The organism is Pantoea stewartii subsp. stewartii (genome assembly GCF_008801695.1).
Classification (GTDB): Bacteria; Pseudomonadota; Gammaproteobacteria; order Enterobacterales; family Enterobacteriaceae; genus Pantoea; species Pantoea stewartii.
In genome coordinates this window covers 1-52259 of the sequence record NZ_VZPF01000029.1, presented here as the reverse complement: position 1 = coordinate 52259, position 52259 = coordinate 1, and the positions used below count along the sequence as shown (strand labels likewise).

Here is a 52259-nt window from a genome sequence, read left to right as displayed (position 1 = left end):
ACCAATCGATGAGCGGGCACAGCAGAGTGTTCTGGCAACATGACTGACGGTGTCACCACGATGCAGCATCAGCATGGCGGTGAGCCGCCGGGCGTGGTTTTTGTCCTTTGTTTTATGGATAGTTTTCTGCATCAGGCGTCGTTCGGTTCTGGGTATTGGTGCTATGATCGACATTGCTCAGTCCGGCTGGTGATTTGGGATATTCAGCGATTGATCAGATCGCATAAACCGGACTGAGTTCCCTCTAAGTGATCTACTATTCCGAGCAGTTATTTAGCCCGAGACGCTTCATAACTGCCTCAAACATCCGCTCTCTGTTGATTGTGGATATTTCCACACCGCCCTTGGTAATTTTCGTACCGGCATAAGCAAGTAGCCCAACTGAAGACAGCTTTGTTGAGTCCTGCATGACTGCGCGGCCTATACCTTCACCGTTGCACCGTGGACATTCAGGATTAGGATCGTGCGTGTGGTCGTAGCCGTACCCACCTGCATCCCGAGGCTCTTTTCGTTTCCGCTCAAGTGCCTCATAGCACTTCTCTTCAAACTCAACGGCATCACGCACTGGTACTGATGGCCAAAGCCCCAACAGTACCGACATGCGCCACGACGATATTGCGAGATTTCGTTGGCATCGAAGGTGGCAAGCTGCCAGGCCTTTTCCAGCACCTCATCAGCCGACCCAAGCGTGCGCATAATTGAGGCTTTTTGCTGCTGCGCAATTGACTGCGCAACTGAAGTTTTCTGAAGCAACTGATAGCCAATTTGTTCTGCGCTTTTTTTACTGTAGCCAGCGCGTAAAGCAGCCTGCGTGGCATTGCTATCTTTGAGATATTCCGCAACGAAAAGGCGTTGCTGGTCAGTAAGTCCATTACCATGGATAAGCTTTTCTGCGCATTTATCTGTATGCGCAGTGCGCAGTCTTTTCTGCGCATTTTTTTGCGTACTTTGCGCAGATGGCTTTTTTACGTAGCGACGCGCTGATACATAATTAAGCCCCTGCGCCTCACACCAGTCTTTCGGGGAGATACCGGTTTTTGCATGTGCGGACAGGAACCGTTGCTGAAGTTCGCCCCAGTCCGGTTTTGCCATTGATTAACTCTCCGTTGAAGAAGGGTAATTCAGAATGCCTGCACTTTTTTTTAAGGGCACCTGCCATGTTTAAAGTTCTGATAATCAGCTGCTGCCTGCTTATCGCAGGTTGCAGTGCGCTTTCTCATCAACGGAACGATCATACTGAGTATGAAAACTCCCCGCCTGAATGTACTTCTCATGGCGATGAGCTGGACTGCTGCTGGGAGGTTCCTGACAACCTGCCCCCGGTCAATTAATCTGTGACGCACTGTGCGTTTAATTAATAACCAGTACAGAGCAACGCCCCGCGCCGGAAATTACACCGCCGGGGAAATATTAAAAATCGCAGGATCTGCTCATCGTTCCTGTCAGGAATAACCAAGGAAACTGCTGCAGATATGCTGATACTCCGCGGGGCGGACGGTCACTGTACGGCCAGAGCGGTGAACAGCAGTGTAGGTGTAATAAGACGTGCCGTTATAAAACTTTGAAAGGGTCCAGCCGTTATCGGCGGCAATCTGATCAATCTCTGTAACATAGTGAGTACAAATACAGGCTAAAATACTGGTCCAAGGAGTGGGTCTTCGTGCAATGATCTCAATGAGGTGTGTGTAAGCCGCATAACGTATCAGCCATAATTTTTCCTTAGGCCCCTTCTTCGATATCATGACATTTCCCTGGAAAGATGATAATTGCTCAACAGTATAGTTAACATGCGGAACTACACAATAAGTTCATGCGCGACGCCGGAAGGCATAACTGCCTATACCCTCTCTGCCAAGTTCAGTTTCTGCGGTGTTGTGCTCAGTACAGTCAAAGACCCGGCCGCCAAACCAGCGCAGCAGGCCGTCATGAGTCCAGTACCAGATATGCTCCGTCTTACGGAAATGGCGTGATTTCAGGATAGCATCTCCATCGGCAAAAATCGGCACCGACACGAATACCCACTTTTCAGCTTTTGCTACGGCAACGTCCGGGCGGTCAATGTGCTCCACCGCGTCCCACAGGGAAAGTGCCGGGTAGCGTTCGGCGTACAAATCAGCCCACAGACCTCGCTGTTTCAGCCAATCAACCCCGGCGGGATTCACGTCATAGCCGCGGGTATTGGGCCGGGCCTCAACGAACTGGCCGGCACCGATGCCGACATCCACCAGCGGTCCATCATAATGGCGCGCCACCAGCTGAATGCGGGCCTGCGTCAACGCATGCCCCATCGGCGTGTCGGCCATCTGCTGATAGCGGGAAAAATAGTGTTCGTCATACGGGCGGTTTTGCGGTACCGGAAAATACCCCATGCCCAGCGCGGGCAGCCAGACCAGCCCGTGTTTCAGTTCGTCAAAGAACGATTCCATGCAGCCACTCGTGAAGTTTGTCGTCAAAATTGCTTATGCGCCGGTCACAGTCGTGATCTGCCCGCATGCAGCGGCAGTAGTTATCGGGCATCGCCCAGCGGGTGTGGGATAAATCCATTGCCGGATCCGTTACAATTTCCGGCGCGTTATGCCCGCCACGACCGCCCGCTACCACAAACAGCGGTGTCTGATACGCGATAGCCATAGGAACCGAAAACCCTACCGGAGTGACCACGCAGGCGGCACGCACGTAAAGGCTGCACAGCTGCGTCAGCGTCAGCTCGCCGTGGTGAAGTTTTAAATCAGCCGCGGGTTCGTCGCCTATTATCCATTCCATGCCGGGAACGGTATCGGCCACGCTTACCACGAAAAAGTGCTGGCGCAGCCGCTGTGCGGCGCGTACCAGATACTCAGGATTGGGATTACGTGAAGCGCTGGCCCACTCTGTGCGCACGGTTGAAGGCCGGATGACCGCAACGGATCTGTCTGTCGGTATGGACGGGTGCAGATCGTTAAACTGCGGCAGGTCAAACTGCAGCGGGCCGTTCACGCCAAACTGACGCCGGAACGCCGGGATAATGCCGCCAGCAGACAAATCAGTCGGGCCGTATCCGATGCGCTTTCTGACGCCACCGCGTGGTACCGGATGGAAGACATAGCGCGACCGGAGTTCGTTTTTCTCCTGGGTGCGCAGGTGCGTACCGCTGCGGACGCATTTCACATTGAGGCCGCGATACAGTTCCGGCCAGCAGGTCCGCACATATGCGCCGGGGAAGTGGCGCAGGAACGGGCGCTGGTAGATGGAATCACCCAAGCCCAGCATTCCTTCAAAATAATACGTTGTCACAGCACGTCCTCAGGTCGGGCTCGCGGAAAACAGGTCAGCACCGTGTGGCGCGAGCAGTTGATGATGCTGACCGACTGAAGGCTGTCCGCCAGACGCTGAAACTCACCCTGCCAGCGCCGGGTGCTTTCGGCGTCAGGATTTTTAAGCCCGTCAGGGTGATCCCCATGCCAGTGCGTGCCGTATTCCAGCGAGCAGTCGTAGCCCAGCAGGATGATTCGCTCAGCGCCCAGATGGACAGCAAGTTGAATGGCACGCTGGCCGGAGTTGAAAGAGTCGCTGTCGGACGGCCGGAACAGATTAATGTCGTAGCGCAGATGCGCCCGCCCGCTGACCGTCCAGCGTTGCGCATCTGTAGCGAGTGCGGCGTGGTGCCTGTCCCACCAACTACAGTCGGCAGCAAAGAGATAATGGCATGCGGGGATCAACTGCCAGCTGGAGTTAACGGCGATAACGGGGTGAACTGAGTTTACGGCAAGATCACAGTCAGAGCGCGTCAGCGATGGACCGCTGGCAATGCAGATTACAGAATTCATTAAAGACGGTCCGTTGTGCCTGGGTTTAAACAAAATGCGCATAAATGAGATCTGTTATCATCTTCAATTCTGACCCGGGAGGCATTCAGTTTGGTTTCCCACACAAAAAAACACCGCCGCAGATTACTGCGCGCATTAGCAAAAAGCAGAAACTTTCTTTTACTTTCAGGAACAGAGCATTGCCCCGTCCGGCAGAAATACATTTCCACAACGTCGGATAACGTTCCTGTCATCATTCATGTTATTGATTCTGATGATGCGGACGGTTAACGACTGAATTCAGGCGCGAGGCTGTCGCTATCGCAGGCGCGCCGTCAGTGCCTGCTTTAACACTTACTGACTGGTTTCCTCATCGTGGCCGAGAATATCCGCCAGTGCGGTATCCACCGCCGAGTCAATCTGGGTATCAAGGTCAGCTTTAATCTGAGTTTTCAATGCAGTAGTGACTGCATCGGATTTCAGCGCATTTTTTACCAGTGTGTCAGTGACGATATCTTTTACTTCTGCCATTTCAGGCTCCTTTTGAGTTTTGCGGCTGAACAGCCAGTCTTTTATCCACATGGTTATAGCCTGTGGTCACGATTGATATTGTCGAGGAATGTATAAAACGCAGATGTAGCAGAGCCAATAAAAAAAGCGGCACATGGCCGCTTTAATACGAAGACGTTGGATTAGCTGTCAATTACTGATCTCACTTTTACTGACCTGATAAACGCTTACGCCTGTTAGAGAACACTCATCAGTTGAAGCATCATTTTTAGTGATAATCTCATAAGATTTCCCAGCCTTGTCATAGAAAACAAAGTGATAAACCTCCGTCCATACGCCCTGCTTCTTCTTTTCCGCAGCAAGTAAATGTACTTTTGTTTTCGACTCATCCAACTGACTTATATCAACCTCTTTTTGATTCTTGAGCCATACTTCGGCCATGTTTTTTGGCCAGGATGAACATCCTGGAGCTGCAGCCAGAACACTAAGCGGAAACAAAGTTACTAAAGCCAGTAAAATCTTCTTCATTCAATCACCTCCAGATTTCTGTCGCCGCTGCTCCAGACAGAATGACGAACATTTAAAGGCATAATAATGCAGCCATTAGAAGCTTCACCGGGATGCGCAGTGCTGTCACCATGAATTAAGAAGCCGGAACGGCCATACATTATGTTTGATGCGGCAGGCGTCAGACGCATTGAATAGGCTCCTGTGTGAGGATGTTTGAATGGCGCTCCTATTGTGTATTTTCCTCTCGGCAGAGGACCAATATCGGCTGTTCCCTGCATAGTTGGGGCGTTCTTTCCTGCTCCTACTCCCGCATAGCCATTACCAATCAATTTGTTATTACGAAAAAGTTTTCCTGAGCTTTGATGATAAATCCAGGTCATATTCCTTATTCCTATAGGATCACATGCAACTCAGATTCTAGTTAGTTAAAAACCTAAAAAGAAATTTTTCCGCACAATGTGTTTTCTGGACAGTATTAACTACATGCTCTCAATCTCGATTGGTGACAATCTGTCTTATATAGTCCTGAAGATAGCTTATTTTTTGTTGGTCGCTGATGATGCCTGCTCGGATATCAAGAATGTTTTGTCGAGAATCTGAAGAGAATTCGACGGCGGCTGCATAGCCCAGGCTGCGGGTTGCTGACGCTGAGCCGGTACCGGACACGGGGCATTTTGCGTGGACGTACATGCGGCGAGTACCATCGGCAAGCTGACGGCTAAGAGCATCATTCTGAGATTCGGCAGCACTGAGCGCCTCCGTGTGGGTTTTATCGAGTGCGGCCAGTTTCTGCTGGCGCTCCTGAATGTCGGTAATGGTGTCGAACTGTTGCCTCGTAATCTGATATGCAGCACGATAATCCTTTCGCCAGGCGACGGCTTTATCGTGATAGTGGTCAGCGGCCCAGCCCAGAGAGAGAACAGCGACTGCCAGTGCAGCAATAAGGTATTTATTCATACCTTGAGCGCCACCAGCGCAACCTGATATCTGGCTTTCCGATCCTCAAGGCCATTGGCACCGCCATTAATAATCTTCGTGATCGCCTCAATATCACCACCATGCTTCAGGCAACCCTTTGAGGCGTAAAACCATGCAGCCGAACGGGCGGCATACTCATCCTGTTCCAGCAATTGCGGAATTAACAGCAAATCGGCACCCAGACCAGCACCACAATCCCGGTAATTGTCGTGGCCGGTGATCTGTATCAGGCCACGGCCACGATAATTCCAGCCGTCATTTGATCCCGGATAACCGTTACCCATTCGGTTTGCATAGACAATATTTGCTATTGCCTGCTGGTTAGCTGCGTGTTCAGTGGTGCGTCCGTATTTCTGAGCGCTTTCTGCGTCGAAATATTTCCCAAACGTAGCCAGCAAACCATCAGCCGAATAATTCAGATTCTCGACAATGCGGGTGAAACCACCGGACTCATGCCCTACCTGAGCGATAAACTTTGCCTGATCGTCAGCGGAGGTAATGCCAAACTCAGTCATTGCCGCATCAATTGGCTGAAACCAACGCGCAGCTAATTCGGCGCTGATATTAGCCGCCTTCTGAAACTGTGATTTATTCATTCGCTTTTCTCTGTGCTGATGCCGGTACGCTTGGTAAATAACGCCACGGCACTATCACGCATTCGGTCAGCGCCAATAAAACCAATCATGCCGCCAACGAATGCGCCGGAATTTGCAGGAAGGCCCAAATATTCCAGAATCGCTGATACTGCTAACGCTGCAATTCCGCATACTAACGCCCCGGTAGCTGTATAGATTTTGGGCTTTCCAGCCCTGATATCCATTAATGCCGAAATCCCTAAAGCCGTCAGCCCGGCATAAACCGACGGCAGGTATACAGCCAACCATTTCATTGTTTGCTCAATTATTCCGTGTTTTTCCATAGTCACCTCTGGAACGGGGCGCCGTGTGAGAATAAAAAATCCCCGAATATCCAGGAGCGGCAAAGGGGAAAGGCGTTTCACTAAATTGACCTGTTAGCGGCCTTAATATGAGAAAGCCCCTGCGAGTGCAGAGGCCTTAAAAAAATAAAACCCCACCGAAGTGAGGTTTCTTAAATAGTGGGGCGGCTTTGTTGAATAATAGGTAATCATTCTGTTTTGTCTGCACTGTTTTGGTAGAAAACGCTGATGCCAGACAGAACACCGTCATACGCAAGCATGTAACGCATTGATTTTATGTTATCTGAAACAACCGTTTTCATAGTACCACAGCATAAAATCCATTTATTCAACAAAGCCACTCATCCCTTGTGAGAGCTAAAAGCGGCATTGCTAATCTCCTATAAATGATACAGATGAAGGCGGTATTAACCGATCTGCTTAACGTGCCAGAAAATTTTATCAGCGTAGAGCTCATAACCTTTACGCTGATCTTCCAGCCAGTCATGTTTGTTGTACACCGCCATTACCCCGCCAAGTTCGTGCCCCAACATCTTTTCGGTGACATGGGGCAATATCCCTTCCTCTGACAGATTCGTTACCAGGGTGCGCCTGAAATCATGCGTACGCCATTCGGGAATATCGATTTTGCTTCTCAGTTTTCGCATGTACAGATTGCACGATGAGCGATCTATTGCTGTGTCCAGTTCCTGACCGGGAAACATAACCGGATTTTTCATTGCAAGCAGCCTTTCAACATAAGGTTGTATCTGTTCGAAAATGGGACGCCTGATGATGTTACCCATCTTCGAATGCTCTGCTGGCGTCGTCCAGATAAGATCATCCATGTTGAATTCAGCGGGGGTAGACAGCCGCAGTTCTGAAAGGCGGGCGCCCCAAAGCAACAACATCTGGTGAAGAATTTTATTAGAAGAAAAGACTTTATTATTTTCCAGCGCCAGCCAGATTTTCGCCAGTTCGTTATAGGTGAGAACGCGCTCGCCGGTATCAGGTTTTTTTCCGATATTTTTAACGCTCAGTTTAAGCACTTCACAGGAGGGAATAAGCTGGCGGCTGATGCACCAGTTCATGACTGATCGGAGTTGCAGAAGCAGTACCCTGGCTTTCTTCTTATTGGTCTGTTCCTGCTTATCGAAAAATTGCACCCAAAGCGACACAGGGATGTTTGCTACCGGCACATCCTTAAATTGTGTGTACATGGTGTTGTACACAACTGACTTGTACAGGATGCGTGTGTTTTCCTTTAGCCCGGTAACGTACTTGTTCCACCACTCATCGAGGCAGTCTTGTAGCGTCAGTTCCCCGCTGCTGCCGACCAAATAAGTTTTGGGGTTAACCCCCTTCATGTACAATGCCCGCATTTCGCCGACCGCTACGCGAGCCTCTTTGAGAGACATAGCAGGATAGCGGCCAAGCGTGATGCGTACAGGCTTATTTTGCCAGCGGTAGCGATACTGAAAAGCGATGGTACCATTAGGCGTAATGCGCGCACTCAGGCCGTCAGCGTCGGTCACCTCTGCCGGGCCGCTGTAGGGCTTGCCGTTTATGCTGCGCAGTTTGGTATCGCTGAGGGCCATCGTTATATTTCCTGTACACATCCGATAGCTGTCATTCTGTACTCAATGTGTACGCAATGGCAAGTGAACGAAGTGATATTAAAGTGAAACACAGGCGGGCAAGTCGAAACAAAAAGGAACGTAAGACTTGAGAAAAACAGAGGGTTTGCGGTAGGATAGAAACACTCGCGAACTGTTCAAAACAGCACCGAACGACGTCCTCTTAGTTAAATGGATATAACGAGCCCCTCCTAAGGGCTAGTTGCAGGTTCGATTCCTGCAGGGGACGCCATTACACTGTTCGCCAGCATCCGCAGAAGTTCGTTAAATCCCCGCCAAATCAGCAATCACAGGTAATTACTGTTCGCTAACGTTCGCTTTAGATCGTTGACAGCCGCACTGTTTAGCGGGTAAAAAACGGGTAAAGCATTTTACCCACCGGAATTTTACCCATGCTCACGGTCAAACCGATTGAAGCAGCAAAGCCAAAAGACAAGCCCTACCGCCTGCTTGATAGCAACGGGCTGTACCTTTACATACCTGCTTCCGGGAAAAAAGTGTGGCAGCTACGCTTTAAACTGGACGGTAAAGAGAAAATTTTAACCGTGGGTAAATATCCTCATGTGTCTTTGCAGGAGGCTCGCGACAAAGCCTGGCAGGCAAGAAAAGATGTGGCAGATGGTATAGATCCGGTAAGGACCAAAAAAAGGAGCGAGAAGGATAACTCATTCTCGGTGATCTATAAGGAATGGTACGCCCATAAGCGTCAGGTATGGTCTGAAGGGTACGCGACTGAATTACAGCGGATGTTTGAAACTGATATTCTCCCGCTCATAGGGGCGATGGAGATGGACGAAATCGAGCCGATGGCTCTTTTGTCTGTTGTGAGGAGGATTGAAGAGCGTGGGGCCATGGAGAGAGCAAACAAGGCCCGGCGTCGTTGTGGTGAGGTTTTTCGTTACGCCATCGTAACAGGAAGAGCAAAGTATAACCCCGCTCCCGATCTCGCTGATGCCATGAAGGGATACAGGAAGAAGAATTTCCCGTTCCTTCCGGCTGATCAGGTCCCGGCATTCAACCAGGCCTTAGCGGGATATTCAGGCAGCATAGTTTCGAAGGTTGCAACGATGGTTTTGCAATACACAGCCCTGAGAACAAAAGAGCTAAGATCTATGCGATGGTCTGACGTCGATTTCGCTACTGGGCTAATTACAATTGACGAATCAGTCATGAAAAGCCGTAAACCGCATATCGTCCCTATGTCGCGCCAAGTAACTGAACTTCTTAAGACATTAAAGCCGGTCACTGAACCAGTATCGCAGTTCGTATTTGCAGGAAGAAACGATAAAAGGAAGTCGATTAGTGAAAACGCCGTTCTGCTGGTCATTCGCCAAATCGGATATGAGGGACTGGCGAGCGGCCACGGCTTCCGCCATCAATTCAGCACCATTTTACACGAGCATGAATGGCCTTCTGAGGCGATAGAGCGCCAGCTTGCCCACACAGACAAGCACTCAGTTCGCGGGATCTATAACCACGCCCAATATCTGGATAAAAGGCGTGAGATGATGCAGTGGTGGGCTGACTGGGTAGACGGCAACGTCACATGATGTAAGAAAAGGGATGGCGATTTACCATATAAGACACAAATCTTGGACATCGCCATAATGAGATTAAGCCGCTGGTGGCGTAGGCCAAGTGATATCCGGTGCGGTAGAGGTATCCACTGCTTTCACAGCTTTGGTGTAATTCATCCACTCAATCAGACTCACTTTATCTTCGTCACCGATAATCCCCAGCGCCAATTCTGTTTTCCAGTCGCTTGTCACCTCTGCGGCATTATCAAGTAATGCCTGCTTTTGCTGGTTCGCCGCTTCTACATCGGCAGCATGCTGGGCATCGGTATCAGTCACCCACTTTTTCCCGTCCCACTTTTGGTATGGGCCTGAAGGTGCAATGCTGGTGTAACCGGCCTTAATGGGGCCTATATAATCAACAGTAGAAACTGAGCCATCAGCGGTTGAATAAACCGTATCCCCCCGATGGTCTTCATTCTGCACCCATTCACCATTACTAAAAACCGCAATCTTTCCTGTCACTTCTTCACCAGGGTCAATATCTGTGGAGTGACCGGGCATACTCACCCCGACATTTATATATTCGTCTGACCACCCCATATATTCCGAAGTTACCGGGTCGTAATAAAAACAACGGATCTCCCCCGGCTGTGTTGCCAGCCCCTTATCATCAAAAACAGGTTTCATTATTTTGCCCTTACCAGGAAGTTAAATGCGATGTTACGTGGACGGTTTTCTGATGCCGTAGGAACCTGCAATGAAGCATCAAATTTGATACCAAGGTTCCCTGTAATCGCTGTACTCTGAGCGGTTGTTGCACCGCGACCGCCGCCGTTGATCACCTGTGGTGCCATTGCGCCGCTATAGTTCACATTTGGCAACCAGCCAAACCCAGAATCAGGCTGCTGCGATAGAGCAGAAGTGCCGGTAATATTCCGAATCGCATCTCCCTGCGCACTCAAAAGTGCACGCCCACTGTCAACACCACGCCCATCATCCCAGATTCGAGGGAATTCACCGCGAGCCTCGGTCAGGGTCAGGCTGGGAATCACAAGCGCCAGTTTGGGGTATGTCGTCGCCGAGAATGTCGCACCATTGAACTTCAAAAACACCATGTCGGCCCATTCAGTCATAACCGTATTAGGCATCGCTGAGGACGGCCAGAAGAATGGAATCCCGATTGCTGGAGCGCCAGCCCCTAAACGGAGGTTTGTGGTTAGTGCGTTCGTGAACTTGGTCACCAGCCCGTTAACGTCTGCATTATCCAGGGCGTCCGCCCCGGAGTTTGCAATAAACTGCCCAATCAGCGCGCCAATGGTCGTCGCCTGGCGAATGGCTTTGTTTACCTGAGCGCTGGATGCTTTACCCGCAGTAAACCCGGACAGCAAAGCCGGAAGCGCCTCCCAGTCAGCCTGTGACATGACGTTAGCGTTAGGATCAAGCGCAAACGCTTTAAAGTTATTTGTTGCCATTAGAGTAAAGTCCCCCATGCTCCTACATCGAACCCGGCGATGTATTCGTTATCCATATCAAAACCAAAGAATTTAGAACCCTCGGAAGGTGTTTCTACCGAAGGCGTTTCAACATCACCAGCCCATACGCCAGCTGCTTTAACGGTCAGATAGCCCTGTTTGATAGCGGCGATCAGTTCGAGCGACACATCAGCAATATCAGTCTCGGGGAATACCCAGACCGAAATCGTCATGTCCTGGTTGTCGACGATCTGCATCTTCAGGCCAGAGCCAGCAGTTGCAGCGTCCAGAATGGGAGGCAGCGAGTCGTTCCGCCCGTCCCAGTTGTTGATAGCGATCTTCGCTTTCAGAATGATGCGGTAGGTATCATCGCTTAGCGACGTATAGCCCGAATCCGGGTCATACGGTCCCTGCCATACGCCCTGGTCATATCCAAGCCCTTCAGTATCCCAACTGAAATAAACGCCGGTGATCGGTTGGCTGACTATGCGACTTCGCCCAATCCAGAGTCCGAGCGTGTCGAGCTGCACACCGACCGCCGTATCGATATCGAAGGCTGTTACAAGCCCTGACATAGTGCTGGACACATCAATCAGCGGGCGGGTGCTCAGATCTATATGGTCAAAAAAGAGTGGCTTGGTAGCGTGGTAGTTAGTGATCAGTTCGGTGTATTTGCTCATGAGGTCACCGTGATACTGATATTCGCGGTGCTACAGGACGCAGAAGCATCATAGGCAATATCAATATTTGATGCCGATACGCTGCCAGACGACTTACCGATCAGCAGTTCGGTAATATCGTAATAGCGGGCATTCCCGCCGCTCACGACGCCAAGGTTTGCCGGGGAATAAATGCGGCTCAGCAGAACGTCGTCGCCAATTGTCAGGCCATTTATATAATCGGCAACAGCCTGTTTGATCTGCTCGCCGATTTGAGAGGTATACCCGGTAAAAACTTTCAGGCTAATGGCTACGTAAATTGGCACATCGGTAGAGCGTGAAAAACTGATCACGTGAGGGTTACCGTAAGTATCCGGCACCGTAACAGAAGTTTTACCGTAAGTTGCGGTTCCCTGTCCTTTATTCCCCCTGATGGTCTGGGCTATTTCGGTAACATCTCCACCATCGACGATAGCGGAAATCGAGTGCGGTGGCAGCCCGTTGCTGTCGGTTGCTCCTGTGTCGTTCTCGTACAGCTTGTGACGTGTCACGCCCGCAACATTAGCGATTGCACCGTCAACGCCTTCAAACGGTGTGATCGATGGTAGCGCGACGCTCTGGTCCTGCCGTATGCGCAGCTCTGCGTCGGTTTCGGCTGGTGAACCGACAGTAGCCGCAGCCGGGTTGGTTACCGACACCCAGCCGCGAGTCGGTGTGTTAATAGTGGTGATAGTCCCGGCCATCGCCGCAACCGAACCGCTATTCGCGCATGTGCCCGTCACCAGCACAGTACCATCAACGCCGATCGCTACACTCGCAGGAAAATTCCAGATAATGCCGTTTTTATCCCGGGCGGAGCCGTTCGTGATAGTCGTGCCCGCCGTACCGGTTAACAGAAGGTCAGCAGTAGAGTTTGTCGCTACTTTTCGCGTGATCCCGTTAATTTTCACATTGCTGCTAAGCGCTGCGGCCTGCGCTGTCGTCGGTGAAAACGAGTTATAGATCTCGATAGCGGTGTTGTTAGCGTCATGCACGGCAAGAGCCACCAGCGCGACCATTTGCCCGTCTTTGCTGTCTGGTTCGAGGTAGGCATCACTACCGTAAATCTGCCTGAAATAGCTGGTCAGTGTATCAAGGATTGTCTGGTAATCAGGCGCACTAATCCCCTGGGCGGTTACCGTTGCCGATAGCCCCAGCGTGTCGAGGTTCAAAGCCATTTATGCCTCGCTTGTTAAAGTCGTCTGGCCGTAGATTGTGTCAATGGAGGAAGTGAAGTTGACGCGGCGGCTGGTGCCGTCATAATTGGTATCGAAGGAAAGAATAGACAGAACGCCCGGCGTGTCCTGTATGCGTTCGCGTATAGCCAGGATGTAGACGTCTGATCGCTGTTTACCAAGCACCGACTGAACATACGGGGTGCCTTCAGTCAGGTCGAGAAACCACTGACCGCGCCACAGTTCGAAACGGGTTTTCACGGCCTGGGCGACGCACTCCGGACTGTCGATAAGGAAAGTATCGTCACCCTGTCCGAAAGTGTAATCGCCGTCAGCATCTTCGCGACGGTATCGCATAAATCACCACCAGCGTATAGCGCTAATAACGCTTGATAGGCCGAATAAAAAGAACACGGCCCAGATGAGGAAGAATTTCCAGTTGGGTAGTTTTTCGCCCATGACTCGCAACTCCCGTATCAGTTTGCTAAAATCAATCACATATTCTCCCTTGCCATCCTCAAGGTGCAGAAAGTAAAAAGCCCCGAAGTGTTAGCGCACCCGGGGCTTTTGTCTGTTTGGTAGTTTTTAATTAGGCGCGGCAGTATTACCACTGCCAGTCTGCACGCCGCCGTGAGTGTGCGTCGTCAGGCTCTTGCCGCCTGCTTTTACGTCATTCGTTACCGTCACCGGTCCGAGCATCGTCGCCGTACCTCCGCTTTCGCCCATTCCCTGAGACAGATTGCCGTTAATAGTTACGTTGCCGTTCAGCGTTATGGTTGGGGATGTAATTGTCGTTCCACCTTCAGCCGTAGCAGTAAGCTGGCCCGGCGTTTTAACGGTGATGTTATGTCCTGCTGCGACCTCTACGAACGCCGCACCATCATCGGTGCGCAGCTGCGCGGCGCTGGTACTGATACCGCTGATTTTCTGCGCTTGCGACTGCGGGCCAACGATGGCGAACGCATCAGATAAATCATGCTGGCGCGGGTCGACGGTCTCCTGAACTCCGCCACTCTGCCACCAAAAATCGATGCAACGGTCGGCAAAGATCAGCAGGCATTCGTCGCCTTCCTTAACCGGAAAGGTCAGCGTGCAACCGCCGCCGCGCGGGAAGATGACCGGCACATCCACCAGCGGTTTTAATTCGGTGGAGCCATCGCCAACGACACCGCGAAGCGCCACCTCTACCGTGCAGGTAACAGAGTCAGGGTCGAACGACTGAATGATGCCGGGCATCGCTACGCGCATCTGGGTAGACACCGAATCAGCAATGGCCTGCGCGGTCTGCTGCTCGCCGCCGATCTGTGATTGAGTTGGAATTGGCATAAAAACCCCATAAAAAACCCGCTCGACGGCGGGTTATAATTTTGCTTCTGGATAACATCTACAGCGACCATCAGGACAACACTTTCCCTCTCCGGGATGACCACCTTTAGGCGGCTTACTCCACGAAAATGTTTTCCCATTATTTTTAGCGCATTCAGCACACTCGTCACCATCCTCGCAGGAGCGCCAAATATAACGTTTAATACCCAAGCGAGATTGCTTTATCCTCTCTGCCTCGGAGTGACGACGGCTATTTTCGGCGAGGTGTTCAGCATAGCGCGAGTTATCCTTCTCAATTTCTTCTTTGCTTCGCCGCTTCCCATTTGCTGGCTTTGATTTTTGGTAAGCAACCCGTTTATTTCGATTGTATGATTTAATAATTGCGTCTTCATTTCTGCGTTTTTTAAATTTTAAATATTTAACAAATGCAAAAACAATCACGAATAAAATAATAATATATGCAGGTTCCATTATTTAACCTTTACACAATCATAAGTTGCATATTGTCTTGGTGCATCCATGCTGGCTTGCAGCCACTGAGCATTGAGGATAGCTTTTCCGTTTCGCTTGATGTACTCAAGACCAACCCATCGCCCCGGTTGGTTTGTAGCCATACGCCAATCCATTTTTATATTGTCGTAGTCTTCTTTTTGTTTCAGAAATGTCAATTTCTGATACTCGGGCTTTGCTCCATTTATGCGAGGAAAGCCGTCATTAGTACCACTCGTTGAGAAAGTGAAATCACCGCACTTCATATAGACTTTTCCTGCTGCATTTGCACCAGAAGCAGCTGTTAAGCAAATTAAGCCAGAAAATATTCCTGAGATTATCCTTTTCATTAGGCACCCGTTTTCATCAAAGTCGAATCATTAATCAGGGTAGAAGCCCCACGCGCAAAACACATCAAATCCATGTACCACGCCTGACCTCTGGTGTCGCCAGTATAGTCGATAGCTTTGACGATATAAACGCCATCCGTCGCAATGCTGGCAGCCTGTGACGTCGTACCTGTCAGCACGCGGTTGCCGTTCTCTTCCGTCTCGGTGATGCGCCCCGGCGACTGTGCGATTTCGCTATTACCGAGCGCGGCGCGATACACCGAAGCCTGATCGAGCTGGATAAGGCCATTGATGCGGATGTTGGGATTTATCAGGCACCGCACGTTTACGCCGCCGCCCATCGTCTGTTGCGGCATACCGATCAGGCCAGTATCGGCATTCAACACGATGGCTTCGTGAATATATTTATCCTCCGGCACCATCTGAACCTGACCATCCACCAGCTGCCATGTCGCTTTGCACTGCGCAGCAATATTATCCATCACGTTCCGGGTGGATGAGTAAATCGCGCGGCCACGAGGAAACACGGTATCAGGAAAGTCGCCAGTAATGCCCTGCGTCACGCCGAACGCGTTGAAATCCTGCATCGTCGCCCGGTGCAGATCCGCAACGGTATAGCCAGCGGCAAGCGTGGTGATGGTGGTCGCATAAAGGAACGCTTCGTGATCACCAATAGCCTGAATCAACACCCAGGAATCGGTAATGTTGTCCTTCCCGGTGACGGTGAAGCGAATATCACCGTCAAAAATCAGGCCGTAGTTCTGACCATTCACCTGCCCTATCTGGTCTGGTGAAATCTCCCGGGCGACACCAACCTGGCTCGCATCAACTTCCGGCGCTATACCGTCATATCCGGCAATGATGCGAATTTTGGCAAACTCCTGCCCCAGTATCTTGTTCGTGGTATCGGTCGAAAGGTTGTAAATTTTCACGTTTGCCACGCGCGGCCAGCGTGTATCTGCCCACTCAATCTGGAACGTGACCTTAAAATCTGACAGAGAAACACCCTGCCCGTTCTGGTCCAACAGCTGCAACTCAAAATGGCGCATCCAGTTAAGAGACATTTCTACTCCTGTACGAAAATGAGGTGGCTGTATGTGCCGAGGTTGGTTTTGGTGGGCTCGTCTGGTGCGCCCTTATCTGTCGCCACCACCAGCGCGCCATCAATGCCAAGCTGTGGATATTGTCGTAATAGGTTCACACCGGTCAGCAGAGGTACGCCAGACAGAAGCGCAGCACCGCCGCTATCCATCACGTCCATAATCCAGCCAGCCGCGTCACGCCAGATGATCCTGAGCGTGTATGTCGTATCGCCCAGCAAAACGCGGAACTGCTGATTGTCGGGAGAAAGCGGTATTTCGTTAAACTGCATGTCATCCCCCGAATGCTGATGTAACGGTTCCGCCCAACTGGCTCAGCAGCGATTCATTTGGCGGTGTCGTGGATTTCGTCCCGGAATTCTGCACCGCCGATGTGCTGACGCCATCTTGCATATCTGATTTATCAGCAACGCTAACGCTCTGCGTTTGCGACATGATCACTTCACGCAGGGTAAGCGTGCAGTTAAGCACGTTCTCGCTGGTTTTATCCGTTGTCACCTCGATGGCGCGTACCAGCATATTGCTGTACACCCTCTTTCCTGTCACCACATCGAACGGCACCCGAGAGGACTGGAGATCCAGCATTTGCTGATAGGTCTCTTTCGGGCTTAGTCCGGCACTGAGGCCGATTGAAGATGTATCAATGAAGTCCAGCAACGAACCGCCACCAGCGAAGCCGCATTCCATTGTGACTTCGCTGGGGCGCTTATACGCATGATCGGCGATGAAGCCCGAAGCGCTATTCGTTGTTGGCTTCTCCACCGGGTGCTCAGTAATTTCGAGCGCATCAGAATGCTTTTCGGAGACGACCACGCTGGGGATCAGCAGGCCAATTCGCCGGGATTGCTGGCGAAAAATCGCTGATAAAATATCCATTATCTCGGTCCTGCGGGGAGTTGCTGGGTTAGCTGTGAGTTAACACCCTTCTGACGATCGACAGTCAAACGGGCAGCCTCGCGCGGATCGGAAACGCCGTGGATGTTAATGTTCGTTTCCTGCTGAATAACCGGGGCGCTGGTGGGCATATTGCTCATCACTTTCGGAATGTAGTTGCGCGTTTCCTGCGGCATCAACCCCATGCCATAGCGCTGAACGTTACCAATCCCCCAGTTATATGAAGCCAGCGCCTTGCTAAGGTCGCCACCATTCTGCCGTAACAGCTGGCTGAGATACTTAGCGGCTGCCTGTGCTGACTTTTCCGGGTCGAATACATCGTTACCACGCAGGCCCATGTCGCGCGCCGTGCCATCCATAAACTGGAATAGCCCCTTTGCACCAGCGCCGGACATAGCAAACTGGTTACCGCCTGACTCAGTGATCGCAACGCTTTTCAACAAGCCGGCAGGCAGCTGATAAAGAGACTCCAGCTTATTGAACATTGGCCCCATCCAGTCGAGCAATACTTTGCCCTGGGCTGTCGCCTGAGGTCGCTTAACAGACTGCGCTCGCTGCTCTGGCTCCAGTCCCATCTCCTGAATTTTGCGCTGGATTTGCTCATCAGTGAAAAAGTCTTTGCCTGGGTTTTCCTTTCTCAGCGCCTCATATGCCTGCTGCCTTTCAGGTACTATATTGCTGCCTATACCGCCAATCGACGCCATTTCTTCGCTGGTGGTCGGCGTATTGTTGGCAGGAATGAACATAAGCAACCAGGGATTCTTGATTGCCAGCTGCGCGATCCCCTGCGCCAGCTTACCCAAACCACCAATAGAGCCGCCGATTGCCTTACCGAGCCCCATAAATCCGGCGACAAGTCGCCCGATACCCGTGAGCATGGAGACCAGCTTCGCACCGGCCAGAAAGCCAAACAGGATGGTGAGCGTATTTTTCCAGCCGCCCAGGTTGTCCTTGAGCTCCAGAAACTTATCGCGTAACCACTTGAACACCTTCTTAGCCTGCTCAATCTCTGGCTGCCACTTGGACCAGTCAATGAGGCTTTTCCCGCCCTCTTTCCACGTCTGGTAATCGTCATAGAGCAATCCGATCGCCAGAATCAACGTGGTGATCAGGCCGATAGGGGATTTCAGAAATGCAGCATTGAGCAGACGCCAGGCAATGAGGATTGCGCCAATAGTCATCAGGAATTTTTTGCTGCCATCGTCCAGCTTTTTCCACCAGTCAATGACCGAACCAGCCGCCTGTATCACCCGCCAGGCCATTCGCGTGAATGCGTTCGCAAGCCAGATCACACCTTTAATGACTTTGGTGAGCGTCTCTTCAATCTTAGGGAAGTTGTCGAGGATGCGCCGCCTCAGGCTGTCCAGCGAACCAGCCAGGCCACCAGCGAGGTTTGAGCCGATCTTGTCCCGCATGATGCCGAACAGCGACGTGAGCCCGCGCATGGACGTCATGAATTTGTTGGACTGAACAGCCGCTTTATCAGCGTTGAACCCCGTCTTTTGCAGCATCGACTGGTAATCGGCGGTAAAGCTATTCATGCCGCGACGCATCGCCATCAGCGTGTTTTCATCGATGCCGAGCATCTGCGCGTATTGCTTCGCGCGGTAATACGGCATGTTGTTGAGCTTTTGCCCCACGCCAGTAAAGATGGCCGTAGTATCACGCATCTTTCCGCTAGCATCGCGGGTCTGGACGCCCAGGCGGTTCAGGAAACCTTCCGCGCCCGGATTGCTACGCATGAAACCAGCCAGCCCTTCGAGGGAGGACATAGCCGACTCGGCGCTGGCACCGGTTTGCGATGCGGCATAGCCCAGTGCTTTGATGCCCTGGACACTGGCCCCCGTCCGTTGGGATGCCCAGTAAATTTTATCCAGCCCGTTCGCGATCTGGGTGGTAAACCCAACAATGCTCAGCGCTGCGCCTTCCACCACCGCACCGACCTTCAGAACATTCGCGGTAACGCCTTTCAGCACTGCTTCAAACTTATTAGCGCCAGCCTGATCGATATCGAACCCCAGCGAAACAAGGAAGTCTTTAATCGTATCTGCGTTACCGCTCATTGGCCGCTCTCCATTTATCTACCCGGGCGTCGTTATCCTCGCGCATGTCGAGGTAGTCATTGAGAAGCGCGATGCGGCAAAGGTCTACCGCACCGCTGTTAAGGTCTTTCTGGTCAATATGGAAGGCAAGCGCCGGACGAAGAATAAAATCTTCACCGCCCGGCAGGCTGTTGAAGGTTATTCCGCTGGCGGGGTGGGCGTCTCGCTGGTAGGGAGTCCTTGCAAAAAATTTCCCAGCGAGTCGGCGACCACCCGCGCCACCAGTTGCAGCATGGTAAGCAGGTCGATATCGTCAAACGCCATTTCGCCATGCTGGCAGACCGGCACCCAGCCTTTCATGTGCTCGCGTGAAACAACGGAAAGGCAGGGAAACAGGATAGCGTCCACGTCGCCATCGCTCAGATCGGACACAGCATTGGCAATTTTTGGCAGGATGGTAGCCATCGCGCCTTCGGTGTCTTTGCTGCTGATCTTCTCCTGAACGCTCCGGAAGTCAGAAACCATCCCGGCCAGCACCGGCAACAGCTTGCGGGACACCTTCAGCTGTTCGAAAACGCTGAGCTTTGCGGTGCAATATTTCACGCCTTTAATTTCGAATTCCATGCGTTAAAACTCCCCGAGCAGCTGGTCAATCTTGCCGCAGTCGAATACCCAGGCGACGGTTCCGCCCTCTTTGGCATTATTGAAATCAGGCTGTTTCTGGAATGCACACGAACGCGCAGTAGAAATATCACCCGATGCCGTGTTGCGAATGACGATCACGTTATTGCCCCAGGTGGCAGAGGACTGGCTTTGCGCGTTATACGCCAGAGACAGCTTCTTGTTCACGGGGGAGGTTTTCAGCAGCGTTACCGTAATGGTGCCTGACTTATCGGCGTGCAGGCTGTGCATCACTTCGCCATCGGCACCGATGGTCATGGTGTTCTTGTTGCCGCCCATGGTCTGGGTGATACCTTCCTCAGAGTTCGCAGAACCCTGACCAAGATCGATAACGCCGGTCGGCCCGGTGAGCGACGCGGTTACATCGAGAAAAGAATAAGTTGCCATTTATCGCTCCTTAGCGAACCACGTTGATCTGCACATCGGCATAATGAACTGCGCCAGCCAGCTTACAGGCCACCTGAATTAACGGTGCTTTGCGCGCTTCGCGGTCGGCCTGCGCCTGTTGCACCAGCGGCTGCGCATAGACGTAATAGCCTTTGGTCAGCGTATCGCCGGAATTCAGTTGTCCGATAGGGCCACCATTCCACACGCCAGCCGCTACCAGACCGTTCGTGACGGACTGATCCATGGACTGTTCAACGTTGGAAAGCAGACGGGTCACACCGGCATCAGTCTGCGGAATTTTGGTGGTGCTGGTGTAAAGCAGGTTATAGAGGTTGGTCTGAACGTAGTTCTGCAACCAGTCGAGCCCGTGGCGCTCGTCGAAGAAGTCACCGTTTGCCATGACACCCTGTTGCAGGATCGCCGTGTCGTTGGCGTAGTACACGAACACGTTCGCATTCTTCGCATCCACAGCCGCCGCCTGGCCTACCGTCAGCGTTTCGTAGGTTACGCTCGGTTCCTGTTTGAATTTCAGGGTAATGGTGGTATTGCTGCCGTTGAAATTGACAGTAAAAGCGCGACCGAAAGCAGAAACCGCCGCGTAAGGGCTGCTGGTGGAATACTGAATAAAGGTACGGGCATACTTGCCAGCCTTTAATTTCGATGCAACATCGGTCGTCGAAGTCGTGCTGATAATCTCAGCGTCACCAGAGGTCACACCAAAGATACGGCTAAGGCTTGACGCCTCGATAAGCTTGGCAACCTCAATCACGTCATCAGCATCAAGCACATCGCCACCTGCGACAACATCATCAGCGACAACCAGCCCATACCAGTTGGTATATTGCAGGCAGGCATTAACAGCTTGCACAATGGTTTCCACGCTTCCACCTTCGGAAGATGTCAGCGTCTTCGCCCAGCGGCCAACATAAACCTGCGTCGGCTTCGGCGACTGGCTGAAGAAAACCTGCGCCGCTTCATATTCCGGGCTGTCGACTCCGAAGTCCTCGCCAATGTCCTCAACGGACGCATAAAGGCGAACGCGCTCCTGCACCGGAATGACAGTGGAAGAACCGAGGATCAGCAGCGCGCCGAAGTTACGACCAGTAGCCGCTTTCGGCGAGATGATCACATCAACGTTTACAACGTTGGATACAGGTAAGCCCTGCGTCATAGTTTATTCTCCAAAAAAGGTGACTGGCGCTTCCACCAGCGATTTAATGCCGTACTCACGCACAACCTTCCGGCGCAGGCGCACCGTCATGTCGTAGCGGCGAACCCATTGCTGGTTGATAAGTTCGGGGAAAGGGGTCAGACCGGTATAGTCGCCCAGGGACAAACCAAGCGCGTTCAACTCAGCATTGTTTTGTGGGACAGATATGCCATCGCGAAAGCGGGACGCATAAGACATACCAGCCGGGCCATAGAACGACGCCATGCACTCGAACGTTTCATGCCGCCAGAGCTGAGCGCCCTCGTCGGTCTGATTGGTGAATGCAGGACTGTTATCAATGGGCCACCCGGTAACGCCGAACGCGCACCAGTTCGTTTCAACGGGTAGCAGTGGCGGCTGATCTTTCTGCCAGCGCGGGCGAACCATCCCAGCAGGCAAGCCGGAAACGTTGCGCATCCACTGGCTTAACAGCCTGTCGAGCGCTTCGTCATAATCCGGGTCGCCGCTGGTGGGTGTCAGCCAGCCGCGCTCTGTGCTGGTGTTATTGCTCAACGGGAGTTCCCCCATCAAACGGCAGTAATTCACAATGTGCCTGGACAAAGCCAGCACCGTAAGCCGTGTACGGGTCGACGAATGTCACACGATAATCACGGTTCTGATACGTCACGATATCGGCATCACGGCCAGTCTGCCCCTGCGTGAGTCGCTCAGTCGTCACTATTAAAATCGCCCCGCTTATAACCTGCCCGGCCTGCATGCGGCGGTTTTCCAGAGAGCGGTCAACGGTAACAACCCCGGCAAACTGCGTTTTAACTTCGCTGTCACTGCCGATCCCGTCATCGTCTACCGTTTGCGCGCGACGCGTTACCCACAGATTGAAGTCGCAAAAATCGGGGTCAAAAAGCACGTCTGTTACATCAAGATTCGGCATCTTTATCCCTCACTACATGGGTTATCGCGGCGAGATATTTGCCAGTATCGTAAAGAGGCTTAGCCAAAGCGGTGCCAGGAGATTCACCGGCAGCCCTTCTCGCAAGTTCCGCCTTCGCACCTTTACGGCCACGGCGCGCACGAGCTTCAACAGTGCTATCCGCAAGCGGAGTAAAATCGGCAGCTTTGATGTAATTTTTCACACCTCTTGCTGCCAATGTGCCAGCACGATTGAGCGCTCTTTCCGCACCCGCCGCATTACCATCAAGCGCAGCCTGCGCCGCTGCTTTGAGCTGCGGCACCGTCTGTTCCTCTACGGATTTAACGCCGGGGAGCAGGTGCGGGCGTGGGGGTATGTTTTGCGCTGGTGATCCGTATTCGTTGACGTAACCGATCCCGGCATTACCAAACGGAACATCCTCACGCTCGCTGTCTTCTTCAGGAATGCCGACCAGCACATCCTTTTTGGTTAGCGACCTGAGCGCATCCAGAATGGCCTGAGCGTTATCCACCCTCGTTGTTACACCGCTTTTGAAACTCATAGCTGGCGACCGCCCGCGCCGAACATCGTGATCAACTGATAAAATTCAGCGCCATATCGGGTGTTATTCCAGAAGCCTGCGTCAGGGTTTAGCGTCGCGCTGGTGTCATAGCTGACGCTTACCTTGTCAACGGACTTAGAGGATTGAACACCATTGGTGGAACCGCCCGGGCCGCCAACCAGCATTGCCCGGCTATCTGCCGCCCATAGCGTCATGTAGTGAGCCACGAACAACTCGGCAAAGTACGGAAACAACTTTTTGCCGGTGACGTTTTCGCTCAGCAGTTCATCGGCAAGATTCAGACGGAACTCGATTTGGACGTCGGGATATTTTGCCGGGTCAGCAAACTGCGGGAAGTCGCGCCGAAAATCACTTACTGTTGGCAGGCTTTGATTCTTTGGCATCTTTCGCCCCATTACCGCCAGTCTGGGCGGCAGCAATCTGCGCTTGCAGGCTGTCGTTCTGCTCTTGCAGCTTGAGCAGCGCTTCTTTCAGATCGGCAATCAGCTGATCTTTATCGACAATCTGCTTATCTTTGTCGGCAATCTGCGCTTGCAGACTGTCGATAATGGGTTGCAGATCATCGGTGTCGCTAATCACGCTTTCGGAAAGCTCAGAGTGCGCCTGGGTAAACCAGTGCGACGCGACCTCTTCCGGCACGTTATGACGTCCCCGGCCAAACTCCTGTTTCGACTGATCGCCGAGCGTCAGCGTAAACGGGGTGTGGACATGGATGGTAACCAGCTTTTCTTTCGCCATTTTCATTTTCCTTCTGGCCCCTTTCGGGGCCGTTCTGGTTATCAGATACCGTCCACGTAGGACAGGGTTTCTTTGTACACGGGCTCAACCGCACCGAGCTTGCCGTAGTAGGTCGCAATCTGGTACAGACCGCGATACTGGACAGGCACGCTCTGCAACGGCACCAGCGGATAACGCACGTATTTCTTGTCGTTGGTGTAAGCGACCATTCGGTCTTTACCGCCAACCCCGCGCGCTTTCAGCCATTTGACCGCTTTGATTTCCAGCGGAACGCCATTCTGGTGGAAAGCGATAGTGTTCACGGCCAGATAGGTCAGCAGTGACTGGTTACCCGCTTCGGAAACCTTACGGCTCGCCAGCAGTGAATACTGCTCTGGTGGAATGCGCAGATCAGAAGGCACGACGGAATAGCCGGATGCGACCCAGGCATTCGAAAGAATGCTGTTCACGCTATCGAGGATCTCGTCGTTAGTGGAGTTCGCCCAGGTCTTCGGCGCGTTGTTCAGCGTCACACCGACGAGGTTTGCCAGACCTTTCAGGCCTAGCGCGTCATCACCGATGTAAACCTGCTCGTCGTTATCCATCTGCCATTTGAGCTGCATACCGTCGTACTTCTGGGTATCAATCGGGCGACCTACCTGCTGAGCTGCTGCCAGCTCTACAACGGTCCAGCCCAGTTCCATGCCCCAGAGGTTCAGCGGATTACCGTCTTTACCGATATCAACATTCACGCCTGCGATTGCAGTGGAATCTTTGCCTACCCAGTTTTTACCGTTCGGATTTGCGCCAGTACCCGCAGCGCCAAAGCTGGTGTTAGTCCAGCTGGAAATGTCATCTGCGATAGAGACGTCTTCACGCAGCTGGATATCTCGGGTCCAGGTGTAACCCACCAGCGGCAGGTTCAGCGTCTGGTCGAGTCGCTCCAGCTCCCCGATGAGAAAGGCACCAGAGCCATCAACGGTTGCCTGATCAAAAGTAATCATTCGTCTGTTCCTTAAATCTTCCAGGAGATTTCTGCATTGCCGTTAGCGTCACCGGCCCCTGTGAATTCGGCGTTGGTCAGCGCCACGTTTTTGCCACTGACGGACGTGGACATAAAGCCGCCCAGCGGCACGTCAATGGTTGAATCGAGCGAAACAACCACGTAGACAGGCGCGCCTTTTTTGATGGTACTGGCATCGAAGCCAGATCCGAGGTTAACGGTCATGTAGCCACGTTTCATGGCGTCGCCCGGGAAGTTCTTATCCGTTCCCACCTGGCGAACCATGTCGGGCTGCGATGTGGTCGGATACGGACGAACGTAGATACCCTTCACCTTGTCGGCGGTGTCACCGTCCGCCAGCGGCACGAAAAAGCCGTCAGCGTCGTATTTGCCAGCCAGACCGTAAGCAGCGAAGGCGTTAGCGGATTTAAGGATCACCGGTTCGACGGTTAAGTCCTGCGGGCGAGAGATAGCCCCGGCAATGCCAACAGGCATCCGGTACAAATATGCAGTCATTGGATTATCCTTTGCGGTTAGACCAGAAGTCGGCGTTTTGTTTGTTCAGGGAAGCAATGCTGGTCATGCCCATATTTGGGCGTTGTGCATCGCCCGTGGTGCTGCGGGTGTTTCGCCCTTTGGCAATCTCAGACACAGCGTTAAATGCCATATCGACCGATTGCTTAGGCAATTTGCGGATATCAGCATCACCGACAACCTGGCGAACCAGTGTTTTGTCAGCGGCAGCCAGCACATCACGTTTGAACGCGGTCGGTTTCACCTTACGGCTCAGATCGATACCCGGGACGATAACTTCGGCACGATAGGCAGAGTCACCGGTAATCGTGGTTTCCTCTTCGTCGTCCTCGCCGTCGCCGGTCGGATCTTTTTTATCTTTATCGTCAGGCTTATTGTCGTTATCGCCCGTCGCATTTCCTTCCAGCTTAGCCAGCAGGGCTTTAAGCAAGGTTTTGATATCGTCCTCGCCGTCGCCGGTTGGCTCTCCGCCCATTTCCGGCTTTTTGTCCGGCAACGGTTGTTGCGGTGAAAGGTTAATGTTGAGGTTAACGCCGCTCGGCAGCTCCCCTTCATCGCCCGTTACCGCCGCTGGCGCAGAGTCCAGCAATTCGTTCATGGTGTCCGAGTCACCCGTTTTGATGGCCGTACGCATGCGGGTCCACCAGCTTTTCTTTTGATTTGCCATTGTGTCTCTGTCTCCAATTGCACAACGATTTCCGGCTCTGCCTTTGGGGACAAGAGCCACATGGTTTCCGGTAATATCGACCTGCTCGGCTTTACCTGGCTCGGTCTGATCGTATTCCGCGTCATAGCCGCACGACACTTCGCGCAGACCATCTTCGATTAGCTGAATCGCGCTTTCGTCTTTGACGATAAGGTCAGCCAGCATCAAATCAGACTGATCACCAGTCCCGCGCCGCACATTCTGAAGATGCCCGACAGCAAGCTCTTTCCAGTTCTCGGGATTTACCAGCCGCACATTCCCGTTTTCATCTTCAGGATGCAGGATCGTGATGCTCATCCCTTCGAATGAGGCGAGCGTGGCCGGATGGAATACCTGCTCAGGAGAGCGCGTTACGACTATCTCACCGAGCTTGTCGGGTTTGAGGTTTGGCAGATCGGCAGCGCCGTAGAGCTGCTTACCCGTTCGACCTATCGGCACATCTCTGCACAGCAGCGAGCCGTCAGCCAGCTGATAGCGGGTTTCCCCCAGCCGGGTATAGAAAAAATATTTCATGGATTACCTGCAATTCAGGCGAGATAAGAATGAGGGTTTGGGAAGACGATCTCTTTGTAACATCGGCAGTTCGGTAGCTCGCCAGCGTGACCGGTCATGCCGTCAAGCGTTGGAGGTCGGCCCCATTCGACAAACTTACCTTCCATCTCCCGATGAGAATGCCGGACGTCGCCATCTTCGGCTGTACGCCAGATATAACCATTCGAGCCGATTGACAGCGCACGCGCCTGATCCAGCGCGCCGGTTGCGCGTCCAAGCTCGGTACGGGCGATAAGGTTCGCTCGTGAGCGTGACACGTCACCGGACGCAGCTATCTCTTTCGCGAATGGCTCAGCGCGGCCACCAGTCACAAGGGCCTTGATGGCCTTGTTCTGAATGTCATACACCCGATCGGCGGCCTCAAGAGGCAGCGATTTGATGTACTTAATTTGCTCGGCGACGATGGATTTCATCACCTGGCCTACCGGGGCGCGGTCAACCATGTTGCGCAGCTCTGCGCTGATGTTCCGGCTGTGCTGACGCCACTGCTTTTCATTCTGGCGCGCTATGTCTGCGGTGAAGTTCTCAGCTACCTTAGTCGCCCAGGGGGTGATGATTTCGCTGTAGCGTTCCAGCGCATCCATTATTTCGGTGACGCTATCGTTTGAACCATCGTAGCGCCCATTTACGATATCCCCGACCGCCCGCGCTATCTGCCGTAGGCTCGTTCGATATCGGATCTCCGCCTGGCGACTCTGGCGGTTTGTCGCCAAGTTCGCCGATGCCTGGCGGCGCTTCGTCTTCGGCATTCTCTATGTCCTCGTCGGTAATGGATGCCCCGATGCCGGTGACGTCAGAGTTTTCGCGCAGGTCGGTCATCGCCGCCTTACGCGTCATCAATCCGTCGCCCAGCGCGGTACTGATCGCGTTGGTGGTGTTTACGGCCACCGTTGAGCGGTCAACGTCAGACATTTGCCATAGCGGGTTAAACTCAAACGTGAAATCGTCCGGCAGCGGCTTACCGAGTTCCGAGCGGTGCATAATATCCAGTATCCGGCGCATCGGCAGCCGTAAGCGGCGCTCCTGCAATGAGCTCACCCGGTCGTAATAGTTGGCGAGGTCTGCATCACCAGTAGAGAAGCCTTTCGGGGATTGACCGAACAGGCGTACCAGCGGGATACCAACGGCACCGCTGATCTGCTCAGCGAACTGCGAAAGAATGTCATCCAGACCACTGAAGCTGTACTGGTGGGTTTCGAAGGTATCCTTGGCATCCATCAGCGTCATGCCTTCATTGCTCTGAAACTGGCGGATCAGATCAATGTTTTTCAGCAACGCCTCGAATGCCTGGCCACCCAGCGCAATAAGCTCACGGAGTTTTTCCACTTTGTAGGTCCGCAGATGCGCTTTGTAGACCAGCTGCGCCGCGCCGACAGTAGCGCTGTCGAACGCAGTGAGCCGATCCCAGATACGCTCTACAACCGACATTCCCCATTCGTTTTCGGTCATCTTCTGCTGGAATGGCAGCGTCACCCCGTCGAAGCGAATCAGGCGGCTGTGATGGATGCGCCAGGCCGGAATGCCCGTTGCGGTGGTCACCACGTCGTAAAACTCAGGCTTACCGAGATCTGGCCCCATCTCTTTGATGCGGCGGGTCAGGACCGGGTTAATCATCCAGCGGTCGAGCGGGAGAATACCCTTAAATTTGCCCTCGCCAATGGTTTCGAGCCGCAGCGGAGTCATTGGTGCCTGCCCCTCAATCATGATGAATCCGACCGCGCCGCCGTAGAGACGCGACCATTTCAGCACGTCGTTCAGCGCATCCCAGATCTGCAATTCATCCAGCTGCGCTTCGAGGGTGCCACGGTCTTTTGCGTCAATCTCCGAAGTGATTCGGATGCCTTTGCGGGTCATGTCGTCCGGGATAGCGTCGACCGCTTCGCCGATAACCCACGAACCGCGATATGACCATTCCACCAGCATGCGGTTGCGGCTGGTGAAGTTCGCCCGGTAGGTCGATGCTGAATGCTGGTTAGGCGTCTGCATCCCCACGCGGGCGACAAAGTTTTCGTAGCCATCAGCGGTGGCCTGCGCCGTTCGCTGAGAGGCTTGCTTGTTTCGTGCCATCAGGCCTGTCTCCCTAGCAGCTCCCAGATGTTCAGGGCTGAATTCATTGGCGCGTAGCTGATCATCACCGAGTCAGCGAGGTTCGGCGACTTGGTGCCATCAGGCTGTTTATCAACAACGATTTTCCCCACGCCGTTAATGGAGTAGGTCGGCTGCGAAAGCTCGATGATGAGCTTGTCTTTGCTCGCCATGGCGCTGCTGATTGAGATGATTTCGTCCGGGTTGTAGGCCATGCCCTCAACCACGGCGCGATAGGTGTTCTGGAAAAGCTTGCGTAGCCGCCACCAGCTCTGGGCCTTGGCGTTAGCGAAGAAGTCCTTGTTCAGGCGCGCGGCCTGTCCGTTGTCCCCTCGCACGGCTTCGTCGTCCGGATCAAATACCGCGCCGCTACCGCGAAACGGTGTAGCGAGTATTGATGGTCGGCGCGCAGCGTTACGCAGTTCGTTAATAGCGCGCGCATCGCCGCGAACACCAGCACCAAGGCCGTCCTCGTCGAATCGAAACTCTTCGAGGTTGTCCTGTTCGCAGAAGCCGAAGACCTTCTCAACGGACTGGTAAATGTCGCTGCCCACGCCGGACCATTCCCGCACGTTCTCCAGCAGGAAGCCGTGACGGGTCGAAAAGGCGTTTTTGTCCCGGCCTTCGTCGGCGACGTCCATCGCGCCCAGTCGTTTGCCCGTTGGCTGAATACCCAGTTTGATATGCGCGTCGACGGCAGCCTGTACCCAGTCGGACGGGATCAGGACACCTTCCGCTGATGCGCTGTAGTTCAGGTCAAGTTCCTGCGCCACCACCACCGGATTGTCGATTTTCTCGCATTCCCTGCGATACCACTCTTCATCCTTGCGCGGGTCGTTTCGCCAGTGGAATGTGAATACCGGTATTTTCCCGCCGTGACGCTTCTGTGCGAACGGGTTCGCCATGCCGTTAACCGAACTCAGGTCGATACGGCAGCGGGTGGTTTGCGACAGCGCCGCGTCGATCAGCAGAGGACGCTGGAGGAATGCAGCCTCATCCACCAGGTAGAGCGTGGTACGGTCACCACGGCCGATATTGTCGCCAGCCTCGCCTTTGATGACCGCGCCAGTATCTGGAAACTCAACGCGCATGTACGGCGCGTGCTTCTTCTCGTCCCACGAACCGCGAAACTCAACGGGCAGCGTTTCCACGAACTTGCGCGCCTTCCAGAACAGCGCCTTCGGGTCACCGGTGCTGTCGACGTATTCCTCTTTACGGGAGCCGAAGCCGATAACCATTTCTTTGTTGAACAAGCAGAGCGAGCAGGCCAGCCCGATCGCCGTCCAGCTGAGCCCCATTTCGCGGCTCTTTTCGGTGATGCCGTTCTCCAGCTTTTCGCGCCGCTCCATGATCCAGTGAATCCACTCTTCCTGTTTCGGGAACAGCAGAAAAGGGATGGTGACCGGCAGGCCATAATCGATGTTACGTGGGTCTGTCGTCATGCCCCAGTCGATAATGAACTGGGCCGGGTTGGTGCGGTAAAACTGCTTAAGAGCTGGCAGCATTTCGGGGTTCTGGCGAATGCGCTGTAAGCGCTCCATCCGCCATTCAAAAACCATCTGGTAATCAGGGTTCCTGAAATCGAATTCAAACGGGAGAGGCATGATCACCCCATCATCTTGCGGTAAATCTCTGCGGCCTGATCTGCGGTGAGGTTGGTCGTCTCGGTCTTTATCGGGCCGCCATCCTTGCCAGTGCTCTCAACCTTCAGCTTATTGGTGTAAGCGTCGCCGACCTCTTTCGCGGCCTGCTCGATAAGCTGCGCCGTCAGGGAGAAGTTTTTCATCCCCTCGGTTTTGGTTGCCATGCGGTCAAGCACGCGGAGGCGATAGGATTTGTTCGCGATCGGAATGTCGCTGGTTTCGGTCAGGAATCGTTCGCGCGTCGCGTGGAACATCGCGATCCACTTTTTGGCGAGCGTCTTACCGCTGGCCTTCGTGGGGTCGTGAGATTCAGCCTGCTGGCGGGTGATCTTGATCCCGAATTCTTTTTGGACAGCCTCGACCACCTGCGATGGCGTGTCATAGCACGCAAGCGACTGAATGATGAAGGCTTTCACATCAGGTTTTAATGCAGCCATAAATCACCATTCGTCTTATACAGTCCAGTATTTAAGCCAGTCGCAGCATGCACGTCCCGCACGCTCTGGCAATATCGAGATGAGCAACCTCCGCTGGCTGATTCGCCGCATCAATCATTTCCTGCACGTCCCGGCTCGCACCGTAACGGCGAACCACGCCTACAAACTCTTCAACATCGTGGCCGCGCAGCTTCAGCTTTGGCTGCCCTTCCTGCGTGAACTTCGGCGCGCCAAATTCATCTGTCGCCTGGCAGATGTGGTAAAGCTCGTGCTCTATCAGCGCGCAGAATTCCAGATCGGAACATTGCGAACAGTAATCGGCGGCCAACGTGATGATGAACTGCGGCGCCCTGCCGAACCATTCATACATCTGCTGCTCCATCCGCGCTTTCTGCCATCCCCCAGCCCGCATTGCCACTTCTTCCGCCTGCCCCAGCACGGAACGCCCTTTCTTCTCGAAAGTGTTCGACGCCCAGAGAAAGCACAGATCCGCTTCAAGCAAATGCTGGTGGTCAGGGTTGTAGAGGTCGCCCTCATCGCTCAGGATGTGCTGATTCAGCCACTCGCCAACGTCATTGGCGGGCATTATGCTGATGTACGGCTTCGGGTCAGGTGGCATCGTAAAATGCGCTGGTGGATGTGGTCTGTTCATGAATAATTCCAGTGCTCCATTATCGAAGCCCCTCAGTGAAGGGCTTCTGTAATGTCAGTCCCGGACGAACGTAACCTTTGTGGTTATCATTCGCCGTACAAGGCGCGTCGCTTCGCGTTGCATTTCATCAATTACTTTTGGCGTCAGCGGCTGATGCGCATATTTGCGCTCAATCTCTGCAAAAATCCCGTTCAGCGCCTCGCTGTCTGGTGGGATAACTTCAACGTTTAATCGTGCCATCGGTTTGTCCTGCCCTGTTGTTCTCGAATGTCCTGATATCAGCCTTATCCCTGTTGCACTGCGCCAGCGCTGACAGCAGCGCAACATTCAGGTTAAGGCTTGCTCCCCACGTAAACGGGTCGGGTAAATCTGGCTGGGGTGTTTCATCCGTCAGGCTGGCTGGTAACGGAACTACCGGAACCGGCACGTAGACCGTCCGCGTAGTCGTGCAGCCGCTTAACTGCGCCAGAAGGCACAACACGAACAGCACAATCATCATCCGCAACAGCAGCCTTGATATCGTTCTCGGCTCTCTGTGACTCCAGTGCGATCTGCTGCTTGGCATGTTGATTTGTCTCCAGAATGATGTTCGTTATTGCTACGGTGCGCAGGACATTCGCGGTGATGGTCTCAGAGGAATCAGCGCGCTGTTCTGCATCGTCAGCGCGACGCTGTTCCTCCAGAAACTTTCCATGGTAGTGATCCGCTGACCAGACAAGACCGCCTGCAATACAGGCGATAAACGTCACAATGAGCACCCAATAACTCATTTTCATACCAGCAGCGCCGCCCGCGCTTTGTTGTAGCGGATCTTGCGGTCATCAATGCCATTCAGGCCGCCGTTAATGATGCGCGTAACACGAGTAATATCGGCACCGTAGGCCATGCAACCTTTGGATGTGAAGAACCAGGCGGCAGAGCGTGCTGCCTGAAGTTCCTGTTCGAGCTGTTCAGGTGAAGTAACGAGGTCTAACTTCAGCGCCGCCCCGCAGGTGCGATAATTGTCGAGGCCAGTGATTTGAATTAACCCTCTGCCGCGATATTTCCAGCCGTCGCATGGCGCTTTGTTACCCAGGCGGTTGCTATACACCAGATTGGCGATGGCATCCTGGCGGGCTGCGTGTTCGGTTGTTCTGCCAAGCGCATCAGCCTGCTGCTGTGTGATCCTCTTTCCGAAGGTCGCCACCAGCGCAGATGGTGTGTAGTTCAAATTTTCTACTACAGCGCTAAAGCCGTCTGACTCATGACCTACCTGAGCGATGAACATGGCCTGATCCGCTGGCGCTGTAATGCCGAATTCTTTCATCGCCGCATCCACTGGCTGAAACCAGCGCGCAGCTAACCCGGCGCTGATACCAGCCGCCATTTGAAATTGAGATTGATTCATTTATTTTCCTCAGTGCTGCCGACTCCGGCACGTCTGGCAACGATAGCGAGCGCCATGTCACGAAGTCTGTCCGCCCCAACAAACCCGACGAGCGCACCAACGAATGCCCCTGAATTAGCAGGCAACCCTAGGTATTCCAGCAATGCGGAAACAGCCAGCGCGAATATGCCGCAGATTAGCGCGCCAGTGGCGGTGTAGAGTTTCGGCTTCCCTGCGCGTATGTCGATAAGCGCTGAGATGCCCAGAGCGCATAACCCGGCGTAAACTGACGGCAGATATAGCGCGATCCATTTCATTGTTTGTTCGAAAATCCCGTGAGTGCTATTCATAGGTTCACCTCGCCTGTTTGCGGGTGCTGTGTGCGAAACTGGAATAAACCCAAATGCAATGGGCTAAGAGGGTACTAAACGCGGCGGAAAGCGTACGAAGCGACGCCCTTACGCCCTAACTGGCATTCGATGGTGTTCTGTTCGGCGCATTCGAAGCCCTGCTCAGCAAACCAACCCTTAATACCGTCGTCAGTGAAATACCAGATGTGCTCGTTCTTCCTGAAATGGTGCGAGCGAAGAATGTCTCCGGCATCGGTAAAAATGGGGATCGACACGAACACGTATTCACTGGCCTGCTGTACCGCCAGCTCCGGCTCGTCGATGTGCTCCAGTACATCCCACATCGTCAGCGCGCGCCACTGACTGGCGTAGAGGTCAGCGAATGCGCCCCGCTCGTTCAGCCAGGCAACGCCAGCAGGATTAACGTCAAACCCAAACGTTCCCGCTCGGGAAGAAACGAACTGACCGGCACCGATACCAACGTCCAGAACCGGTCCATGATAGTGACGTTCCACCAGCTCAATTCTGGACTGCGTTAATGCGCGCCCGGTTTCGGTATCAGCCAGCAGCTGATATTTCGCAAAATACTGCTCGTCATACGGGCGAGATGCCGGAACCGAATAACGACCGATGCCCAGCTCCGGGAGGAATACCAACCCGCTGTTCAGTTCCTGATAAAACGACTTCATTCAGCCAGGCCTCGAATTTTGAATCAAAGTTGGAGATGCGTTTGTCACAATGGTGATCCCACGCTTCGCAGCGACAATAATTGTCCGGTATTGCCCAGCCAACGCGGGATAAATCCATCGCCGGATCGGTGACTATCTCGGGAGCGTTATGCCCGCCGCGCCCACCAGCGACAACGTAAATAGGTGTTTTGTACGCAATGGCAGCGGGCAGCGCCCAGCCGACAGGCGAAACCACGACAGCTGCATGCTCTACCAGGCGCATCAGCTCTTTGATATTGAGCTCGCCAGCGTGCATTTTCAGATCTGCTTCTGGTTCTTCACCCACCAGCCACTCTTCCCCGTCCTGCAAATCAGCAACGCTAATCACGCAGAAATGTTTCCGCAGGATTCTCGATGCGCGCAGGAGGTAATCGGGGTCAGGGTTTCGGGAGTCGCTACGCCATTCAGAACGAACCGTTGCCGGACGAATAACGGCGATCGGCTTTTGGTGCGTAAACTGCGCCGGTCCAAAGGATGGCAAATCAAGCGCTGCTGGCGTTACACCGAACTGACGGCGCATCGCATCGAATATTGAACCGCGCCGCAGATCATCCGGACCGTAAAATATTCGCTTCGTCTGGCGTGGTGATGGCGGCGGATAAAACTTTGCGGAGCTGCGGAACTCATTTTTTCGCTGCGTCCTTAGCGCGGTATCACTTCGGACAGCTTTTACTGGCAGGTCTTCGTAAAGCTCCGGCCATGCCGTCTTGATGAATGTCCCCGCAGGCAGCTGTTTGACGAAAGCGCGCTGGTAAATGGTGTCTCCCATTCCCAGCATGCCATCGATGTAAATAGGAGGATTCAGCATGTAACCTCGCTGATCGCCGCTTCAAGAGGTAGACGACGAAAGCAATTAAGCGCCGTCTGGCGGCTGCTATTGATGATTTGGACGCTTCCACGCAGCTGCGCCGCAACCCGGGCAAACTCGCCATGCCAGCGCTTTACGTTCGCCGCTGTCGGGTTATCGAGAACTGTATGATCGCCGTGCCAGTGGCTGCCGTTCGAGATTGAGCAATCGAAGCCCAGCAGAATGATGCGCTTTGCGCCCAGCCATTGAGCGAACAGGATCGCTCTCTGTCCCGAATTGAATGTGCCGCTAGTATCTGTCGGGAAGAGGTTCACGCCGTATCGGGTGTGTGCTCTCCGGTTACATGACCAGCGTTCGGGGCCATCAGGCAGCGCGGGAATGTTCACATCCCACCAGCGCAGATCGCCAGCGTAAATGTGGGTGCATTCCAGTATGGTTCGCCATGATGAATTAACCGCTATCACAGGAAACCCTGAGCGCGCAGCTATTTGACAGTCAGCGGGAGTAAGGGACGGACCAGAAGCGCAGATGATCGCCGTGTGCATACGTTATTCACCCGGTGGCATTGAGCCAATAAAAAAGCCCCTGCATTTCTGCAAGGGCTTAAATGTGGTTCCCACCGCTCCGCGCAAGGCATCTCCGCTGGTGGGTAAGCTCTTTCGCCTTTGACGTCCGAGCATATCTGAATTATGCAGTTTCAAAACTCGCTTTCAAGTCTTTTTCGCAAGTTTTTGCATTTTCGAAGCCTAATTCATCTTTTAACGTGAAGAAGACAGCAGAGTTGAACAATTCAATACACCAGCGCACACGGTCAATACATTGCTTTTCGGTCAGAAACGGCGCGTAGTAATACTGCATCCATCGTGCCATGCCATTGATGGTTTTCCGCCACGTGTAATAGTCCTTCCCTATCTCATACACGGGATTCCCCGGCTTGAAGGACTTCAGGATGATAGCCTCCATGAATGCAGCTTCCTCCTGGTCTCCGGCATTGCCGATCAGGTCAGAAAGCGATTTCTTCGGCCAGATGATGGCTTTCGCCTGCTCAAACAACGCATCGCCGGTATAGCCAATTTTACGCAGACCAGACAGCACGGTAGCGATCCGCTCCTGCTGCTCGCCAGTCCAGCCGGTTAATATCATTGACCACATACCACCGCCACCAGAAAGGTGCTCTGTCCCGCTGCCCCCGTACATGCCACCCCAGTGGTTCAGCAACGAACGAACCCAACGGCTTTGCGATGGTGTCAGTCGGCGATATTTCCCCAGGTAAGATCTGCGTGGAGCTGCTGCCAGCGTCACCCAGGCGTTTTGCGGGTTGGTACGCTCAACAGACGCTTTCTGGTAATTGTTAATGTCGTTGCGTGTCATTCTGCATTCTCCTGGATAATGATCTGGCCTGTCTCTCCCCATCGTTTCGTTACCCTGCCGTCCCATATCCGACAGTCATCATCGAATATCGCATCCAGTAACGCTTTCTCCAGATTGTCCTTATCCGGCTTAGTCTGGTGAGGCTGTCCGTCATGCTGCTGACGCTTCTTCTTACTCCAGCTTTTCGGCATGGGCAGAACGAATGTTATGTGGTAACCGGATTCCGGGAGGGTTATACCAAGACGGCGCACCTGAGCTTTAAAGAACCAGTAGGCGGAGGTTTCTGGCCTGCTGCGCCAGCGATCGCTTCGGGTCATGCGAGGCTTGGCGACAGGAGTGATATCGTAAATTTTCATGCTGGCACCACCAGCCCAAGGCGGGCTATCTGGATAACGGTCAGAACGATAGCGCGGTCCATAAGCTGGCGACGTTCGTCGCGCGATAGTTTGCTCCCGTTGTCGATGCTGTCGTGGCAGCAAACGCAGATCGCCGCTGTGGCGCAATCATCAGCTTTCAGGCCCATACCTTTTGACTCGTTTCGATGTGCAACTTGGGTTCCCCAAGATCCACACAGAACACAGCATTCAATTTGTCCAACGGCTGCAAGCCACTTTTTACTGCGATAGGTTTTTTGTTTAAGCATCATGCACCTCATACTTAAACGAATAACCATGGCTACTGGCGTAGATACCGTTGCAACAGCGAGGAATAGATCCTGACGGGATGCAGAGCTCTCTTGCTGCTTCTGCTGCGCTACCAAATCTGGTTATTACGCCGCTATGCAAGCATGTAGCTACAACCGATTTAGAGCTATGGTGCTTATCACCCAGCTTTCCTTTATGTCCGCCTCTGGATTTTTTACCCAAGGAATCGAACGAGTGCTGGATATTCTCCTGGCAAGTAACCCATTCAAGGTTTTCCAGCCGATTGTCATCGCGAATACCGTTTAAGTGATTTACCTGCTCACCCTCAGCGGGTTCACGCATAAAAACTGATGCGATCAAACGATGCAGTTTTACCCGCTTTGATACTCCATCTTTCAACAGGCTAATGGCTACATAACCAGTATTGCCGTCCCTGTATGGTTTAAGAACACGCCCCTTTCGAAACTGCCCGCGACAATCCACCCTGTCCAGAGAGCGCACCATCCCCGATGGGCATGCCTGATAGAGACCTTCAAATCCCGGTACGTCTTTCCATAATTCACGCTCAAACATGATCATGTCCTTTTGCGTGGTATTCAGAATTGACTGGAATACGCAGCTTAATGCCGCGTTCGGCACACCACACCTCGATGCGGCGCAGATAGAAGGTCATCTCTTCTGTGTCGAGCAGCTTTGTCGACTGAACCCACTTTTGCACACCAAAGACAGTTACTTGTTTCGCTGGGCAGAACATGCTTTTGAAGAATTCGTGAAGCTCTTCGTCGGTATGCGTTTGCGATGAATGCTTGCTTGCAGCTGTGGCCACATCATCGTTCCACATCCACATGAGGGAGTTCTGGGAAAGAGTGCGCTTATCGCGCCATGGTTTGATGATCAGGCGGTAACAATCGCCTGATTCCAGCATTGGTCCGATCTGCTGACCGATAGCGGCAAAGTTGGATTTATGGAGGCGAATGCCATCTTTTTGAATGTTCACGCGTCACCCCCGAAGAGGGTAAGCGACAGATACGACAAATCGCTGACGTCGGATAACGTCAGGCGGTCGTGTTTATGCTGATGGTGCAGCGCCATGGTGTTCTCCGTGGCGCAGATGGTCGTCAGTTTCTCAGGCTGACGCAGATATTATGGCTGGGCATGCAGGCAAAAGCAATTTGGCAGCAAAGAAAAAAGCCTCCGAAGAGGCTCGTATGTTATTGATTATATTGTGACATGTCACATCGCTAATTTGGTTTCGTGCCAGCCGCGCGTAACCCAGCATTGCGAATCACCGTCGCAAGGACACGACTCAACCGGCAGCGCATCGCCACATTTCCCGCAGCGGTTCGCGCTGATGGCTTTGATGCGTCCGCGCACCCGGGCATCATCCTGGCGGATCAGCATCGCAACGTATTCGCTCATTTCATACGGCGCTCGCCCCGGGCGGCGTGATGCGCAATTGCGCTCCAGCATCTCCAGTTCCTGCGTATCAAGTATGAGCTCAAATTTACGCCCACCAGCAGCGGCTTGCCGGGCGCGCTGGGCGGCTTTTCGTTCGGCAGCAGATTTAGCCATTGTCTGCCCCTTCGCCTGGTAGCGACTCAAGACCGCGATTCAGTTCGCGCTGCATACCACCTAAGATACGGCGCATACGGCTGATTTCCTCATTTTCAGTCAGCCGTGTAACGGCGCGCTCAAGAGCATTCGATATGCATATATCGCGGGGCGTTAGGATCAACGCCAAGCAGCGTGGCTAGATCCCGTTGGGCATCTGTCAGCCGTTCTTCTTCCCGACGGCGTTGCTCTTCCCTGCGCTTTTGTTCCTCCAGGCTTTCCTGGCGAACAGTTCTAGCGCGCTCCTCAGCAAATTTGATCTCACTTTCCAGCCTGTCTTTGGCTTTAAATGCCTGCGCGACTAAGTGGGCAACTTCTTCGCCGTGCTTTTTGGACAGGTTTTGTTCAACGTACCAGGCTCCGAACGATCTGCTTTTTATCTGCGTGCGCTCAACTTCCCGCGTCATTCCGTCCATCAGCAGTTTTATCCACGCATCACGCGGAAGATTGTCGAGTTGGCGCATGGTTGGGCCCTTCAGGGTGTGCCAGCCTGACTCTTTACGAACCATCAGGCCGCATCCGTCTGGGATATCTGACTTTTTCAAAAGTCCATCTGGCACTGCGAATACCACTCCACCAGCATATTTAAAATATTTGGTGTATTTCCCTGCGGTCACGTCTGCGCGGAAGTCGCTCATGCTCACTTTTACTTCGTAAACGATCGGGCAAAATTTGCTATAGCTATGAGCGATAGAGTAAACATCAGGACGGCACGTCCCGGATGGACCTAACTGCATATCCTCCCAGCAGATCCGCGCGGTATTCCTACGTAAATGTTCGGCGAGATCATGGGCAAGGTCGTTGTGTTTCCATGTTTTGCTCATAATGCGCCTCCCCTCACTGCAAGGAACGTCCCCATCGCTTTATCGACAAGTTTGGTATTGTGGTATTTGCTGATAGCCCACGTGATAGCGAACAAAATCCAGCGAAAATGGCTGGTATATGTTTTAAAGGTCAGTCCGTCGCAGACATCCCATGCACTCCAGCATTCGGGCCAGTCAGCCTCATAGACCGCTTGATACGCTTCCCAGTCGTTGCTGAATTCAGAACGACATAATTCGCGAACAACCTCACGAACTTTAGCTTTGTCACTGTCTGGAGTATCGTCTTCGTCATCCCAGTCTTCGTCTTCGGACTCTTCTGCCTCCGAATCATCCAGGTACTCACTCAAAGATTCTTTAAGGCTCCGGCAAAAAGCATCATGATCGTACTCTTTTGCCAGCAGCTCGCGCGCTGAGCAGCCAGCGCCAGCTTCCAGCTTTTCGGACCAGTAACCGGTGTTAATACCGTCTTGCCACGGTCCAAAAAAGTCGAACATGTCCGCGATGCGGGAGAATGTCCAGGTCCCCATGTCGCCGGTCACGGTAAGATAGCCCGGCCAGGTGATCACGTCGAAGTAATAACAGGATGTGCCTGGTTGTTTCATGCGCAAGTGGCGATAGAGGCCATCATCACGAATTATCTCAAGACGATGAAAGGCTGTATCAACCAGAAAACGGCTGGATGTATCGAATTGGCAGCGTTTCATTGTGCAGCTCCCTGACGAAGTTTTGTGGCTAATGTGTCAGCACGAACACGCTGAACATCCAGCTGCGTCGCCAGCTCACGCACCAGCGCGGCAGACTCAGCACAATGCAGGTCTTTCGCCAGCGCATGCCCGGCAGCTACGAGTTCTTTGGTTTTATTGATCATGCTGCGTTCTCCTGATGAATGATTACCAGATCCAGCTTTTGAGCCAGAGCGTGTTCCGCTTTTGCGCCTGCTGAGTTCTGCCAGCCGGAAAGCAGGAAAATGCCGTCAGCGCAGCGGAGCATCGCGAGACAAACATCCATGTACTCTGGCTGGCTCAGGCCATCGGGAAGCGTCGCGGGGTTTAACACCACATGACCTTCTGACGACAGACGCATCGCCTCGAAATGGAACGCAGGACGGTTATATTTCGGGATGCCGGTCATTGGCCCAGCAATGTAGATTTTCATCAGAAGTCCCTCTTCTTGTTGGGTCTGGCATCATTCGCGCGACGCTTCTGCTCAGCAGCGGCCTGGTCGCAGTCGTAGATCGCGCCGTTGCGCTGGTCGCAGTAAACAACGCCGGTCGGGCCGTGGCGGTTCAGCCGCAGGAGTAACTCGGTTTCGCCCTGGTTTGCGTTCTCGTCGTAAGCGCCTTCGCGGTAGATGCCGATCCAGTAATCGCAATCCTGCTCAATCTGCCCGGTATCGCGGGAATCGCTCGGCATAGGGCGTTTGTTGGTGCGCTTCTCCAGATCGCGGTTCAGCTGCGTAAGCAGCACCACGATGCAGTTCAGCTCCTTCGCCAGGTTCTTCAGCCCCTTCGTGATAATCCCGTAGGCAAGGTCGTTGCGGTCAGCCTTGTCTGCGGTCATCAGGGTCAGGTAGTCCACCAGCACCATGCCGACAGCGCCGCGTTCGCGTTTGATGCGACGTGACTCTGCAACGATGTGCGCCAGCGTGATCCCGGGCGTGTCGTCGACGTACAGGTTTCCGGTTTGGGCCAGACGTCCACCAGCGGCAAAAGCCATTGCCACTTTCGCGTCGTCATACCGATCGGCATAAAACACGTCGGTATTTACGCGGCTGACCTGCCCGATCATGCGCTCCACGATCTGCTTATCCGGCATCTCAAGGCTGAACATCAGCGCCGGGAGCTGCTCAACTTCGGCACAGTTGACGGCCAGCTGGCTGTAAAGCGTGGTTTTCCCCATCTTAGGGCGTGCGCCGATCACCATCAGAGCGCCCTTAACGAGCCCCTTGGGCTGCAAAAGGTCGTCAAGTGACTGGATGCCTGTCGATAGCCCGCGCGTCGCGTCTGAGTCGTTCCAGCGCGCTTCTACCTCATCAACCCAGTCGCTCATGACTTCGGTGAATTCGCGAAGCCCCCGGCGATTACCGGTTTTCGCGTAGTCAGCGATATCGGTGAACAGGGTCTGAATAGCGTCAAACTTCTGGCTGGTGGTCATCCCGTTGCGGGAATACAGCAGCTCGGTAGCGCTGGTCAGCTTGTCGATGCCGTAGCGCTCCATGGCTTTCTCACGCACCAGCATGGCGTAGTGAACGATGTTCGCTGCGCTGGGGGTGTTTTTGGATATTTCGGCCATGTAGGCAAAGCCGCCAGCCTGTTCGCCAAGACCTTTGGACTCCAGCGACTCAATCAGGGTGATCAGGTCGATAGGCTTCTGGTTGGCTACCAGCTCCCGCATCTCGGCGAAAATCACCTGGTGGGGGCGGATGTAGAACGATTCAGGCTTGAGCATCGACATGGCGGTCTGGCAGCGATCGCTACCGCTATCCAGCATCATGCCACCCAGCACGCTTTGTTCCGCTTCGATGTTCTGCGGGATCATGTTCATGTCGGTCATAGCGCCTTCTCCCTGGTTTTCAGCAGGGTGTCAGAGCGCAGCAGATAATCGAAACTGGCGCGCCAGCCCCGGTCGTTCTCCCCGAAATAAAATTTTGGCGCTCGCTCGGCGAACGCGGCGAAGTAATTCTCCACAGCCTCGACGGTTGGCTCTTTCAGTTCGGTCAGCAGGCGTTTGATAGCACGGCGACGTTTGTCGTTTAGTGCCTCTGCCTGAGGAAGGCGGTCTCCCAGGGTGGTGTTGTATGCAGACAGCACTGCCTGGTAGTCGATCGGGGTTTTCTTTGAGACAGGTTTTTCTTCCTGCCCGACACACTCCCCCTCTGGGGGTTGGGGGGTATTAGTATTTATTGTATTTATATGTCTTTGGTGTTCCCCTGAATTGAGGGATTCTTCTTCCCCTGATTTAGGGGATTTTCCCTCACTTTGAGGGATACCCTGATTTGAGGGATTATCCCCTGAATTGAGGGATTCTTCTTCCTCGTCATTTATCCCCTGTTTTGAGGGATTTTCTGTATCGCAGCTTTCACCAGCTGGTAGTAACCATTCGGCGGTGTTTTTGTTCGGTCCAATGCTACGGCCAACCTGAGTAAGCAGGTTCATTCCGACGAGCTGGACTCGCGCTTCGCTGACGCGCTTCTCTGGCAAGCGTGCTATCTGAGCTATCTGGGAATTGGCGATTCTGTCCATGGGCTTATTCCACCCATAGGTCAGGCGCAGAACAGCAAGCAAGACTTTGAATTGTCGCTTCGTCAGGTCAGCGCCTGCGTATTCTTCCAGAAGCATATTTGCCAGGCGCGTATAACCATCATCAAGATCTGCCACCCGACGCTCCACGACCGTAAGAGTCGGTCTGATTGGTATGACTGTTGCGAGATTACCCACGGTTTTCCTCCTTGCGTTTCAACTCCTCCAGAATGGCGCGCATCCGCTCCGCCACTGCCGGATTAACCGAACGCACGAAGCGATCGCGGGTATTGTTTTTGTGTACTGCGGTCTGGTAATAGCGGTTATTTTTTGCCATTATTCCTCCTGCAATTACTGCCGTATTTGCACCTGAAGGCCGCATGTGTTCGAGCACTGCGGCTTTCGCCTTTTCAGAACAGGCCCGGCTGGGCGTTCCGTTTAACTCTTCGCTTATCCAGCCTGTCAGCGGGTAACTGCTGCATCTCCGCCCATAGCTTTGCGTGCCGTAAAACATCATCAAAAATCTTCCCCTTTCTGCTTGCCTGGCTCATGCGCTTGTACATGTCGATAGCCTGGAATGCCCCCCCTGAGCCACTCCCAGAGAGAAACCGAGCTTCAACAGTTCTTCACGCACATGCTTTTCGATAAATTCGATATGGTTCATGGCTTAATCCCACCCCAGCGGCCCCGGCCTGGCCCGTTCCGCTTTCAGCCCGATATCGGCGAGCGTTTCGACTGAGGCCAAATATTCACGCGATACCAGCACCGCCTCCGGTGGCGCGGCCTGAATACCCAGGAAGGCCAACTCTTTTGCCATGGTGCTGAAATGCCCCTCAGCTTTGCGCCTGCTGGCGGTAGACTCGCTAATGCCCATATGTTCGGCGTATGACTTCTGGCCCACTGATGCAAGCCGGTTGAGCAGGACGCTTTCGATCTCAACCGGATTGATAACTGGTGGGTCTAACTTTCGTGCGATTGCGTTCTCCATTGGTGATAATCCCTATGGTGAATGGATAAGCCGCCAATCAGGCGGCAGTGCCAGTGTGTGAAAACAAGTCCGGGTACAACTCTTCACGAGTTAACCCAGTAGCAGATGTAAATTTGGATATTTTCCGCACAGGCAAGTGACCACCTCTGCGCTTAAGCATGTTGATCGCCTGCGGAGTCACTCCAACTTTTTCAGCCAGAGTTTTCTGACACCCGCCAACAGCAGCAATAGCTTTATCTAGTGGGGTCAGTGATTTGTTGATCATGTTGCCTCCGGATAAACATAAATCAACATAATGTTGATCAACACCAGAAGATAAATCAACACCATGATGATAGATAAAAATTAACTTTTTGTTTATTTTGCGGTTGCGTGGGGAGGGAAAATGAAAACCATTAGCGAAAGAATCAAACACATACTCGTTACTGAGGGGCTAAAACAAAAAGAATTAGCCCTTGCGTTAAACGCATCTCCTCAAACGGTAAATAATTGGATTAAGCGTGATTCAATCAGTCGCGAGGCTGCCCAGCAGCTTCATGAAAAGTACGGTTATTCAATAGATTGGCTTCTCACTGGTAGCGGAGATGCAAAGCAGCTAAAAAGAAATGATGGGTTGCCGCCGCTTTCTGAATGGGGGACGGTAGACACTTGGGATCGAAACACTCCACTACCGAAAGATGAGGTTGAAGTGCCGTTCTTGAAGGATATCGAATTTGCTTGTGGAGATGGGCGCGTCACAGATGAAGATTACAACGGCTTTAAGCTCCGCTTCTCCAAAGCAACTCTACGGCGCGTAGGTGCCAGCACTGACGGTTCTGGCGTTCTATGCTTCCCGGCTTCTGGCGACAGCATGGAACCAGTTATTCCTGATGGTGCAACTGTAGCAGTTGATACCGGCAATAAACGGATCGTTGACGGTGAGTTATACGCCATTAATCAAGGTGATCTAAAGCGTATCAAGCAGCTCTATCGCAAGCCTGGTGGTAAAGTGTTAATTCGCAGCATCAATCGCGAATATGATGATGAAGAAGCCAACGAAAACGATGTAGAAATCATTGGCTTTGTTTTCTGGTATTCTGTCTTACGTTACCGACGATAGATGTAGTCCGGCCATCGCGCCGGATTTTTCATACTCCCTTCCTGACAATCACCGCCGCATCCCGGTAAACTCCCTTACCGATCACATTCCCAGTTTCACGCCTTACCCGCTCAAGTTCTTCGACCAGATTAACTCTGTTGATAGGAACCCCGAACGCAATGAGGTTAATCACAGCCAAACCGATTGCGCCCGATAGCAGAGAAGCACGCTCCTCATCAAACTCCATAGCCGTCTCCTGTTGTTTTTTTCAGCATAACACGAGCTTGCAAAGTAATTAAATCAACACAAAAATCAACACAATGATGTTTTTAATGAAAAATAAATCCACATTGAGTTGATTTAATAATCCACATGATGTTTAATTCACTCATCCAAACAACGCACACAAATGCGCAGATGGTCCAAAACTCCGCTGGCCGGCGATAAGGCACGAGGATGAGATGACAACTAACCACGCAGTACCAAACAACGGTCGTGCAGTCGTAATGCGAAACAACCGCACCGGCGCAGCATGGCAGGTTTCCTACGACTACCGCGACGGCACCTACTGGCACGAACCGCAGGGCAGCCTGCGCAACATTCGCCGCCCCTATGCCTCACGCACCATCGAACCAAATCTTGTGCCTGCGGGGACTCACTGATGGGGACTCTCTACGCATTAGTTCTAACGATCACCATGGCTAACGGTGATTTTCAGGATGCTGTTCTCGGCATCTACGGAAGCCAGAAGCTTTGTGAAGCGGCAGCGAGTGAGCAAACCAGCGTCACTAACTGTTATCCAGTCGAAACAATTATTCACTCAGACGATCAGTCTGGTGTCGCTAATTTTTAAAGGAGCTAAGAATGGGTTGCGATATTCATATGATGGTTGAGGTTAAGCGCTCAATTAATGATGAAGAAAAATGGGTTAATTACGATCACTTCCTTATGAACCCATGGCATGGGGATGATGATGGCGATCAGGAATTTGATCGCATTGATTTGGAAAGCTCCCGTAATTATGCAGCGTTTTCTCAGCTCTGCGGCGTTCGTTCCTATGCTGGCAATACGCCGATGATTTCAGAACCTCGCGGCATTCCTGAGGATGCCTGTGACTACAGCAAAAAAGTGTCTGAAGAATGGGGCTGTGATGGTCACTCTCATAGCTTTGTTAGCCTTGCTGAAATTCGTGAATTCAGAAGCAAATTAGTCCCAATGCCATTCAAAGGAATGATTTCCGAAAAGCAGGCGGCGGATCTTGATAAAGGTATTAAACCAGACTCATGGTGTGGATGGACAAGCGCTCCGGGATATGTTCATAGGGAGTGGGAAGATACTGTTGATGCTCTAAAAAATATCAATGAAGCCTTAGAAGCTCGCGCGCTGGAATTGTGGTGGCTGGAGAAAAACATTATTCCTGAAAATATTCGAATAGTTTTTTTCTTCGATAATTAATAAACCCTTTAATTAGTCACTTATTAAATACAGGTAGCCATTACGGTGCCGGGATTCTTACAACCTTTTTCAGAGGAAACGACATGCAGGCAAATACCAAACAGCAGCAGGCGAAAAACCTTATCGCTCTGCTGTGCCTGATGTACCACCTGGAGCCAGCTGATCTGGAAGAGATTGCCCACCAGCTCGCGCACTTCGATGCAGTTTGTGATTACAGAACACAGGGGATTAACAATGCTGCGTGTCATTGATACCGAAACGACTGGGCTGGAAGGCGGCCCGGAAACCGTGGTGGAAATTGCCAGTGTCGATATCGTCGACGGTGTGATCTGCAACCCAATGAGCGACCTCGTTAAGCCAGGCGTGCCGATCGGTTTTGAGGCCATGGCTATTCACCATATCACCGAAGATATGGTGGAAGGCGCGCCGCTGCTCAGTGAAGTAATTGGCCGCTATATGGGCGCCGACGCCTACGTCGCCCACAACGCAAAGTTCGATAAAGCCAAGCTCCCTGCGATGAACGCTCCGTGGATCTGCACTGCCAAGCTGGCGCGCTCACTCCTGCCTGAGCACAAGAGCCACAGTAACCAGTACCTGCGCTACAGCCTCGGGCTGAAACCGGAAGTACCGGGAGGGCTTTACGCTCACCGCGCGCTGTATGACTGCTACGTCACCGCCGAATTGCTGCTCTACATGGGACGCCTGGCGAAATGGACGATGGGCGAAATGCGCGCCATCTCCAACAATCCTTCCCTGCTTAATGCGCTCCGCTTCGGCAAGCATAAAGGCGTCGCGTTCTCCGAGCTGGCAAAGACAGAACCGGGTTACCTGCGCTGGCTCGTCGCCAACAGTGACGATGAAGACGTGCTGTTTACGGCTAACCACTGGCTGAACGGGGGCAAATGATGGGTACTCCAGTGCTGATCCTCGGTGACTCTGGCGCGGGCAAATCCTACAGCCTGCGCAACTTCAATCCGGACGATGTGATGCTGCTCCAGTGCATCCCCAAAATGCTGCCATTCAAGTCTGCGGGCTGGAAACTTCACGGCAAGCTGCTGCCAGACGGAAGCAAACAGCGCGGTAACGTTCTGCGCTCGGATAACTGGGAAACGGTGCTGGACACCATCTATCGCATGGTGCAGTCGAAAACGCGCCGCGTCCTGATCATCGACGATTTCCAGGTGGTCATGCAGCACGAAAACATGAACCGCGCGTACCAGACCGGCTATGCCAAGTTCACCGAAATGGCAGATCACATCTGGAGAATCATCATGGCGGCCACCGAGCTGCCGGACGACTTCCGCGTTTATTTCCTGGCTCACACCGAAGAGACCGAAGGGAAAATCCGCATGAAGACCACCGGGAAGATGCTCAACGAAAAGCTGACGCCAGAGGGCTATTTCTCCATCGTGCTGCGCGCCATCAAGAAGGACGGCAAACACGTTTTTCTCATCAAAGGCGATGACAACGACACCGCCAAAGCGCCGCCTGACCTGTTCCCTGATCAGACGGAAATGGATAACGACCTCCACGCTGTAGACGTGGCTATCACCGAATTTATGACCGAATTGTAACTTTGAGGATTTAACGATGAACCAACCAATGTCTTTTATGTGGAACAACGAAACGGCTGAGATGGCGAAGAAAGCTGGCGCAACTGGCGGGATCAGCGAAACCGGCGCTTACGAGGGCGAAATCGTTTCTGCGGTGTACACCTTCGGGAAAGATGGCAGCCAGTCCCAGGCGCTCGAACTTAGCCTGGATTCGAACGGGCTTAAGGCGAATTTCCTGCGCATTAACTTCCTCGGCAAAGACGGTCAGCAGACTTTCGGCATGGGGCTGGTATCAGCGCTGATGTGGGTCGCCCAGGTCAAACAGGCGCAACCACAGCAGGTACAGGGTCAAAACGGCCTTGAATGGCACTGCCCGGCGCTGGTTGGCAAAAAGGTGGGCCTGTTCCTCCAGAAGGTGCTGTACACCAAAAACGACGGCGGCGACGGCTACAAGTTCGAAGTGCGCCACGTTTTCCAGCCGGGAACGCGTAAGACCTACGCCGAGCACGCTGAGAACGCACCAGCGGAAGCGATCGCCGCGCTTGAACTGTCGATGAAGGATAAGGACGAACGTATCCACGGCGGCGCGCAGTTCTCTGGTCCGCGCAATGCCCAACATGGCGGTAACCCTTATGCAAATCAGACTGGCGGCGCACCACAGTCTCGCTTGCAGCAGAACAGCGGTCAGCCACCGGTAGACTTTGACGACGATATCCCGTTTGCTCCGATCGGTCTTCCGTTCCCTTCTCACTCTATCTATGCGCTATGACACACGCACAGGACGAAATCAGGGTTGGCGCGGCGCGCCTTCCCTGGCTGAAGAACTTAACGAAAAGCAGGTGGCAGCATGAATTACGGATTTGTAAGTGTTTGCGTTGAGCAAAGCAATGAAGCGGTTAAGCTGCCATCCGCACACAATCCAGCATCACGAATTTGGCAGCGCCCATTCCTTAAATGGGCTGGCGGCAAATATTCGCTGCTGCCGGAACTGGATCGTCTGATCCCCGCAGGGAAACGCCTTATTGAGCCTTTTGTGGGCGGCGGCTCGGTGTTCCTTAATTCAGACAAGCACGAACGCTTCCTTCTAGCTGACGTCAACGCTGACCTGATTAACCTGTATCAGATGTTGGCGGTGGTCCCAGATTCGGTGATCTATGAGGCAATGAAGGCATTCAGGCATCTGAATGATGCCGAAAACTACACGGTAATTCGTGAAGCATTCAACGCGCAGCGGCTGGATGCGGTCGAGCGCGCAGCGGCATTCCTTTACCTCAACCGGCACTGCTTCAACGGCCTGATCCGTTACAACCTGGACGGTTTTTTTAACGTCGGCTTTGGGAAATATAAAGCGCCATATTTCCCGGAAGAAGAGATTAAGGCATTTAAGCGGAAGGCTCACGCATGCGTATTCATGAATGCAGGCTTCAGGCGCACGCTCGCGCTGGCCGGTGATAGTGACGTCGTTTACTGCGATCCGCCTTATGAACCGCTTCCCGGCACCGCTGGTTTCACTAACTACGCGGCTGGTGGGTTCTCATGGGATAGCCAGATAGAGCTTGCGGAAAGCTGTGTGGCAGCCCACCAGCGGGGGGCAAAAGTGGTAATCAGCAATTCTACCGCACCGCGAGTAATTGAACTTTACGAACAGCACGGCTTCACTCTGCACCGCGTCAGTGCTCGCCGGGCTATATCCAGCAAAGGCAGCACCCGCGAAACAGCGAGTGATGTCGTAGCCACTTTGGGAGTGAAGTGATGATGAAGCTGATTAATCGCAGTAAGAAATCACCTATTGGTCGCCGCGCTTGCGAAGCGGCGCTGGCAGCGCACCACGCGAAATTCGGCGATTACGGCAGGCAGAAGCACCAGACGAATTACACCGTCGAAGTGGATGGAATGAAGGTCACTGTCGAGGTGGTTAACCGGGCCACCAGCTATGTCGCAACCGCAATGATCGGCGTTCGTAAACTTCGCAACCTGCCAGCGCAGGCGCACTAAAAAATCAGGCAAATTGATCAGGAAAAAATGACAGGTTCGATTCCCTGTTCGGAGATAAAACCATGGCACACAATATGACCCCAGATTCACTCGTTGATTTGAAATTCATCATGGCAGATACTGGCTTCGGGAAAACCTTCATTTATGACCGAGTGAAGGATGGCACCCTGGCTAAACCGGAGAAGATTCATGGACGTTCGCGCTGGCGCTATAGCGACCACTGCGAATTCAAGAATCGCCTCCTGTCCCGCTCCGATGGGTAAAAACGCGGGTAAAAAATTTAACGAATCTGGAAAAGCCATTTTATATCAATCCCCTGCATATTAACTTCGAAGTATGCAGGGGGCAATACCCTTTCATTTCATCACGCTTCAACACACTTCACCTCCTCCCTTAAAACCAGCAAAATCAGGGCTTGACGCCTTGAACATGGTTTCAGTTCATTTCATGACATTACATGATTCTGATGGTATCGTTGATGGTACTCACGGTTCGATAAGCAGATACCATCAACTGACAACAAAGATTACCCTCCATGGCACTAAATGAGCTATCACCTAAGAAAGTTGAAAACTCTAAACCCAAAGAAACAGACTACAAACTGACGGATGGGGGCAGCCTGTATCTTTTAGTTAAAAAGAACGGGACCAAGGCATGGCGAATGAACTACAGATTTAACGGCAAACAAGCTACGCTGGCTTTGGGCGTTTTCCCAGACGTTTCGCTGGCACTTGCCCGTAAGCGCAGAGATGAAGCAAGGCAACTTTTAGCCGACGGTGTTGACCCCAGAGTATCTAAAAAAGCAGCGCCAACAGAACCCACCTCGGCTACATTCCAGACAATCGCTTTAGAGTGGCATAAAGGCTCTATAGGCCATCCCTCATGGAAAGAGATTACCCGCATTAAAATTTTAAGAGAAATGGAAAATCATATTTTCCCATTTATCGGAAATAAACCCATCGATTCATTAAAAACAAGTGATCTGTTGCCATTATTGGTGAGGATGAGTGATCAGGGAATTGGAGCGACAACAGGAAGAGTGAAAACTACTCTTGCAAGTGTTTTCCGGTACGCTATTCAGCGTGGAATTGTTGAATACAACCCTACCCATGATCTAAGAGGAGCAATTGCCAGCCCCAAAATAAAGCATCGCCCTGCACTTCCGTTAGAACGATTACCCGAATTAATATCAAAAATTGATAGCTATACAGGGAGACCGTTAACTAAGTTGGCAGTATTATTTTCCCTTCATACTTTTGTTCGCTCCAGTGAATTGAGACACGCAAGATGGGAGGAAATTAATTTTAAAACTGCAATGTGGACTATTCCTGCTCAAAGAAAAAGAATTGAGGGAGTAAAATATTCAGAACGCGGGGCAAAAATGGGTAGTATTCATTATGTTCCATTATCTAATGAAGCTATTGATGTTCTCGAAGCCATTAAAAAAATAAGTGGTGAGTATGAGCTTATTTTCCCCGGAGATAGTAACCCTTACAAGCCGATGAGTGAGAACACAGTTAATAAGTCATTGAGGATTATGGGGTACGACACGCAGGCGGACATTTGCCTTCACGGATTTAGAGCAATGGCGTGCTCAGCCCTGACAGAATCAGGGTTATGGTCTAGGGATGCAGTGGAACGGCAAATGAGCCATCAAGAACGAAATGAAGTGCGAGCGGCTTATGTTCACCTGGCACAACACATGCAAGAACGCCGGAGAATGATGCAATGGTGGTCACATTATATAATCAGCAATTGTGAAAGTTATATTGCACCCTATGAAATTAGTGAAAAACCATTGGAAATGCTTAAGGTGGTCAAATAATGAGTAAGCATAACGAAAAAATATTTGGAAACGTAATGGGTTAGCTCCATTAGAATATTGCTCTATACCAAGAGCGGCAAAAATACTTGATTGTGAGATTGAGGATATATTCCATTGGTGTTACACAGGTAAAATAAGTCTGTGTATCAATTTTCAAATGCTTTATTATTTCTACACTCCTTTTTTAAAATCAGATGGAAATGTATTCGAACAAGTGCAATCATTAAACAGTGAATTAACCACCTCAGGAGATAATAAATCCTATATTTATTCCGACGAATTTAAATCAGGCAAGTTTCACATTCCAGACAGTTTTCATTTTGTTGAAACTGATGAATACCATTTAGTACAAGCATATTTAAGAGGGATTTGGCCTGTAGATAGCAATATTCTATCTGCAATAAACACAGGATTCATTGCTCCTATTGAACTTTGCCTATTTAGCGAGGAGCACCCTGAATTTAAACCAGATGGAGATAGGTTTCAGCTTATATCTCCAATTTTGATAAACAATCAATTTCCAGGAAAGTTAAAAAACGAGGCTGAATTTGATATAAAATATTTACAATATCTTTCTGATAACGCACCTGACATAAATGATAAAAACTATCAACTGCAAATCACTGGTTACTATATCGAATATATAAATAAACATGCTTTATCCGGTACGCACATGCCAGTAATAAGCAAGGATAAAGATGCAAGAACATTAACCTCATATCAAACAACTGAAACACCGAAAGTCAGGACTACCGCAAAACAATCAACCTACATAGCATCCCTGATGAATGCTCTAAATAACTGATCCTAATACCGCTACACTTTAGCCAGCCCATGTTTTCCCCCGGGGAATGGGCTGACGGTATTCATAAAGTGATGGACCTTTTTCAACAGTTGCCACATTGAACTGCACTGGTGATTTCGGGTTATTGTCTCATGAAGCGCCTGCCACAACCGTTCGACAT

The 52259-nt window shown here is 52.4% G+C and carries 76 protein-coding genes, 1 tRNA gene and 3 pseudogenes; 14 read left to right on the top strand and 66 right to left on the bottom strand.

Features of this window, described 5'->3' with window-relative positions; all coding sequences use genetic code 11:
- From F7Q90_RS10665 to F7Q90_RS10610, 12 genes and pseudogenes are all read right to left on the bottom strand, one after another.
- Nucleotides 1–174, bottom strand: a pseudogene (locus F7Q90_RS10665) (IS630 family transposase); the annotation flags it as partial.
- A 100-nt stretch (nt 175–274) separates the two neighbouring features.
- Nucleotides 275–1092, bottom strand: a pseudogene (locus F7Q90_RS10660) (terminase small subunit); the annotation flags it as partial.
- A 716-nt stretch (nt 1093–1808) separates the two neighbouring features.
- The gene (locus tag F7Q90_RS10655) at nt 1809–2426 is read right to left on the bottom strand and encodes a hypothetical protein (protein WP_006120137.1); all 618 of its coding nucleotides are present in this window, start codon (nt 2424–2426) and stop codon (nt 1809–1811) included.
- Nucleotides 2410–3273, bottom strand: a complete 864-nt coding sequence (locus tag F7Q90_RS10650; RefSeq protein ID WP_237166066.1) for a hypothetical protein — start codon at nt 3271–3273, stop codon at nt 2410–2412. Before F7Q90_RS10650 ends, F7Q90_RS10655 begins: the two co-directional genes overlap by 17 nt.
- On the bottom strand, nt 3270–3806 hold the full coding sequence (locus tag F7Q90_RS10645) for a motility associated factor glycosyltransferase family protein (protein WP_006120139.1): 537 nt from the start codon (nt 3804–3806) through the stop codon (nt 3270–3272). Before F7Q90_RS10645 ends, F7Q90_RS10650 begins: the two co-directional genes overlap by 4 nt.
- 333 nt (nt 3807–4139) lie before the next feature.
- A complete protein-coding gene (locus F7Q90_RS10640; RefSeq protein ID WP_141119388.1) occupies nt 4140–4316 on the bottom strand; it encodes a DUF826 domain-containing protein in 177 nt (58 codons plus the stop codon).
- A gap of 168 nt (nt 4317–4484) precedes the next feature.
- Nucleotides 4485–4823 carry a Hint domain-containing protein gene (locus F7Q90_RS10635; RefSeq protein WP_044242246.1) on the bottom strand — a complete coding sequence of 113 codons (339 nt, stop codon included), beginning with the start codon at nt 4821–4823 and terminating at the stop codon, nt 4485–4487.
- Nucleotides 4820–5185, bottom strand: a complete 366-nt coding sequence (locus tag F7Q90_RS10630) for a tlde1 domain-containing protein (protein WP_044242248.1) — start codon at nt 5183–5185, stop codon at nt 4820–4822. Before F7Q90_RS10630 ends, F7Q90_RS10635 begins: the two co-directional genes overlap by 4 nt.
- A 109-nt stretch (nt 5186–5294) precedes the next feature.
- Nucleotides 5295–5762: a lysis system i-spanin subunit Rz gene (locus F7Q90_RS27175; protein ID WP_006120142.1), complete on the bottom strand. Its 468-nt coding sequence runs from the start codon at nt 5760–5762 to the stop codon at nt 5295–5297.
- Nucleotides 5759–6379, bottom strand: a complete 621-nt coding sequence (locus F7Q90_RS10620; RefSeq protein WP_006120143.1) for a glycoside hydrolase family 19 protein — start codon at nt 6377–6379, stop codon at nt 5759–5761. Before F7Q90_RS10620 ends, F7Q90_RS27175 begins: the two co-directional genes overlap by 4 nt.
- Entirely contained in the window at nt 6376–6702 is a 327-nt protein-coding gene (locus tag F7Q90_RS10615) for a phage holin, lambda family (RefSeq protein WP_044242322.1), read from the bottom strand. Before F7Q90_RS10615 ends, F7Q90_RS10620 begins: the two co-directional genes overlap by 4 nt.
- A gap of 425 nt (nt 6703–7127) precedes the next feature.
- Nucleotides 7128–8297: a tyrosine-type recombinase/integrase gene (locus tag F7Q90_RS10610; RefSeq protein WP_006120146.1), complete on the bottom strand. Its 1170-nt coding sequence runs from the start codon at nt 8295–8297 to the stop codon at nt 7128–7130.
- Between the two features lie 196 nt (nt 8298–8493).
- Here F7Q90_RS10610 and F7Q90_RS10605 point away from each other — a divergent pair.
- Both F7Q90_RS10605 and F7Q90_RS10600 read left to right on the top strand, forming a co-directional pair.
- A tRNA-Arg gene (locus tag F7Q90_RS10605) sits at nt 8494–8568 on the top strand.
- A gap of 160 nt (nt 8569–8728) precedes the next feature.
- On the top strand, nt 8729–9886 hold the full coding sequence (locus tag F7Q90_RS10600; RefSeq protein ID WP_006120148.1) for a tyrosine-type recombinase/integrase: 1158 nt from the start codon (nt 8729–8731) through the stop codon (nt 9884–9886).
- A gap of 63 nt (nt 9887–9949) precedes the next feature.
- Here the strand turns inward: F7Q90_RS10600 and F7Q90_RS10595 are convergent, their stop codons facing one another.
- From F7Q90_RS10595 to F7Q90_RS27160, 51 genes are all read right to left on the bottom strand, one after another.
- Nucleotides 9950–10540: a tail fiber assembly protein gene (locus tag F7Q90_RS10595; protein WP_044242253.1), complete on the bottom strand. Its 591-nt coding sequence runs from the start codon at nt 10538–10540 to the stop codon at nt 9950–9952.
- Nucleotides 10540–11325, bottom strand: coding sequence for a hypothetical protein (locus F7Q90_RS10590; RefSeq protein WP_006120150.1), 786 nt, complete (start codon nt 11323–11325; stop codon nt 10540–10542). The genes F7Q90_RS10595 and F7Q90_RS10590 overlap by 1 nt, the downstream gene beginning before the upstream one ends.
- Entirely contained in the window at nt 11325–12005 is a 681-nt protein-coding gene (locus F7Q90_RS10585; RefSeq protein WP_006120152.1) for a DUF2612 domain-containing protein, read from the bottom strand. Before F7Q90_RS10585 ends, F7Q90_RS10590 begins: the two co-directional genes overlap by 1 nt.
- Nucleotides 12002–13201, bottom strand: a complete 1200-nt coding sequence (locus tag F7Q90_RS10580) for a baseplate J/gp47 family protein (RefSeq protein WP_044242255.1) — start codon at nt 13199–13201, stop codon at nt 12002–12004. Before F7Q90_RS10580 ends, F7Q90_RS10585 begins: the two co-directional genes overlap by 4 nt.
- Nucleotides 13202–13555, bottom strand: a complete 354-nt coding sequence (locus tag F7Q90_RS10575; RefSeq protein WP_006120155.1) for a hypothetical protein — start codon at nt 13553–13555, stop codon at nt 13202–13204.
- A gap of 228 nt (nt 13556–13783) precedes the next feature.
- Nucleotides 13784–14524 (bottom strand): phage baseplate assembly protein V, encoded by a 741-nt coding sequence (locus F7Q90_RS10565; protein WP_006120157.1) that lies wholly within the window; start codon nt 14522–14524, stop codon nt 13784–13786.
- Nucleotides 14525–14557: 33 nt separating this feature from the next.
- Entirely contained in the window at nt 14558–14995 is a 438-nt protein-coding gene (locus F7Q90_RS10560; protein WP_141119385.1) for a hypothetical protein, read from the bottom strand.
- Nucleotides 14995–15363, bottom strand: coding sequence for a hypothetical protein (locus tag F7Q90_RS10555; RefSeq protein ID WP_044242258.1), 369 nt, complete (start codon nt 15361–15363; stop codon nt 14995–14997). The genes F7Q90_RS10560 and F7Q90_RS10555 overlap by 1 nt, the downstream gene beginning before the upstream one ends.
- Nucleotides 15363–16427, bottom strand: a complete 1065-nt coding sequence (locus tag F7Q90_RS10550) for a hypothetical protein (RefSeq protein ID WP_006120159.1) — start codon at nt 16425–16427, stop codon at nt 15363–15365. The genes F7Q90_RS10555 and F7Q90_RS10550 overlap by 1 nt, the downstream gene beginning before the upstream one ends.
- 2 nt (nt 16428–16429) lie before the next feature.
- Nucleotides 16430–16735: a phage baseplate plug family protein gene (locus F7Q90_RS10545; protein ID WP_006120161.1), complete on the bottom strand. Its 306-nt coding sequence runs from the start codon at nt 16733–16735 to the stop codon at nt 16430–16432.
- A 1-nt stretch (nt 16736) separates the two neighbouring features.
- Entirely contained in the window at nt 16737–17339 is a 603-nt protein-coding gene (locus F7Q90_RS10540) for a phage baseplate protein (protein WP_006120162.1), read from the bottom strand.
- Nucleotides 17339–19420 carry a transglycosylase SLT domain-containing protein gene (locus tag F7Q90_RS10535; protein ID WP_006120164.1) on the bottom strand — a complete coding sequence of 694 codons (2082 nt, stop codon included), beginning with the start codon at nt 19418–19420 and terminating at the stop codon, nt 17339–17341. The genes F7Q90_RS10540 and F7Q90_RS10535 overlap by 1 nt, the downstream gene beginning before the upstream one ends.
- Nucleotides 19410–19538, bottom strand: a complete 129-nt coding sequence (locus tag F7Q90_RS27170; RefSeq protein WP_085980100.1) for a DUF6889 family protein — start codon at nt 19536–19538, stop codon at nt 19410–19412. The genes F7Q90_RS10535 and F7Q90_RS27170 overlap by 11 nt, the downstream gene beginning before the upstream one ends.
- 59 nt (nt 19539–19597) lie before the next feature.
- On the bottom strand, nt 19598–20023 hold the full coding sequence (locus F7Q90_RS10525; protein WP_006120165.1) for a phage tail assembly chaperone: 426 nt from the start codon (nt 20021–20023) through the stop codon (nt 19598–19600).
- Between the two features lie 3 nt (nt 20024–20026).
- The gene (locus F7Q90_RS10520; RefSeq protein ID WP_000257257.1) at nt 20027–20467 is read right to left on the bottom strand and encodes a DUF3277 family protein; all 441 of its coding nucleotides are present in this window, start codon (nt 20465–20467) and stop codon (nt 20027–20029) included.
- Nucleotides 20468–20477: 10 nt separating this feature from the next.
- Entirely contained in the window at nt 20478–21638 is a 1161-nt protein-coding gene (locus tag F7Q90_RS10515; protein WP_006120166.1) for a DUF3383 family protein, read from the bottom strand.
- Nucleotides 21639–21641: 3 nt separating this feature from the next.
- The gene (locus F7Q90_RS10510; RefSeq protein ID WP_420484922.1) at nt 21642–22190 is read right to left on the bottom strand and encodes a phage neck terminator protein; all 549 of its coding nucleotides are present in this window, start codon (nt 22188–22190) and stop codon (nt 21642–21644) included.
- Nucleotides 22180–22569, bottom strand: coding sequence for a hypothetical protein (locus F7Q90_RS10505; RefSeq protein WP_006120168.1), 390 nt, complete (start codon nt 22567–22569; stop codon nt 22180–22182). The genes F7Q90_RS10510 and F7Q90_RS10505 overlap by 11 nt, the downstream gene beginning before the upstream one ends.
- Entirely contained in the window at nt 22556–23110 is a 555-nt protein-coding gene (locus F7Q90_RS10500) for a hypothetical protein (RefSeq protein ID WP_044242261.1), read from the bottom strand. The genes F7Q90_RS10505 and F7Q90_RS10500 overlap by 14 nt, the downstream gene beginning before the upstream one ends.
- A complete protein-coding gene (locus F7Q90_RS10495) occupies nt 23107–23514 on the bottom strand; it encodes a DUF4054 domain-containing protein (RefSeq protein ID WP_001125673.1) in 408 nt (135 codons plus the stop codon). Before F7Q90_RS10495 ends, F7Q90_RS10500 begins: the two co-directional genes overlap by 4 nt.
- Nucleotides 23480–23869: an STY1053 family phage-associated protein gene (locus F7Q90_RS10490; protein ID WP_006120171.1), complete on the bottom strand. Its 390-nt coding sequence runs from the start codon at nt 23867–23869 to the stop codon at nt 23480–23482. The genes F7Q90_RS10495 and F7Q90_RS10490 overlap by 35 nt, the downstream gene beginning before the upstream one ends.
- 41 nt (nt 23870–23910) lie before the next feature.
- A complete protein-coding gene (locus F7Q90_RS10485; RefSeq protein ID WP_006120172.1) occupies nt 23911–24852 on the bottom strand; it encodes a DUF2184 domain-containing protein in 942 nt (313 codons plus the stop codon).
- Between the two features lie 11 nt (nt 24853–24863).
- A complete protein-coding gene (locus tag F7Q90_RS10480) occupies nt 24864–25367 on the bottom strand; it encodes a structural cement protein Gp24 (RefSeq protein WP_006120173.1) in 504 nt (167 codons plus the stop codon).
- A gap of 4 nt (nt 25368–25371) precedes the next feature.
- Nucleotides 25372–26604, bottom strand: coding sequence for a DUF2213 domain-containing protein (locus F7Q90_RS10475; protein ID WP_006120174.1), 1233 nt, complete (start codon nt 26602–26604; stop codon nt 25372–25374).
- A gap of 14 nt (nt 26605–26618) precedes the next feature.
- The gene (locus tag F7Q90_RS10470) at nt 26619–27227 is read right to left on the bottom strand and encodes a phage head morphogenesis protein (protein ID WP_006120175.1); all 609 of its coding nucleotides are present in this window, start codon (nt 27225–27227) and stop codon (nt 26619–26621) included.
- 13 nt (nt 27228–27240) lie between these two features.
- Complete coding sequence (locus F7Q90_RS10465) at nt 27241–28710, bottom strand: DUF1073 domain-containing protein (protein WP_006120176.1); 1470 nt, start codon at nt 28708–28710, stop codon at nt 27241–27243.
- Complete coding sequence (locus F7Q90_RS10460) at nt 28710–30332, bottom strand: hypothetical protein (RefSeq protein WP_006120177.1); 1623 nt, start codon at nt 30330–30332, stop codon at nt 28710–28712. The genes F7Q90_RS10465 and F7Q90_RS10460 overlap by 1 nt, the downstream gene beginning before the upstream one ends.
- A 2-nt stretch (nt 30333–30334) precedes the next feature.
- On the bottom strand, nt 30335–30808 hold the full coding sequence (locus F7Q90_RS10455) for a DUF2280 domain-containing protein (protein WP_006120178.1): 474 nt from the start codon (nt 30806–30808) through the stop codon (nt 30335–30337).
- A gap of 31 nt (nt 30809–30839) precedes the next feature.
- A complete protein-coding gene (locus F7Q90_RS10450) occupies nt 30840–31460 on the bottom strand; it encodes a putative metallopeptidase (protein ID WP_044242271.1) in 621 nt (206 codons plus the stop codon).
- Between the two features lie 54 nt (nt 31461–31514).
- Nucleotides 31515–31700 (bottom strand): hypothetical protein, encoded by a 186-nt coding sequence (locus F7Q90_RS10445; RefSeq protein WP_006120181.1) that lies wholly within the window; start codon nt 31698–31700, stop codon nt 31515–31517.
- Nucleotides 31681–32025 carry an Rz1-like lysis system protein LysC gene (lysC, locus tag F7Q90_RS27165; RefSeq protein WP_420919769.1) on the bottom strand — a complete coding sequence of 115 codons (345 nt, stop codon included), beginning with the start codon at nt 32023–32025 and terminating at the stop codon, nt 31681–31683. The genes F7Q90_RS10445 and lysC overlap by 20 nt, the downstream gene beginning before the upstream one ends.
- A 207-nt stretch (nt 32026–32232) precedes the next feature.
- Nucleotides 32233–32847, bottom strand: a complete 615-nt coding sequence (locus tag F7Q90_RS10430; RefSeq protein ID WP_044242272.1) for a glycoside hydrolase family 19 protein — start codon at nt 32845–32847, stop codon at nt 32233–32235.
- A complete protein-coding gene (locus F7Q90_RS10425) occupies nt 32844–33176 on the bottom strand; it encodes a phage holin, lambda family (protein WP_044242274.1) in 333 nt (110 codons plus the stop codon). Before F7Q90_RS10425 ends, F7Q90_RS10430 begins: the two co-directional genes overlap by 4 nt.
- Before the next feature lie 74 nt (nt 33177–33250).
- Nucleotides 33251–33832 (bottom strand): methyltransferase domain-containing protein, encoded by a 582-nt coding sequence (locus F7Q90_RS10420; RefSeq protein ID WP_237166068.1) that lies wholly within the window; start codon nt 33830–33832, stop codon nt 33251–33253.
- Nucleotides 33771–34712: a hypothetical protein gene (locus tag F7Q90_RS10415; RefSeq protein ID WP_006120186.1), complete on the bottom strand. Its 942-nt coding sequence runs from the start codon at nt 34710–34712 to the stop codon at nt 33771–33773. Before F7Q90_RS10415 ends, F7Q90_RS10420 begins: the two co-directional genes overlap by 62 nt.
- Nucleotides 34706–35176, bottom strand: a complete 471-nt coding sequence (locus F7Q90_RS10410; protein WP_237166069.1) for a hypothetical protein — start codon at nt 35174–35176, stop codon at nt 34706–34708. Before F7Q90_RS10410 ends, F7Q90_RS10415 begins: the two co-directional genes overlap by 7 nt.
- A gap of 223 nt (nt 35177–35399) precedes the next feature.
- Nucleotides 35400–36083, bottom strand: coding sequence for a hypothetical protein (locus tag F7Q90_RS10405; protein ID WP_006120187.1), 684 nt, complete (start codon nt 36081–36083; stop codon nt 35400–35402).
- Nucleotides 36080–36439, bottom strand: coding sequence for a RusA family crossover junction endodeoxyribonuclease (locus F7Q90_RS10400; RefSeq protein WP_044242279.1), 360 nt, complete (start codon nt 36437–36439; stop codon nt 36080–36082). Before F7Q90_RS10400 ends, F7Q90_RS10405 begins: the two co-directional genes overlap by 4 nt.
- A complete protein-coding gene (locus tag F7Q90_RS10395) occupies nt 36436–36726 on the bottom strand; it encodes a DUF1364 family protein (protein WP_085980096.1) in 291 nt (96 codons plus the stop codon). The genes F7Q90_RS10400 and F7Q90_RS10395 overlap by 4 nt, the downstream gene beginning before the upstream one ends.
- Nucleotides 36719–37300 (bottom strand): NUMOD4 domain-containing protein, encoded by a 582-nt coding sequence (locus F7Q90_RS10390; RefSeq protein ID WP_052310137.1) that lies wholly within the window; start codon nt 37298–37300, stop codon nt 36719–36721. The genes F7Q90_RS10395 and F7Q90_RS10390 overlap by 8 nt, the downstream gene beginning before the upstream one ends.
- Nucleotides 37293–37724, bottom strand: a complete 432-nt coding sequence (locus F7Q90_RS10385) for a hypothetical protein (RefSeq protein WP_044242283.1) — start codon at nt 37722–37724, stop codon at nt 37293–37295. Before F7Q90_RS10385 ends, F7Q90_RS10390 begins: the two co-directional genes overlap by 8 nt.
- Nucleotides 37725–37960: 236 nt before the next feature.
- The gene (locus F7Q90_RS10380; protein WP_006120192.1) at nt 37961–38299 is read right to left on the bottom strand and encodes a hypothetical protein; all 339 of its coding nucleotides are present in this window, start codon (nt 38297–38299) and stop codon (nt 37961–37963) included.
- 119 nt (nt 38300–38418) lie between these two features.
- A complete protein-coding gene (locus tag F7Q90_RS10375) occupies nt 38419–39162 on the bottom strand; it encodes an MmcB family DNA repair protein (RefSeq protein WP_052310138.1) in 744 nt (247 codons plus the stop codon).
- Nucleotides 39159–39866, bottom strand: coding sequence for a hypothetical protein (locus F7Q90_RS10370; protein ID WP_006120194.1), 708 nt, complete (start codon nt 39864–39866; stop codon nt 39159–39161). Before F7Q90_RS10370 ends, F7Q90_RS10375 begins: the two co-directional genes overlap by 4 nt.
- Nucleotides 39863–40030: a hypothetical protein gene (locus F7Q90_RS26670; protein WP_006120195.1), complete on the bottom strand. Its 168-nt coding sequence runs from the start codon at nt 40028–40030 to the stop codon at nt 39863–39865. The genes F7Q90_RS10370 and F7Q90_RS26670 overlap by 4 nt, the downstream gene beginning before the upstream one ends.
- Nucleotides 40027–40317 carry a DUF4406 domain-containing protein gene (locus F7Q90_RS10365; protein WP_006120196.1) on the bottom strand — a complete coding sequence of 97 codons (291 nt, stop codon included), beginning with the start codon at nt 40315–40317 and terminating at the stop codon, nt 40027–40029. Before F7Q90_RS10365 ends, F7Q90_RS26670 begins: the two co-directional genes overlap by 4 nt.
- Entirely contained in the window at nt 40317–41714 is a 1398-nt protein-coding gene (locus F7Q90_RS10360) for a DnaB-like helicase C-terminal domain-containing protein (RefSeq protein WP_006120197.1), read from the bottom strand. The genes F7Q90_RS10365 and F7Q90_RS10360 overlap by 1 nt, the downstream gene beginning before the upstream one ends.
- Nucleotides 41711–42538, bottom strand: coding sequence for a replication protein (locus tag F7Q90_RS10355; protein ID WP_237166070.1), 828 nt, complete (start codon nt 42536–42538; stop codon nt 41711–41713). Before F7Q90_RS10355 ends, F7Q90_RS10360 begins: the two co-directional genes overlap by 4 nt.
- A 52-nt stretch (nt 42539–42590) precedes the next feature.
- Nucleotides 42591–42737, bottom strand: coding sequence for a hypothetical protein (locus tag F7Q90_RS26665; RefSeq protein ID WP_006120199.1), 147 nt, complete (start codon nt 42735–42737; stop codon nt 42591–42593).
- A 330-nt stretch (nt 42738–43067) separates the two neighbouring features.
- Entirely contained in the window at nt 43068–43388 is a 321-nt protein-coding gene (locus F7Q90_RS10350; protein ID WP_000426372.1) for a CII family transcriptional regulator, read from the bottom strand.
- Nucleotides 43389–43425: 37 nt separating this feature from the next.
- Nucleotides 43426–43803 carry a transcriptional regulator gene (locus tag F7Q90_RS27160; RefSeq protein WP_237166071.1) on the bottom strand — a complete coding sequence of 126 codons (378 nt, stop codon included), beginning with the start codon at nt 43801–43803 and terminating at the stop codon, nt 43426–43428.
- Here F7Q90_RS27160 and F7Q90_RS10340 point away from each other — a divergent pair.
- Nucleotides 43774–44487: a LexA family transcriptional regulator gene (locus F7Q90_RS10340; RefSeq protein WP_044242286.1), complete on the top strand. Its 714-nt coding sequence runs from the start codon at nt 43774–43776 to the stop codon at nt 44485–44487. The genes F7Q90_RS27160 and F7Q90_RS10340 overlap by 30 nt on opposite strands.
- A 28-nt stretch (nt 44488–44515) precedes the next feature.
- On the opposite strand, the gene F7Q90_RS10335 is transcribed toward F7Q90_RS10340, so the two are convergent.
- Nucleotides 44516–44713, bottom strand: a complete 198-nt coding sequence (locus F7Q90_RS10335; RefSeq protein WP_044242287.1) for a hypothetical protein — start codon at nt 44711–44713, stop codon at nt 44516–44518.
- 214 nt (nt 44714–44927) lie between these two features.
- Here F7Q90_RS10335 and F7Q90_RS10330 point away from each other — a divergent pair, with 214 nt between their 5' ends.
- Genes F7Q90_RS10330 through F7Q90_RS10320 form a run of 3 tightly spaced genes read left to right on the top strand, consistent with a single transcriptional unit; the run spans nt 44928 to nt 45921 of the window.
- The gene (locus F7Q90_RS10330) at nt 44928–45128 is read left to right on the top strand and encodes a hypothetical protein (protein ID WP_141119387.1); all 201 of its coding nucleotides are present in this window, start codon (nt 44928–44930) and stop codon (nt 45126–45128) included.
- Entirely contained in the window at nt 45128–45319 is a 192-nt protein-coding gene (locus F7Q90_RS10325) for a DUF1482 family protein (RefSeq protein ID WP_044242289.1), read from the top strand. The genes F7Q90_RS10330 and F7Q90_RS10325 overlap by 1 nt, the downstream gene beginning before the upstream one ends.
- 11 nt (nt 45320–45330) lie before the next feature.
- Nucleotides 45331–45921 carry a hypothetical protein gene (locus F7Q90_RS10320; RefSeq protein WP_006120205.1) on the top strand — a complete coding sequence of 197 codons (591 nt, stop codon included), beginning with the start codon at nt 45331–45333 and terminating at the stop codon, nt 45919–45921.
- A 23-nt stretch (nt 45922–45944) separates the two neighbouring features.
- Here F7Q90_RS10320 and F7Q90_RS26660 read toward each other — a convergent pair whose 3' ends face one another.
- Complete coding sequence (locus tag F7Q90_RS26660) at nt 45945–46169, bottom strand: hypothetical protein (protein WP_156879142.1); 225 nt, start codon at nt 46167–46169, stop codon at nt 45945–45947.
- Here F7Q90_RS26660 and exoX point away from each other — a divergent pair.
- The 8 genes from exoX (at nt 46156) to F7Q90_RS10280 (ending at nt 52099) form a co-directional block, all read left to right on the top strand.
- Nucleotides 46156–46827 (top strand): exodeoxyribonuclease X, encoded by a 672-nt coding sequence (exoX, locus tag F7Q90_RS10315; protein ID WP_006120206.1) that lies wholly within the window; start codon nt 46156–46158, stop codon nt 46825–46827. The two genes, F7Q90_RS26660 and exoX, sit on opposite strands and share 14 nt — an antisense overlap.
- Nucleotides 46827–47495 carry a DEAD/DEAH box helicase family protein gene (locus F7Q90_RS10310; RefSeq protein ID WP_000537165.1) on the top strand — a complete coding sequence of 223 codons (669 nt, stop codon included), beginning with the start codon at nt 46827–46829 and terminating at the stop codon, nt 47493–47495. Before exoX ends, F7Q90_RS10310 begins: the two co-directional genes overlap by 1 nt.
- Before the next feature lie 16 nt (nt 47496–47511).
- Nucleotides 47512–48243 carry a single stranded DNA-binding domain-containing protein gene (locus F7Q90_RS10305; protein ID WP_006120207.1) on the top strand — a complete coding sequence of 244 codons (732 nt, stop codon included), beginning with the start codon at nt 47512–47514 and terminating at the stop codon, nt 48241–48243.
- A 78-nt stretch (nt 48244–48321) separates the two neighbouring features.
- Nucleotides 48322–49227: a DNA adenine methylase gene (locus tag F7Q90_RS10300; protein WP_006120208.1), complete on the top strand. Its 906-nt coding sequence runs from the start codon at nt 48322–48324 to the stop codon at nt 49225–49227.
- 2 nt (nt 49228–49229) lie between these two features.
- Nucleotides 49230–49469: a DUF4060 family protein gene (locus F7Q90_RS10295; protein WP_044242291.1), complete on the top strand. Its 240-nt coding sequence runs from the start codon at nt 49230–49232 to the stop codon at nt 49467–49469.
- A gap of 62 nt (nt 49470–49531) precedes the next feature.
- A complete protein-coding gene (locus F7Q90_RS10290) occupies nt 49532–49732 on the top strand; it encodes a helix-turn-helix transcriptional regulator (protein ID WP_071988765.1) in 201 nt (66 codons plus the stop codon).
- 272 nt (nt 49733–50004) lie between these two features.
- Nucleotides 50005–51294, top strand: coding sequence for a tyrosine-type recombinase/integrase (locus F7Q90_RS10285; RefSeq protein ID WP_006120210.1), 1290 nt, complete (start codon nt 50005–50007; stop codon nt 51292–51294).
- Between the two features lie 157 nt (nt 51295–51451).
- Nucleotides 51452–52099 (top strand): hypothetical protein, encoded by a 648-nt coding sequence (locus tag F7Q90_RS10280; RefSeq protein WP_080577415.1) that lies wholly within the window; start codon nt 51452–51454, stop codon nt 52097–52099.
- A gap of 11 nt (nt 52100–52110) precedes the next feature.
- Here the strand turns inward: F7Q90_RS10280 and F7Q90_RS10275 are convergent.
- Nucleotides 52111–52259, bottom strand: a pseudogene (locus F7Q90_RS10275) (IS630 family transposase); the annotation flags it as partial.

Bases quoted from the DNA above. Each gene is read 5' to 3' on its own strand.
- F7Q90_RS10655 (WP_006120137.1), bottom strand. From the start codon at position 2,426: ATGGAATCGTTCTTTGACGAACTGAAACACGGGCTGGTCTGGCTGCCC.
- F7Q90_RS10645 (WP_006120139.1), bottom strand. From the start codon at position 3,806: ATGAATTCTGTAATCTGCATTGCCAGCGGTCCATCGCTGACGCGCTCT.
- F7Q90_RS10640 (WP_141119388.1), bottom strand. From the start codon at position 4,316: ATGGCAGAAGTAAAAGATATCGTCACTGACACACTGGTAAAAAATGCG.
- F7Q90_RS10635 (WP_044242246.1), bottom strand. From the start codon at position 4,823: ATGAAGAAGATTTTACTGGCTTTAGTAACTTTGTTTCCGCTTAGTGTT.
- F7Q90_RS10630 (WP_044242248.1), bottom strand. From the start codon at position 5,185: ATGACCTGGATTTATCATCAAAGCTCAGGAAAACTTTTTCGTAATAAC.
- F7Q90_RS27175 (WP_006120142.1), bottom strand. From the start codon at position 5,762: ATGAATAAATACCTTATTGCTGCACTGGCAGTCGCTGTTCTCTCTCTG.
- F7Q90_RS10620 (WP_006120143.1), bottom strand. From the start codon at position 6,379: ATGAATAAATCACAGTTTCAGAAGGCGGCTAATATCAGCGCCGAATTA.
- F7Q90_RS10615 (WP_044242322.1), bottom strand. From the start codon at position 6,702: ATGGAAAAACACGGAATAATTGAGCAAACAATGAAATGGTTGGCTGTA.
- F7Q90_RS10610 (WP_006120146.1), bottom strand. From the start codon at position 8,297: ATGGCCCTCAGCGATACCAAACTGCGCAGCATAAACGGCAAGCCCTAC.
- F7Q90_RS10600 (WP_006120148.1), top strand. From the start codon at position 8,729: ATGCTCACGGTCAAACCGATTGAAGCAGCAAAGCCAAAAGACAAGCCC.
- F7Q90_RS10595 (WP_044242253.1), bottom strand. From the start codon at position 10,540: ATGAAACCTGTTTTTGATGATAAGGGGCTGGCAACACAGCCGGGGGAG.
- F7Q90_RS10590 (WP_006120150.1), bottom strand. From the start codon at position 11,325: ATGGCAACAAATAACTTTAAAGCGTTTGCGCTTGATCCTAACGCTAAC.
- F7Q90_RS10585 (WP_006120152.1), bottom strand. From the start codon at position 12,005: ATGAGCAAATACACCGAACTGATCACTAACTACCACGCTACCAAGCCA.
- F7Q90_RS10580 (WP_044242255.1), bottom strand. From the start codon at position 13,201: ATGGCTTTGAACCTCGACACGCTGGGGCTATCGGCAACGGTAACCGCC.
- F7Q90_RS10575 (WP_006120155.1), bottom strand. From the start codon at position 13,555: ATGCGATACCGTCGCGAAGATGCTGACGGCGATTACACTTTCGGACAG.
- F7Q90_RS10565 (WP_006120157.1), bottom strand. From the start codon at position 14,524: ATGCCAATTCCAACTCAATCACAGATCGGCGGCGAGCAGCAGACCGCG.
- F7Q90_RS10560 (WP_141119385.1), bottom strand. From the start codon at position 14,995: ATGGAACCTGCATATATTATTATTTTATTCGTGATTGTTTTTGCATTT.
- F7Q90_RS10555 (WP_044242258.1), bottom strand. From the start codon at position 15,363: ATGAAAAGGATAATCTCAGGAATATTTTCTGGCTTAATTTGCTTAACA.
- F7Q90_RS10550 (WP_006120159.1), bottom strand. From the start codon at position 16,427: ATGTCTCTTAACTGGATGCGCCATTTTGAGTTGCAGCTGTTGGACCAG.
- F7Q90_RS10545 (WP_006120161.1), bottom strand. From the start codon at position 16,735: ATGCAGTTTAACGAAATACCGCTTTCTCCCGACAATCAGCAGTTCCGC.
- F7Q90_RS10540 (WP_006120162.1), bottom strand. From the start codon at position 17,339: ATGGATATTTTATCAGCGATTTTTCGCCAGCAATCCCGGCGAATTGGC.
- F7Q90_RS10535 (WP_006120164.1), bottom strand. From the start codon at position 19,420: ATGAGCGGTAACGCAGATACGATTAAAGACTTCCTTGTTTCGCTGGGG.
- F7Q90_RS10525 (WP_006120165.1), bottom strand. From the start codon at position 20,023: ATGGAATTCGAAATTAAAGGCGTGAAATATTGCACCGCAAAGCTCAGC.
- F7Q90_RS10520 (WP_000257257.1), bottom strand. From the start codon at position 20,467: ATGGCAACTTATTCTTTTCTCGATGTAACCGCGTCGCTCACCGGGCCG.
- F7Q90_RS10515 (WP_006120166.1), bottom strand. From the start codon at position 21,638: ATGACGCAGGGCTTACCTGTATCCAACGTTGTAAACGTTGATGTGATC.
- F7Q90_RS10505 (WP_006120168.1), bottom strand. From the start codon at position 22,569: ATGCCGAATCTTGATGTAACAGACGTGCTTTTTGACCCCGATTTTTGC.
- F7Q90_RS10500 (WP_044242261.1), bottom strand. From the start codon at position 23,110: ATGAGTTTCAAAAGCGGTGTAACAACGAGGGTGGATAACGCTCAGGCC.
- F7Q90_RS10495 (WP_001125673.1), bottom strand. From the start codon at position 23,514: ATGCCAAAGAATCAAAGCCTGCCAACAGTAAGTGATTTTCGGCGCGAC.
- F7Q90_RS10490 (WP_006120171.1), bottom strand. From the start codon at position 23,869: ATGGCGAAAGAAAAGCTGGTTACCATCCATGTCCACACCCCGTTTACG.
- F7Q90_RS10485 (WP_006120172.1), bottom strand. From the start codon at position 24,852: ATGATTACTTTTGATCAGGCAACCGTTGATGGCTCTGGTGCCTTTCTC.
- F7Q90_RS10480 (WP_006120173.1), bottom strand. From the start codon at position 25,367: ATGACTGCATATTTGTACCGGATGCCTGTTGGCATTGCCGGGGCTATC.
- F7Q90_RS10475 (WP_006120174.1), bottom strand. From the start codon at position 26,604: ATGAAATATTTTTTCTATACCCGGCTGGGGGAAACCCGCTATCAGCTG.
- F7Q90_RS10470 (WP_006120175.1), bottom strand. From the start codon at position 27,227: ATGGATGCGCTGGAACGCTACAGCGAAATCATCACCCCCTGGGCGACT.
- F7Q90_RS10465 (WP_006120176.1), bottom strand. From the start codon at position 28,710: ATGGCACGAAACAAGCAAGCCTCTCAGCGAACGGCGCAGGCCACCGCT.
- F7Q90_RS10460 (WP_006120177.1), bottom strand. From the start codon at position 30,332: ATGCCTCTCCCGTTTGAATTCGATTTCAGGAACCCTGATTACCAGATG.
- F7Q90_RS10455 (WP_006120178.1), bottom strand. From the start codon at position 30,808: ATGGCTGCATTAAAACCTGATGTGAAAGCCTTCATCATTCAGTCGCTT.
- F7Q90_RS10450 (WP_044242271.1), bottom strand. From the start codon at position 31,460: ATGAACAGACCACATCCACCAGCGCATTTTACGATGCCACCTGACCCG.
- F7Q90_RS10445 (WP_006120181.1), bottom strand. From the start codon at position 31,700: ATGGCACGATTAAACGTTGAAGTTATCCCACCAGACAGCGAGGCGCTG.
- lysC (WP_420919769.1), bottom strand. From the start codon at position 32,025: ATGCCAAGCAGCAGATCGCACTGGAGTCACAGAGAGCCGAGAACGATA.
- F7Q90_RS10430 (WP_044242272.1), bottom strand. From the start codon at position 32,847: ATGAATCAATCTCAATTTCAAATGGCGGCTGGTATCAGCGCCGGGTTA.
- F7Q90_RS10425 (WP_044242274.1), bottom strand. From the start codon at position 33,176: ATGAATAGCACTCACGGGATTTTCGAACAAACAATGAAATGGATCGCG.
- F7Q90_RS10415 (WP_006120186.1), bottom strand. From the start codon at position 34,712: ATGCTGAATCCTCCTATTTACATCGATGGCATGCTGGGAATGGGAGAC.
- F7Q90_RS10405 (WP_006120187.1), bottom strand. From the start codon at position 36,083: ATGACACGCAACGACATTAACAATTACCAGAAAGCGTCTGTTGAGCGT.
- F7Q90_RS10400 (WP_044242279.1), bottom strand. From the start codon at position 36,439: ATGAAAATTTACGATATCACTCCTGTCGCCAAGCCTCGCATGACCCGA.
- F7Q90_RS10395 (WP_085980096.1), bottom strand. From the start codon at position 36,726: ATGCTTAAACAAAAAACCTATCGCAGTAAAAAGTGGCTTGCAGCCGTT.
- F7Q90_RS10390 (WP_052310137.1), bottom strand. From the start codon at position 37,300: ATGTTTGAGCGTGAATTATGGAAAGACGTACCGGGATTTGAAGGTCTC.
- F7Q90_RS10380 (WP_006120192.1), bottom strand. From the start codon at position 38,299: ATGGCTAAATCTGCTGCCGAACGAAAAGCCGCCCAGCGCGCCCGGCAA.
- F7Q90_RS10375 (WP_052310138.1), bottom strand. From the start codon at position 39,162: ATGAGCAAAACATGGAAACACAACGACCTTGCCCATGATCTCGCCGAA.
- F7Q90_RS10370 (WP_006120194.1), bottom strand. From the start codon at position 39,866: ATGAAACGCTGCCAATTCGATACATCCAGCCGTTTTCTGGTTGATACA.
- F7Q90_RS26670 (WP_006120195.1), bottom strand. From the start codon at position 40,030: ATGATCAATAAAACCAAAGAACTCGTAGCTGCCGGGCATGCGCTGGCG.
- F7Q90_RS10365 (WP_006120196.1), bottom strand. From the start codon at position 40,317: ATGAAAATCTACATTGCTGGGCCAATGACCGGCATCCCGAAATATAAC.
- F7Q90_RS10360 (WP_006120197.1), bottom strand. From the start codon at position 41,714: ATGACCGACATGAACATGATCCCGCAGAACATCGAAGCGGAACAAAGC.
- F7Q90_RS26665 (WP_006120199.1), bottom strand. From the start codon at position 42,737: ATGGCAAAAAATAACCGCTATTACCAGACCGCAGTACACAAAAACAAT.
- F7Q90_RS10350 (WP_000426372.1), bottom strand. From the start codon at position 43,388: ATGGAGAACGCAATCGCACGAAAGTTAGACCCACCAGTTATCAATCCG.
- F7Q90_RS10340 (WP_044242286.1), top strand. From the start codon at position 43,774: ATGAAAACCATTAGCGAAAGAATCAAACACATACTCGTTACTGAGGGG.
- F7Q90_RS10335 (WP_044242287.1), bottom strand. From the start codon at position 44,713: ATGGAGTTTGATGAGGAGCGTGCTTCTCTGCTATCGGGCGCAATCGGT.
- F7Q90_RS10330 (WP_141119387.1), top strand. From the start codon at position 44,928: ATGACAACTAACCACGCAGTACCAAACAACGGTCGTGCAGTCGTAATG.
- F7Q90_RS10325 (WP_044242289.1), top strand. From the start codon at position 45,128: ATGGGGACTCTCTACGCATTAGTTCTAACGATCACCATGGCTAACGGT.
- F7Q90_RS10320 (WP_006120205.1), top strand. From the start codon at position 45,331: ATGGGTTGCGATATTCATATGATGGTTGAGGTTAAGCGCTCAATTAAT.
- exoX (WP_006120206.1), top strand. From the start codon at position 46,156: ATGCTGCGTGTCATTGATACCGAAACGACTGGGCTGGAAGGCGGCCCG.
- F7Q90_RS26660 (WP_156879142.1), bottom strand. From the start codon at position 46,169: ATGACACGCAGCATTGTTAATCCCCTGTGTTCTGTAATCACAAACTGC.
- F7Q90_RS10310 (WP_000537165.1), top strand. From the start codon at position 46,827: ATGGGTACTCCAGTGCTGATCCTCGGTGACTCTGGCGCGGGCAAATCC.
- F7Q90_RS10305 (WP_006120207.1), top strand. From the start codon at position 47,512: ATGAACCAACCAATGTCTTTTATGTGGAACAACGAAACGGCTGAGATG.
- F7Q90_RS10300 (WP_006120208.1), top strand. From the start codon at position 48,322: ATGAATTACGGATTTGTAAGTGTTTGCGTTGAGCAAAGCAATGAAGCG.
- F7Q90_RS10295 (WP_044242291.1), top strand. From the start codon at position 49,230: ATGAAGCTGATTAATCGCAGTAAGAAATCACCTATTGGTCGCCGCGCT.
- F7Q90_RS10290 (WP_071988765.1), top strand. From the start codon at position 49,532: ATGGCACACAATATGACCCCAGATTCACTCGTTGATTTGAAATTCATC.
- F7Q90_RS10285 (WP_006120210.1), top strand. From the start codon at position 50,005: ATGGCACTAAATGAGCTATCACCTAAGAAAGTTGAAAACTCTAAACCC.
- F7Q90_RS10280 (WP_080577415.1), top strand. From the start codon at position 51,452: ATGCTTTATTATTTCTACACTCCTTTTTTAAAATCAGATGGAAATGTA.